The 55,699-nt window shown below is 69.7% G+C and carries 55 protein-coding genes (1 of these 55 cut by a window edge); 28 read left to right on the top strand and 27 right to left on the bottom strand.

The genetic code is table 11. The features are described from left to right. Positions 1-204, top strand: partial view of a helix-turn-helix domain-containing protein gene (locus tag ABZV40_RS26840; protein ID WP_355447048.1) — the end only. The gene continues 717 nt to the left of window position 1, outside the view; 204 of the gene's 921 nt are visible here — the last part of the coding sequence; its start codon lies off the left edge, out of view; its stop codon occupies positions 202-204. 108 nt (positions 205-312) lie between these two features. Next, the gene (locus ABZV40_RS26835) at positions 313-1,074 is read left to right on the top strand and encodes a helix-turn-helix domain-containing protein (RefSeq protein ID WP_355447045.1); all 762 of its coding nucleotides are present in this window, start codon (positions 313-315) and stop codon (positions 1,072-1,074) included. On the opposite strand, the gene ABZV40_RS26830 is transcribed toward ABZV40_RS26835, so the two are convergent. Further along, on the bottom strand, positions 1,068-1,490 hold the full coding sequence (locus tag ABZV40_RS26830) for a YciI family protein (RefSeq protein WP_355447042.1): 423 nt from the start codon (positions 1,488-1,490) through the stop codon (positions 1,068-1,070). The two genes, ABZV40_RS26835 and ABZV40_RS26830, sit on opposite strands and share 7 nt — an antisense overlap. 117 nt (positions 1,491-1,607) lie before the next feature. Here ABZV40_RS26830 and ABZV40_RS26825 point away from each other — a divergent pair, with 117 nt between their 5' ends. Further along, entirely contained in the window at positions 1,608-2,000 is a 393-nt protein-coding gene (locus ABZV40_RS26825) for a CoA-binding protein (RefSeq protein WP_355447039.1), read from the top strand. An 80-nt stretch (positions 2,001-2,080) separates the two neighbouring features. Beyond that, positions 2,081-2,977, top strand: a complete 897-nt coding sequence (locus ABZV40_RS26820) for a ParB N-terminal domain-containing protein (RefSeq protein WP_355447036.1) — start codon at positions 2,081-2,083, stop codon at positions 2,975-2,977. Between the two features lie 96 nt (positions 2,978-3,073). On the opposite strand, the gene ABZV40_RS26815 is transcribed toward ABZV40_RS26820, so the two are convergent. After that, on the bottom strand, positions 3,074-4,171 hold the full coding sequence (locus tag ABZV40_RS26815) for a helix-turn-helix transcriptional regulator (RefSeq protein ID WP_355447033.1): 1,098 nt from the start codon (positions 4,169-4,171) through the stop codon (positions 3,074-3,076). A 128-nt stretch (positions 4,172-4,299) separates the two neighbouring features. Between ABZV40_RS26815 and ABZV40_RS26810 the strand changes: the two genes are divergently transcribed. Then, positions 4,300-4,881: an NUDIX hydrolase gene (locus tag ABZV40_RS26810; protein WP_355447031.1), complete on the top strand. Its 582-nt coding sequence runs from the start codon at positions 4,300-4,302 to the stop codon at positions 4,879-4,881. Positions 4,882-5,194: 313 nt separating this feature from the next. Here ABZV40_RS26810 and ABZV40_RS26805 read toward each other — a convergent pair whose 3' ends face one another. Further along, entirely contained in the window at positions 5,195-6,172 is a 978-nt protein-coding gene (locus ABZV40_RS26805) for a hypothetical protein (protein ID WP_355447028.1), read from the bottom strand. 240 nt (positions 6,173-6,412) lie between these two features. Here ABZV40_RS26805 and ABZV40_RS26800 point away from each other — a divergent pair, with 240 nt between their 5' ends. Beyond that, on the top strand, positions 6,413-6,610 hold the full coding sequence (locus ABZV40_RS26800; protein ID WP_355447025.1) for a hypothetical protein: 198 nt from the start codon (positions 6,413-6,415) through the stop codon (positions 6,608-6,610). Between the two features lie 54 nt (positions 6,611-6,664). On the opposite strand, the gene ABZV40_RS26795 is transcribed toward ABZV40_RS26800, so the two are convergent. Continuing rightward, positions 6,665-7,285, bottom strand: coding sequence for an L-threonylcarbamoyladenylate synthase (locus ABZV40_RS26795; RefSeq protein WP_355447022.1), 621 nt, complete (start codon positions 7,283-7,285; stop codon positions 6,665-6,667). Between the two features lie 19 nt (positions 7,286-7,304). Continuing rightward, the gene (locus ABZV40_RS26790; protein ID WP_355447019.1) at positions 7,305-8,486 is read right to left on the bottom strand and encodes a zinc-dependent alcohol dehydrogenase; all 1,182 of its coding nucleotides are present in this window, start codon (positions 8,484-8,486) and stop codon (positions 7,305-7,307) included. A gap of 76 nt (positions 8,487-8,562) precedes the next feature. Between ABZV40_RS26790 and ABZV40_RS26785 the strand changes: the two genes are divergently transcribed. The 3 genes from ABZV40_RS26785 to ABZV40_RS26775 all read left to right on the top strand — a co-directional run bounded on the left by ABZV40_RS26785 (position 8,563) and on the right by ABZV40_RS26775 (position 14,895). Then, positions 8,563-10,209 (top strand): glutamate--tRNA ligase family protein, encoded by a 1,647-nt coding sequence (locus tag ABZV40_RS26785; protein WP_355447016.1) that lies wholly within the window; start codon positions 8,563-8,565, stop codon positions 10,207-10,209. A 396-nt stretch (positions 10,210-10,605) separates the two neighbouring features. Then, entirely contained in the window at positions 10,606-11,811 is a 1,206-nt protein-coding gene (locus tag ABZV40_RS26780) for a DUF222 domain-containing protein (protein WP_355447013.1), read from the top strand. 486 nt (positions 11,812-12,297) lie between these two features. Then, complete coding sequence (locus ABZV40_RS26775; RefSeq protein WP_355447010.1) at positions 12,298-14,895, top strand: exo 1,3/1,4-beta-D-glucan glucohydrolase; 2,598 nt, start codon at positions 12,298-12,300, stop codon at positions 14,893-14,895. Between the two features lie 15 nt (positions 14,896-14,910). Here ABZV40_RS26775 and ABZV40_RS26770 read toward each other — a convergent pair whose 3' ends face one another. Beyond that, complete coding sequence (locus tag ABZV40_RS26770) at positions 14,911-18,510, bottom strand: hypothetical protein (RefSeq protein WP_355447007.1); 3,600 nt, start codon at positions 18,508-18,510, stop codon at positions 14,911-14,913. 198 nt (positions 18,511-18,708) lie between these two features. Between ABZV40_RS26770 and ABZV40_RS26765 the strand changes: the two genes are divergently transcribed. Next, positions 18,709-19,101: a hypothetical protein gene (locus ABZV40_RS26765; protein WP_355447004.1), complete on the top strand. Its 393-nt coding sequence runs from the start codon at positions 18,709-18,711 to the stop codon at positions 19,099-19,101. On the opposite strand, the gene ABZV40_RS26760 is transcribed toward ABZV40_RS26765, so the two are convergent. The 5 genes from ABZV40_RS26760 to ABZV40_RS26740 are packed head-to-tail and all read right to left on the bottom strand — an operon-like array spanning position 19,098 to position 22,840. Next, positions 19,098-19,697: a YigZ family protein gene (locus ABZV40_RS26760; RefSeq protein ID WP_355447001.1), complete on the bottom strand. Its 600-nt coding sequence runs from the start codon at positions 19,695-19,697 to the stop codon at positions 19,098-19,100. The genes ABZV40_RS26765 and ABZV40_RS26760 overlap by 4 nt on opposite strands. Continuing rightward, a complete protein-coding gene (locus tag ABZV40_RS26755; RefSeq protein ID WP_355446999.1) occupies positions 19,694-20,761 on the bottom strand; it encodes an ATP-dependent DNA ligase in 1,068 nt (355 codons plus the stop codon). The genes ABZV40_RS26760 and ABZV40_RS26755 overlap by 4 nt, the downstream gene beginning before the upstream one ends. Positions 20,762-20,777: 16 nt before the next feature. Then, positions 20,778-21,887, bottom strand: coding sequence for an MAB_1171c family putative transporter (locus ABZV40_RS26750; protein WP_355446996.1), 1,110 nt, complete (start codon positions 21,885-21,887; stop codon positions 20,778-20,780). Next, on the bottom strand, positions 21,888-22,400 hold the full coding sequence (locus tag ABZV40_RS26745; protein ID WP_355446993.1) for a hypothetical protein: 513 nt from the start codon (positions 22,398-22,400) through the stop codon (positions 21,888-21,890). Between the two features lie 2 nt (positions 22,401-22,402). Then, complete coding sequence (locus tag ABZV40_RS26740; protein WP_355446990.1) at positions 22,403-22,840, bottom strand: helix-turn-helix domain-containing protein; 438 nt, start codon at positions 22,838-22,840, stop codon at positions 22,403-22,405. A gap of 149 nt (positions 22,841-22,989) precedes the next feature. Between ABZV40_RS26740 and ABZV40_RS26735 the strand changes: the two genes are divergently transcribed. After that, positions 22,990-23,379, top strand: coding sequence for a hypothetical protein (locus tag ABZV40_RS26735; RefSeq protein ID WP_355446988.1), 390 nt, complete (start codon positions 22,990-22,992; stop codon positions 23,377-23,379). Here the strand turns inward: ABZV40_RS26735 and ABZV40_RS26730 are convergent. Both ABZV40_RS26730 and ABZV40_RS26725 read right to left on the bottom strand, forming a co-directional pair. Further along, complete coding sequence (locus ABZV40_RS26730; protein ID WP_355446985.1) at positions 23,376-24,605, bottom strand: ThuA domain-containing protein; 1,230 nt, start codon at positions 24,603-24,605, stop codon at positions 23,376-23,378. The genes ABZV40_RS26735 and ABZV40_RS26730 overlap by 4 nt on opposite strands. 83 nt (positions 24,606-24,688) lie before the next feature. Further along, on the bottom strand, positions 24,689-25,558 hold the full coding sequence (locus ABZV40_RS26725; RefSeq protein WP_355446983.1) for a lytic polysaccharide monooxygenase: 870 nt from the start codon (positions 25,556-25,558) through the stop codon (positions 24,689-24,691). Between the two features lie 68 nt (positions 25,559-25,626). Between ABZV40_RS26725 and ilvA the strand changes: the two genes are divergently transcribed. Beyond that, entirely contained in the window at positions 25,627-26,862 is a 1,236-nt protein-coding gene (ilvA, locus tag ABZV40_RS26720; RefSeq protein ID WP_355446980.1) for a threonine ammonia-lyase IlvA, read from the top strand. A gap of 79 nt (positions 26,863-26,941) precedes the next feature. On the opposite strand, the gene ABZV40_RS26715 is transcribed toward ilvA, so the two are convergent. Together ABZV40_RS26715 and ABZV40_RS26710 are read right to left on the bottom strand one after the other, a co-directional pair. Next, positions 26,942-27,583 (bottom strand): DUF4360 domain-containing protein, encoded by a 642-nt coding sequence (locus tag ABZV40_RS26715; protein ID WP_355446977.1) that lies wholly within the window; start codon positions 27,581-27,583, stop codon positions 26,942-26,944. 58 nt (positions 27,584-27,641) lie between these two features. Beyond that, positions 27,642-28,265 (bottom strand): DUF4360 domain-containing protein, encoded by a 624-nt coding sequence (locus tag ABZV40_RS26710; RefSeq protein ID WP_355446974.1) that lies wholly within the window; start codon positions 28,263-28,265, stop codon positions 27,642-27,644. 345 nt (positions 28,266-28,610) lie between these two features. On the opposite strand from ABZV40_RS26710, the gene ABZV40_RS26705 reads away from it, so the two are divergent. Then, positions 28,611-28,856 carry a mycoredoxin gene (locus ABZV40_RS26705; protein ID WP_355446971.1) on the top strand — a complete coding sequence of 82 codons (246 nt, stop codon included), beginning with the start codon at positions 28,611-28,613 and terminating at the stop codon, positions 28,854-28,856. Here ABZV40_RS26705 and ABZV40_RS26700 read toward each other — a convergent pair. From ABZV40_RS26700 to ABZV40_RS26690, 3 genes are all read right to left on the bottom strand, one after another. After that, positions 28,853-29,335, bottom strand: a complete 483-nt coding sequence (locus tag ABZV40_RS26700) for a DUF664 domain-containing protein (protein WP_355446969.1) — start codon at positions 29,333-29,335, stop codon at positions 28,853-28,855. The two genes, ABZV40_RS26705 and ABZV40_RS26700, sit on opposite strands and share 4 nt — an antisense overlap. Before the next feature lie 42 nt (positions 29,336-29,377). Further along, positions 29,378-30,391 (bottom strand): glycoside hydrolase family 19 protein, encoded by a 1,014-nt coding sequence (locus ABZV40_RS26695; protein WP_355447083.1) that lies wholly within the window; start codon positions 30,389-30,391, stop codon positions 29,378-29,380. 141 nt (positions 30,392-30,532) lie between these two features. Further along, entirely contained in the window at positions 30,533-30,916 is a 384-nt protein-coding gene (locus ABZV40_RS26690) for a VOC family protein (protein WP_355446966.1), read from the bottom strand. Positions 30,917-30,973: 57 nt separating this feature from the next. Between ABZV40_RS26690 and ABZV40_RS26685 the strand changes: the two genes are divergently transcribed. From ABZV40_RS26685 to ABZV40_RS26675, 3 genes are all read left to right on the top strand, one after another. Next, positions 30,974-31,408, top strand: coding sequence for a hypothetical protein (locus ABZV40_RS26685; RefSeq protein WP_355446964.1), 435 nt, complete (start codon positions 30,974-30,976; stop codon positions 31,406-31,408). 63 nt (positions 31,409-31,471) lie between these two features. Continuing rightward, complete coding sequence (locus ABZV40_RS26680; protein WP_355446961.1) at positions 31,472-34,663, top strand: GH92 family glycosyl hydrolase; 3,192 nt, start codon at positions 31,472-31,474, stop codon at positions 34,661-34,663. Further along, on the top strand, positions 34,663-35,556 hold the full coding sequence (locus ABZV40_RS26675; RefSeq protein WP_355446958.1) for a hypothetical protein: 894 nt from the start codon (positions 34,663-34,665) through the stop codon (positions 35,554-35,556). The genes ABZV40_RS26680 and ABZV40_RS26675 overlap by 1 nt, the downstream gene beginning before the upstream one ends. On the opposite strand, the gene ABZV40_RS26670 is transcribed toward ABZV40_RS26675, so the two are convergent. Next, positions 35,551-36,459, bottom strand: a complete 909-nt coding sequence (locus tag ABZV40_RS26670; RefSeq protein WP_355446955.1) for an RluA family pseudouridine synthase — start codon at positions 36,457-36,459, stop codon at positions 35,551-35,553. The genes ABZV40_RS26675 and ABZV40_RS26670 overlap by 6 nt on opposite strands. 94 nt (positions 36,460-36,553) lie before the next feature. Here ABZV40_RS26670 and ABZV40_RS26665 point away from each other — a divergent pair, with 94 nt between their 5' ends. After that, positions 36,554-37,417, top strand: a complete 864-nt coding sequence (locus ABZV40_RS26665) for an EamA family transporter (RefSeq protein ID WP_355446952.1) — start codon at positions 36,554-36,556, stop codon at positions 37,415-37,417. Here ABZV40_RS26665 and ABZV40_RS26660 read toward each other — a convergent pair. Beyond that, on the bottom strand, positions 37,320-38,207 hold the full coding sequence (locus tag ABZV40_RS26660) for a LysR substrate-binding domain-containing protein (RefSeq protein ID WP_355446949.1): 888 nt from the start codon (positions 38,205-38,207) through the stop codon (positions 37,320-37,322). The genes ABZV40_RS26665 and ABZV40_RS26660 overlap by 98 nt on opposite strands. A gap of 80 nt (positions 38,208-38,287) precedes the next feature. Between ABZV40_RS26660 and ABZV40_RS26655 the strand changes: the two genes are divergently transcribed. Further along, a complete protein-coding gene (locus ABZV40_RS26655; RefSeq protein WP_355446946.1) occupies positions 38,288-38,890 on the top strand; it encodes a hypothetical protein in 603 nt (200 codons plus the stop codon). An 11-nt stretch (positions 38,891-38,901) separates the two neighbouring features. Continuing rightward, positions 38,902-39,552 (top strand): fibronectin type III domain-containing protein, encoded by a 651-nt coding sequence (locus ABZV40_RS26650; RefSeq protein ID WP_355446943.1) that lies wholly within the window; start codon positions 38,902-38,904, stop codon positions 39,550-39,552. A gap of 179 nt (positions 39,553-39,731) precedes the next feature. Here the strand turns inward: ABZV40_RS26650 and ABZV40_RS26645 are convergent, their stop codons facing one another. After that, the gene (locus tag ABZV40_RS26645) at positions 39,732-40,394 is read right to left on the bottom strand and encodes a hypothetical protein (protein WP_355446940.1); all 663 of its coding nucleotides are present in this window, start codon (positions 40,392-40,394) and stop codon (positions 39,732-39,734) included. Positions 40,395-40,561: 167 nt separating this feature from the next. On the opposite strand from ABZV40_RS26645, the gene ABZV40_RS26640 reads away from it, so the two are divergent. The 4 genes from ABZV40_RS26640 to ABZV40_RS26625 are packed head-to-tail and all read left to right on the top strand — an operon-like array spanning position 40,562 to position 46,795. Further along, entirely contained in the window at positions 40,562-42,712 is a 2,151-nt protein-coding gene (locus ABZV40_RS26640; RefSeq protein ID WP_355446937.1) for a hypothetical protein, read from the top strand. After that, positions 42,709-43,674, top strand: a complete 966-nt coding sequence (locus ABZV40_RS26635; RefSeq protein WP_355446934.1) for a MoxR family ATPase — start codon at positions 42,709-42,711, stop codon at positions 43,672-43,674. The genes ABZV40_RS26640 and ABZV40_RS26635 overlap by 4 nt, the downstream gene beginning before the upstream one ends. Positions 43,675-43,682: 8 nt before the next feature. Beyond that, positions 43,683-44,777 (top strand): DUF58 domain-containing protein, encoded by a 1,095-nt coding sequence (locus ABZV40_RS26630; protein WP_355446931.1) that lies wholly within the window; start codon positions 43,683-43,685, stop codon positions 44,775-44,777. Then, complete coding sequence (locus tag ABZV40_RS26625; protein ID WP_355446928.1) at positions 44,774-46,795, top strand: transglutaminase domain-containing protein; 2,022 nt, start codon at positions 44,774-44,776, stop codon at positions 46,793-46,795. The genes ABZV40_RS26630 and ABZV40_RS26625 overlap by 4 nt, the downstream gene beginning before the upstream one ends. 80 nt (positions 46,796-46,875) lie before the next feature. On the opposite strand, the gene ABZV40_RS26620 is transcribed toward ABZV40_RS26625, so the two are convergent. Both ABZV40_RS26620 and ABZV40_RS26615 read right to left on the bottom strand, forming a co-directional pair. Further along, complete coding sequence (locus ABZV40_RS26620; RefSeq protein WP_355446925.1) at positions 46,876-48,471, bottom strand: serine/threonine-protein kinase; 1,596 nt, start codon at positions 48,469-48,471, stop codon at positions 46,876-46,878. A 62-nt stretch (positions 48,472-48,533) separates the two neighbouring features. Next, the gene (locus tag ABZV40_RS26615) at positions 48,534-49,130 is read right to left on the bottom strand and encodes a DUF4230 domain-containing protein (protein ID WP_355446923.1); all 597 of its coding nucleotides are present in this window, start codon (positions 49,128-49,130) and stop codon (positions 48,534-48,536) included. Positions 49,131-49,274: 144 nt separating this feature from the next. Between ABZV40_RS26615 and ABZV40_RS26610 the strand changes: the two genes are divergently transcribed. From ABZV40_RS26610 to ABZV40_RS26600, 3 genes are read left to right on the top strand one after another with little or no spacing between them, the layout of a single operon-like run. After that, positions 49,275-50,165 (top strand): PAC2 family protein, encoded by an 891-nt coding sequence (locus tag ABZV40_RS26610; RefSeq protein ID WP_355446920.1) that lies wholly within the window; start codon positions 49,275-49,277, stop codon positions 50,163-50,165. A gap of 10 nt (positions 50,166-50,175) precedes the next feature. Beyond that, positions 50,176-50,535, top strand: a complete 360-nt coding sequence (locus ABZV40_RS26605) for an MmcQ/YjbR family DNA-binding protein (protein ID WP_355446917.1) — start codon at positions 50,176-50,178, stop codon at positions 50,533-50,535. A 13-nt stretch (positions 50,536-50,548) separates the two neighbouring features. Further along, positions 50,549-51,073: a YciI family protein gene (locus ABZV40_RS26600; protein ID WP_355446914.1), complete on the top strand. Its 525-nt coding sequence runs from the start codon at positions 50,549-50,551 to the stop codon at positions 51,071-51,073. Here the strand turns inward: ABZV40_RS26600 and ABZV40_RS26595 are convergent. From ABZV40_RS26595 to ABZV40_RS26580, 4 genes are read right to left on the bottom strand one after another with little or no spacing between them, the layout of a single operon-like run. Next, positions 51,067-51,522, bottom strand: coding sequence for a dihydrofolate reductase (locus ABZV40_RS26595; protein WP_355446911.1), 456 nt, complete (start codon positions 51,520-51,522; stop codon positions 51,067-51,069). The genes ABZV40_RS26600 and ABZV40_RS26595 overlap by 7 nt on opposite strands. Beyond that, positions 51,519-52,316 (bottom strand): thymidylate synthase, encoded by a 798-nt coding sequence (locus ABZV40_RS26590; protein ID WP_355446908.1) that lies wholly within the window; start codon positions 52,314-52,316, stop codon positions 51,519-51,521. The genes ABZV40_RS26595 and ABZV40_RS26590 overlap by 4 nt, the downstream gene beginning before the upstream one ends. A gap of 19 nt (positions 52,317-52,335) precedes the next feature. Continuing rightward, positions 52,336-53,427 carry an acyl-CoA dehydrogenase family protein gene (locus tag ABZV40_RS26585; protein WP_355446905.1) on the bottom strand — a complete coding sequence of 364 codons (1,092 nt, stop codon included), beginning with the start codon at positions 53,425-53,427 and terminating at the stop codon, positions 52,336-52,338. Between the two features lie 22 nt (positions 53,428-53,449). Beyond that, a complete protein-coding gene (locus ABZV40_RS26580; RefSeq protein ID WP_355446902.1) occupies positions 53,450-53,887 on the bottom strand; it encodes a MarR family transcriptional regulator in 438 nt (145 codons plus the stop codon). Positions 53,888-53,970: 83 nt separating this feature from the next. Here ABZV40_RS26580 and ABZV40_RS26575 point away from each other — a divergent pair, with 83 nt between their 5' ends. Then, positions 53,971-54,744 carry an SDR family oxidoreductase gene (locus ABZV40_RS26575; protein WP_355446899.1) on the top strand — a complete coding sequence of 258 codons (774 nt, stop codon included), beginning with the start codon at positions 53,971-53,973 and terminating at the stop codon, positions 54,742-54,744. A 53-nt stretch (positions 54,745-54,797) separates the two neighbouring features. Continuing rightward, positions 54,798-55,583: an aldo/keto reductase gene (locus tag ABZV40_RS26570; protein WP_355447080.1), complete on the top strand. Its 786-nt coding sequence runs from the start codon at positions 54,798-54,800 to the stop codon at positions 55,581-55,583. The last annotated feature ends 116 nt before the right edge of the window (positions 55,584-55,699 follow it).

The following is a 55,699-nucleotide window of genomic DNA, read 5'->3' as shown; positions in this document are numbered from 1 at the left end:
GTCCTGGTCGAGACGGTGCTCGCCTTGCTGGAGGCCGACGGCAACCGGGCGGTAGCTGTCAAGAAGCTGTTCATCCACCGCAGCACCATCGACTACCGGTTGTGGCAGGTCGAGCAGCTCACCGGACTGAGCCCGGTCAGCCCGCGTGACCTCGCCGTTCTCGGCACGGCGATCGGCATGAGCCGCGCGAACGCGTTGGGCTGAAACGGTTCCGAACGTCTCCGGCGAACGTTAAGGGTGCCTCAAGCCATCTGTGCCAACTGTCGACAGTTGCCTACGGTTGCGGGGCGAGACACCTCAGGGAGGCGACGCGTGACCACCGTTGCGGACAGCAGGCTGCTGGGCGATGTGTTGCGAGACATCCTCAGTCCGTTCGACCTCCCGCCCGTGGAGGACGTGGCGACCCGACGTCAGCTCGCCAGGACGCTGCTCGCCGGGCGTGACAACGGATTCGAGGGACTCGCTCTGGCCTACGCCGTCATCGCGTTCTGCGCGTCCACTGAGGACGGTGCCGCCGAGGTGTTCGCCGCGGTGCGCGACGACGCGGACGTCTTCGTGCTCGACGGCGTGCGCGGTGGCTACCTGCTGCTGCCGTGCGCCCAGGACCAGCACGCGGGCCTGGCGCGGGAGCTGCACGACCGGCTCGCCGGCGAGGTGTGGATGGCGGTCGCCTGGGCGCCCCGCCGCGACCTGGCGGCGGCCCGCGCGACGGCCGAGGATGTGCTGCGCATCGCTTCCGGCCGCGCGCCGGGCGTCTACGAGCTGCGCTCCGTGCTCGCGGACTTCGCCGTGCTGCGCCAGCCGCACGTCGCGGAACGGCTGGCCCGCATGATCGAACCCGTGGTGGCGCAACGACCTCTGCTGGACGCGGTGCGGGCGTTCATCGCCGAGGACGGCAACCGCGCCGCCGCGGCCCGCCGCCTGGACATCCACCGCAGCACGCTGGATCACCGCCTGCGGCAGGTCGAACGGCTCACCGGCTGCCGTCCGACCTCGCCGCGCGCGTTGCTGACGCTGAGCATCGCGCTGACCGCGCACTCGTCGCCCCAGGTGCCGCTGCCGCGCACTCACTGAGTGCGGGCGGAGAGCTGCTCGCGCAGCCGTTCCTCCTGCTGCTGGATCTCGGGCGTCACGATGTCGGCGAACGCCTCGGCACCGTGGACCTGCCGGATCTCGACCTCGCCGGTCCGGAAGGGCGCCTTCTTCAGCCACTCGACGGCTTCCTCCAGCGACGGCAGCTCCCAGATCCAGAAGCCCGCGATCAGCTCCTTGGTCTCCGCGAACGGCCCGTCGGTCACCGTGGTCGCGCCGGTGCTGTCGAACGCGACCCGCGCGCCCTTGGAGCTCGGGTACAGGCCGTCACCGGCGAGCATCACGCCGGCCTTCACGAGCTCCTCGTTGTAGTCGCCCATCGCGGCCAGCTCCTCCGCGGTCGGCATGACGCCGTTCTCGCTGTCCTCGTTGGCCTTGACGATGACCATGAACCGCATCTCGATCTCCTCGATGTCCCGGTGTGCCCTTATTCCACTCACGCGTCGATCGGGCCGGCCGCCTTTCGACGAGCAAGCCCGAATTGTGACCGGTGTCACACGCGTAGGCTCGGTCGCATGCGCGGAGACGTCGAGTGGATTCTCGGGAACTGCCAGGTCTGGGCCATCGTGGGGCTCTCGGACAACCCGTCGCGCGCGGCCCACGGCGTGGCCAGGTTCCTGCAGCAGCACGGCAAGAAGATCGTGCCGGTGCACCCGTCGGCGCAGACCGTGCACGGCGAGCAGGGCTACGCGTCACTGGCGGACATCCCGTTCCCGGTCGACGTCGTGGACGTGTTCCGCCGCTCCGAGGACGCCGGCCAGTTCGCGGACGAGGCCGTCGCGATCGGTGCCCGTGCCGTGTGGTTCCAGCTCGGCGTGGTCGACGACGCGGCGTACGCGCGCACGAAGGCCGCCGGGCTGCGCATGGTCATGGACGTCTGCCCCGCGATCGAGTGGCGCACCGGTTGACCGACTGGATACCCTGCGGCGAGAAGTCCTCGGACGCCTGGGGGTTCCGGGGACACCAAGCCTGGGGGGCTTTGTCTCGCATGCTCGTTGACATCAATGTGCTGCGGCCCGCGGACTCTCCGCGACTCGGAGGCTGCAGCGAGGAGTTCGTTCGTTCGCTCGCGACGTCCGGCGCCCAGCTCGCGCCGATCCTGGTGCACCGCGGGTCCATGAGGGTCGTCGACGGAACGCATCGCCTGCGGGCGGCCGTGCTGCGCGGATCCCGCTCGGTCGAGGTCGAGTACGTCGACGGACCGGCGGACGAGGTGTTCGTGCTGTCGGTGTCGCTGAACCTCGCGACGCTGACCACCGCCGACCGCGAGGCCGCCGCCCGGCGGGTGCTGCGGTCGCATCCGCAGTGGTCCGACCGGGCGATCGCGGCGTCCACCGGCCTCGCGGCCAAGTCGGTCGGCGTGCTGCGCCGCGCCGTCGGCGGCCGCGCGGCCACCCGGATCGGGCGCGACGGCAAGGTCCGCCCGGTCAACTCCGCCGCCGGCCGCCGCCTGGCGGGAGAGATGATCGAGGCACGGCCCACGGCGTCGTTGCGCGACATCGCGCGGGCGGCCGGGGTGTCGCCGGGCACCGTCCGCGACGTGCGGCGGCGCCTGCTCGCGGGCCTCGACCCCGTGCCGGAACGGATGCGGGCCGCCGAATCGGCCGAGGTCGAGGTGCCCGCGGCACGCGGCGAGGTCCGCGCGCCCAGCACCACCCTGCCGATCCTGCGCCGCGATCCCTCGTTGCGGTTCAACGAACACGGCCGCTCGCTGCTGCGGTGGCTGGAGGCGCACGCGGTGTCGCCCGGCGAGTGGGCCCCGGTCGTGGACGGGGTGCCGTCGCACTGCCGGGAGCTGGTCGCGGACATGGCACGCGGCTGCGCCGAGGTGTGGGCGGAGATGGCCGAGGCGCTGGAACGGGAGAACCGCCGCCAAGCCGTCTAGGCATCCGGCCACAGGTCCTGCGCGCGTTCGCCGTCGATGAAGGGCGCCTTGCTCCACCTGAGGTGGATGAAGGAGCCCTTCATCGAGCAAATGGCGCTACACGGCGAACAGGATCGCGCTGATCTCGCGCGCGAGCTCCTTGCCCGCCGCCGGGCGGGCGCGGGACAGCAGCTTGCTGAACGACGTCAGGTCTATGTGGACGGTCGCCGACTGCACCTGCCGGATGTCGTCGAGCAGGTCGGCGATCAGCACGCAGGCGTGGTCGAGCTCGCCCGCCTCGGCGTGCGCGAGCGCCTGGCGCAGACCGAACCGGGTGCGGGCGCGCATCGCGGCGGGCGCGATCTGCGGGACCGCGACGTCCAGCATCGCGGCGGCCTCGGCGTGGCGGCCCAGGTCGTGGTACGACCACGCGGTCGCGATGGCCACCTGGTCGGGCACGCTGGTGCTGCCGTACCGGGACGCGCCGATGTTCTCCTGCAGCGTCGCGGCCCGGTCGAGCGCCGCCTCGCACAACGTGGCCGCACCCGCGAGCGCGTAGCCCTGTGCTTCCCGTTGTGCGGCAACGGCCTGGATCGCCGGTGAACGGGACCTGCTCGCCCGGCGCGCGCATTCGACGGTGGCGCGCGCGTCGCCGCGGTACAGCGCGAACTCGGCAGCACGGACCAGTGCCCACGCCTCCAGTTCGTGGTCGCCGCCCTTGACTGCGTAGTGCACGGCGCGTTTGGTCATCTCGGCCGCTGACGCGTCGTCGCCGCGTTCCTGCTCCATCCAGCCCGCGTACTCGGCGTACCTCGCGGCGAGCAGCCACAGGCCGCTGCTCAGGCCGGGATCGTCGGCGGAGCGGGCCATCGTGCTCAGCACGTCCACCTGAGGGCGCAACGCGGCGAGCACCGACACCGGATCGCTGCGATAGCCCAGCATCCGGTGATGGTCGAACATCGCGTCGTAGGTGAGCAGAACCCTGTCGTCGGCTGGAATCGGCCGGGCCGGCGTGTCCGCCAGCGCCATCAGGACGCCGTCGGCCTGCAGCGCGTCCTCGAACGCCCGCGCCATCTCGGGCGTCGGCCGCACCTGACCGTTCTCGATCTTGCTGAGGTAGCCCTTGCTGTACCGGACTTTCTCGGCGAGTCTGGTGAGTGAAAGCCCGCGCTCCGTGCGCAGTCGGCGTACCTCCCGTGCGAACGTGGGCGCCAACGGCTTCACCCCCCTCCCGCCAGTGTCTACGGGTTCAAACGCACAGATGCGGAATGTCCATTAATTGTCCGGAGATTGACGATCAACTGGGATCATCTGGAGCTGCCGTCGATGGTTCCATGTGAGTCATGGCGATGACACGCTCCGACGAGGCAGCTGGTGTGGTGATGGTCTGGCAGCGCTTGGCGACCAGCGTGGTGCACCGCTCCCCGTGGTTCGAGGTCCGCAGCGACGACGTCGTGCTGCCGGACGGAGGACTCGGCACGTACACCCACGTGGTGGCACCCGGTTCCGTCACGGTGCTGGCGCTGCAGGACGACGATCACGTCGTGCTGACCAGACAGTGGATCTACACCCACGGCGGCACCGAGTGGCGACTACCCGGCGGTGCCGTCGAGGACGGCGACAGCGACCCCGAGACCGCCGCACGCCGCGAGCTCGCCGAGGAGACCGGGCTGCAGGCCTCGCGGTGGGAGCGCCTCGGGCAGATCCACGGCGCGGACAGCCTCAGCAACCACGTCGACCACATCTTCCTGGCCACCGGCCTCTCGCAGGGCGAACCGACCCTCGGGCCCGGTGAGGCCGACCTGCGCGTGCGGACCATGCCGTTCTGCCGCGCCCTCGACCTCGTCGAGCAGGGCATGCTCCCGCACGCCGGCAGCTCGCACGCCCTGCTCGTGATGGCGTTGCGCCGCTCGGCCCAGAAATAACAGAGGGTTTCCTCATTCGGCAGGAAACAGGAAACCCGTTCTCATTCGACTGGCGGAAAGCCACTCTTGGTGCATCGGCGAGAACTTCAGCCCGAAAGCCAGTCAGGATGAGAAGGTGAATTTCTCGATGAGAATGATCTGCTCACTCGCCACCGTTGTGAAGGTTGCCGCGATCTGCCTGTTCGTGGGATTCATGGTCGGCAGCTTTTTCATGGTAACGGTGATCTGACCGAATTCGGACTGCGGTTCTCCCTGATCTCAAAGGGAGGTGTCAGCCGTGGAACCGCATTTCTTTTGCTGATCAGTGGTGTGTTCAGCTGAACGTGCTCGGTTGAGCCCGTGGCGTCCATTGAACGCCGTAGCCGCGGCCCTGACGGGGATGTGGGAACGACACGTCGATCTCACCGATCTCGTCGATGGGCAGCTTCTTCGGCCAAGGCGTCAGGTCATCGGTGTCGCGCGCCAGGGCCTCCTCGACGCGCCACACCGATTCCGGCAGGTCGTCCCGGTCGAACCGGACCCTCAGCCGGAACGACTCGCACATCCGCTCCGGCCAGAACACGTAGGTCGGACGCATCGACTGTCCCCGCGGCACCTTGACCTCAAGCGCGAACTGGTGCGTTTGTCCCGCGTTGAGGGGTCGGGGCAACCGCAGCTTCATGAGGAACCGTCGTGGGGACGGCCGCTCGTGGCCGATGAGCTCCACCCCGTGCAACACCTCGATGTCGATGTCGCCCGGTGCGCCGTCGGGAGTGGGGGCGGGGATCGTGATGGACCACGCGATCTCGTCGACACCGTCGGTGTCGGCCACGACGGTCCGGCGTTCCGTGCACGCGGGCGTCGGTCCGTCCAGTTTGAGCAGCGCGTCGAACTCCTTGACGTGCCAGAGTTCCGACGGCGCCACGCGTGCCGTCGACGGGGCCGGCTGCAGCGCCACCTCCACCAGGCGCTGCAGTCCGGACTCCATCCTCCTGCGGACCGTGCGCGCACCGCGGTCCTGTTGCTTCGCCAGCCACTCGATGCGTTCGTTGAGGAACCGGAACTGCGCTTCCTCGTGCAGTCCGAGCGGCGCCAGAACTGCGTTGCGGACCTCCGCCGGGAAAGCGCGCGCCGCGTTCGTCACCCAGTCCCGCAGTTTCGTCCGCACGGCTTCCGCGCCGTCCGACTCCACGATGCCGCACACCTGGCGCAGCGCCGGTCCGACGTGCAGGTCGATTCCGGGAGTCTGCACCCCGCGCCCCCGGCACAACGTGCGCAGTTCTTCCATCAGCTGCTCAGGTGAGACAGACATCCGTCCTCCGCGCGGAAATGCTTTGCCGGGCATGTCGGGCATACCTCGTCGGACGTTACTCCGGATGCACCATCCGGGTGAAACTGAATGTCGGCGGCCGAAGGGATTGTTCTACACCGCCGGCCGAGATGATCACCGCCAATCGACTGATGTCCTGACCTGCTCTTTCACGGTAACGTGCTGGTCACGGACGGTGACTTCCTCCGGTCACCGCCACCCCTGCCGATGGAGGTTGTAATCGTGCTGCGCACAATGATCTCGACCGTCTTCGCATCAGCCCTGATCAGCGGTGTGCCCGCGGTCGCCGCCGCGGCGGAGAGCGCTTACCCGGCGAAGTCGTCGGGCGGCGCGGTGACCGTGGTGTCGCAGGACCGCGAGCACATCATGGCGGTGCCCGGCTCCGGTCAGACCGCCCGGCTCGCGACGCGGACGCCGTGAACGCGGGGGCCTTTCGTTCCCCGGGAGGAAACGAAAGGCCCCCGCGTCACCTTTTCACTCGAAGCGGGTCGGGTCGCCCGCGCCGTAGCGGATGATCTCGGCCTCACCGCTGGAGAAGTCCACCACCGTGGTGGGCGTCGTGCCGCACTCGCCGGAGTCGATCACCGCGTCCACCACGTGGTCGAGCCGTTCCTTGATCTCCCAGCCGTCGATCAGCGGCTCCGCCTCGTCGGGCAGCAGCAGCGTCGAGGTGAGCAGCGGCTCGCCCATCGCCTGCAGCAGCGCCTGCGTCACGACGTGGTCCGGGATGCGCGCGCCCACCGTCTTCTTCTTCGCGTGCATCATGCGGCGCGGCACCTCCTTCGTCGCGGGCAGGATGAACGTGTAGTTGCCCGGCGTGGAGGCCTTGACCGCGCGGAACACCGCGTTGTCCACCACCACGAACTGGCCGAGCTGGGCGAAGTTCTCGCACATCAGCGTGAAGTGGTGCTTGTCGTCCAGCTTGCGGATCTCGCGGATGCGGTCGATGCCGTCCTTGTTGCCGAGCCGGCAGCCGAGCGCGTAGCAGGAGTCGGTCGGGTACGCGATCAGGCCGTCCTCCTGCAGGATCCGCACGGCCTGGTCGATGGCGCGCTTCTGCGGGTTGACCGGGTGGACGTCCAGGTACTTGGCCATGCGGGGCAGGATATGCCGATCAAGGTTTGAGCAGCACTTTGACCATGCCGTCGTTCTTCTTCTGGAACGTGTCGTAGGCGCGCGGGGCGTCTTCGAGCGGCAGCCGGTGCGTGGCGAAGTCGTCCACACCCAGCGGGTCGTCGTCGGTGAGCAGCGGCAGGATCTCCGGCACCCACCGCCACACGTTGGCCTGACCCATCCGAAGCTGCAGCTGCTTGTCGAACATCGTCAGCATCGGCATCGGGTCGGCCATGCCCCCGTACACGCCGATGATCGAGATGGTGCCACCGCGGCGGACCATGTCGATCGCGCTGTAGAGCGCCTTGAGCCGGTCGACGCCGGCTTCCTTCATCACGCGCTGCGCCACCGGGTCCGGCAGCAGGCCGGTGAGCTGCTGGGCGATCTTGGCGGCGGGCGCGCCGTGCGACTCCATGCCGACCGCGTCGATGACGGCGTCCGGGCCGCGGCCGGCGGTGAGGTCCCTGACGACCTCGGTGAGCCGCTTGCCCGCTCCCCGCAGGTCGATCGTCTCGACGCCGCGCGCCTTGGCGCGGGCCAGCCGTTCCGGGACGAGGTCGATGCCGATCGCCCGCGCGCCCTTGTGCTGCGCGACCCGGCAGCACATGTCGCCGATCGGGCCGAGACCCAGGACCGCGACGACGCCGCCCTCCCGCACGTTCGCGTACTCGACCGCCTGCCACGCGGTGGGCAGCACGTCGCTGAGGTACACGAACCGGTCGTCCGGCGGCCCGTCCGGCACCTTGATCGGCAGCGAGTTGCCGAACGGCACCCTCAGGTACTCCGCCTGGCCGCCCGGCACCTGGCCGTAGAGCTTCGTGTACCCGAAGAGCGCGGCACCGGAATTGTGCTCACGAACCTGCGTGGTCTCACATTGACTTTGCAGGCCCTGGTTGCACATCACGCACGAGTTGCACGAGACGTTGAACGGTATCACCACCCGATCGCCCGGTTTGACGTTCGTGACGTGCGCGCCGACCTCCTCCACGACCCCCATGGGTTCGTGCCCGAGGATGTCTCCCTCGGTGAGAAACGGGCCCAGGACCTCGTAGAGGTGCAGGTCGGACCCGCAGATGCCGGACGACGTGACTTTCACGATCACGTCCTCGGGTTCCTTGAGCGCCGGGTCGGGCACGCTGTCGACCCGGACGTCGCGTTTGCCGTGCCAAGTGACTGCCTTCATGCCCAGTGGCTTTCCCCACGCCCTGACGTTGATAACCTGGGCGTACTTCTTTCCCCGGTTTTGGAGACCCTCAGCGATGCTCGACCGTGCCGTCGTCGACGCCCTGTTCCCCTCGGACCTGCCCGAGCCGTCCTTCTGGGAGGAGCAGTACCCGCCACGACAGCTTCCGGAGGGCGCGAAGGTCACCCGCCTGGGCCCGTCCCCGACCGGGTTCCTGCACATCGGCGGCCTGTACGTCGGCATGATCGACCGCGACCTGGCCTCGCAGTCGGGCGGCTCGTACATCGTGCGCGTCGAGGACACCGACCAGGCCCGTGAGGTCCCCGGCGCCGTCGACCAGTTCAACCGGGCGTTCGCCTACTTCGGCATCGAGCCCGACGAGGCCGACTCGGTGGGCGCGTACGGCCCGTACCACCAGTCGCAGCGCGAGCGGATCTACCTGACGTACGTGCGTGAGCTGCTGCGCCAGGACAAGGCCTACCTGTGCTTCGCCACGAAGGAGGAGCTGGCGGACATCACCGCGCGCCAGCAGGCCACCAAGCTCCCCACCGGCTACTACGGCCGCTGGGCGATCTGGCGCGACAAGACCGCCGAGGAAGTCCAGGCCGCTCTGGACGAGGGCCGTCCGTACGTCGTCCGCTTCCGCTCGCCGGGCAAGGCGGGGGAGCGGACCTCGTTCGTGGACGCGATCCGCGGCCCGCTGGAGCACGAGGCCAACCGCAACGACGTGGTGATCCTGAAGGCGTCGGACCAGTCGCCGCGCCTGCCCACGTACCACTTCGCGCACGCCGTCGACGACCACCTGATGCGCGTGAACCTGGTGATCCGCGGCGAGGAGTGGATCTCCTCCGTCCCGACCCACCTGCAGCTCTTCGACGCCCTCGGCTTCGAGCGCGTCGAGTACGCCCACATCGCGCCGCTGATGAAGCAGCAGGGCGGCTCCCGCCGCAAGCTCTCCAAGCGCAAGGACCCCGAGGCGTCCGTCGAGTTCTTCATCGAGGCGGGCTTCCCGGCCGAGGCCGTCCAGTACTACATGCGCGGCCTCGTGAACGCCCGCCTGGCGGAGCTTCCCCTCCCGGAGGCCCTGGCCGCCCCGATCTCGCTCGCCGAGTGCGGCGTCGCCGGGCCGCTGGTCGACCTCGTCAAGCTGGAGGACATCGCCGCCGACTACGTGGCCACCCTGTCGGGCGAGGAGATCATCTCCCGCATCTCGGCGTGGGCAGCCACGTACGACCCCGAGCTGGTCACCGTGCTCACGTCCGAGCGCGACGCGGCACTGGCGGCCCTGCAGGTCGAGCGCGGCCCGGAGGTCGCGAACCCGCGCAAGGACCTCCGCAAGTGGTCGGACTTCCGCACCGCCTACGGCTTCTTCTTCCCGTCGCTGTTCCCGCTCGTCTCCGACCGCTCCGACGAGCGCCTGGGCGGCCTGTCCCCGGACCTGATCTCCGCGTTCGCCGCCGACTTCGCCGACGGGTACGTCGACCTGGAGGACGGCCAGGAGTGGTTCGGCCAGATCCGCGAGCTCGCGGGCAAGCACGGCTTCGCGCCGAACCCCAAGGAGTACAAGAAGAACCCCGACGCCTACCCCGGCTCGATCAAGGAGGCGGCGCAGCTGATCCGCGTCGCGCTCACCGGGTCGACCCGCAGCCCCGACCTGCACTCGGTGGCGCGCACGCTGGGCCGTGACGAGGTGCTGCGGCGGGTGCGCGCGCTCGTCGGCTGAGGCCTTCGCTGGGTTTGACGGCCCCTGGTTCCTTCGGGAGCTGGGGGCCGTTTGCGTTGGTGGCTGGGTTGGGTTGTTCCTGACGGGCCGGGTCATTTCATCGCCGCTTCGCGACGATTGCGATTGGGGCTTGACTTCGAGCCTCTGGCGAGATGCTTTTCGGCCTTCAAAAGCCGGGTATGAGGAGCCCGGCCGATCCGAGCACGGTAGCATCTCGCACTCAAAGTCAAGCCCCAATCGCGTGGGCTGGGCACGTCATCACCGCCTACCGAGTCGGTATGAGGCCTTTTCGGGCTCGGCTTCGCCGTCGCTTCGGGTGGGCCGGGCGGGCGGTTCACACTTTTGTGTACGGATTTAGCCGTTATTGTCTCGTGATCTTGCGGTAGAGTAGAACACGTGATCGAACCTGACCTTCCACTTCTCTCCACCGGCGAGGTGCTGAGCGCTCTCGTCGATGAGGTGGCAAATCTTCAGGCTCGTCAGTACGCGGTGATGCGTAAGGTTGCCGAGTTGAATCGGCGTGGTGCCGCGAGCGAACTCGGGTACAAGGACTTGCCGCAGGTGTTGCAGCACGCGGTCCGCTGGAGCCGGAAAACCGCCAAGCAGTGGGTGGCCAATGCCGCGCTGCTCGCGTCGGGAATCACGCCGACCGGCAGCGAGATCGCGCCTGAGCTGCCGGTGACCGCGTCGGCGGCGGCCGAGGGCGTGCTGTCGATCGAGCATGTCGCGGTGGTCGCCGAGATCATGAAGGACCTGCCCGCCGAGTGCGAGCAGACGGTGGTCGACCTCGCCCGTGCGCATGATCCGGTGGAGCTGCGGGCGATGGGCCGCAAGCTGGTCTACGCGCTTCTTCAGAACGATCCGGAGCCACGCGATCCCGAGCCTGTGCGGCAGGTCAACCAGCACGTGATGCAGTGGAAGGGCGATTGCATAGAGATCCGGGCGAGGCTGGACAAGGTCACCGGTGTCAAGTACGAGGCGCTGCTGGATCCGCTGGCCAAGCCCCGTCCCACCACGGCCGAGGAAGGCCCGGACCCGCGGTCGCGGGCTGAGCGTGAGGGTGATGCGCTGGCCGAGCTGGTCGACCTCATGTTGCGGGCGGATCAGTTGCCGGAGCATGGTGGTGAGCCGGTCACGTTGACGGTGACGATGCGCTACGAGGACCTGGCCGACAAGCTCGGTCAGGGCATGCTGGACAACGGTGAGCGCATTGCGGCCGCGGAGGTGCGTCGGCTGGCCTGTGGTGCGGGGATCATTCCGCTGGTGCTGGGTGAGCGGTCGCAGCCGATGGACATCGGCCGCAAGACCCGCAGCTTCCCCGCCGGAATCCGCCGGGTTCTGGTGGCTCGTGACAAGGGTTGTGCGTTTCCCAGCTGTGGCAGACCGCCCAAACACTGCGACGCGCATCATATCCGCCACTGGGCGAACGGTGGCGATACGTCGGTCAAGAACGCGGTGCTGCTGTGCCGCCATCACCACACGCTTATCCACCGCAGTGAGTGGGAAGTGAGAATGGTGCACGGCCTACCGACGTTCTATCCGCCCAGTTGGCTCGATCCGGATCAAAAGCCGAGACGAAATATCGTCGGCTCGGTCGCGTGACCGCCACCGCCACCGCCGCCGCCCGGCGCCTGGCCGTGGCGAAGCGAAGCGAGCCCGAAAGGGCCTAATGCCGACTCGGTGAGCGGTGATGACGTGCCCAGCCCACGCGATTGGGGCTTGACTTTGAGTGCGAGATGCTACCGTGTTCGGATCGGCCGGGCTCCTCATGCCCGGCTTTTGAAGGCCGAAAAGCATCTCGCCAGAGGCTCGAAGTCAAGCCCCAATCGCAATCGTCGCGAAGCGGCGATGAAATGACCCGGCTCGTCAGGACGGCCCAACGCAACCACCAACGCGGGGTGACCCACCGCACGGCAGGCGACCCCTCCGCTGGAACCGGCGCCAGCCAACGCAAGCCACCCCCTCCAACCGGACCACCGCCACGACCGGCCATCCGGAGGCCAAGCGAGACGCGCGCAGGAGGCCGGGAAAAAGTCGTGAGAGCGTTCCCATTGACGCAGACGTAACACAAAGTTGAGGATCTGCGGCATGCATTGGAGAAGCACTCTTGCCGCAGTGCTGGGGCTGACGCTCGCCGCCAGCGCGACAGCGGCCGCCGCGCCGGACGACGCGCAGCACGGACCGAAGCAGCCGGTCATCGGGCAGCCCCGCACCGAGCACGGGTGTGCCCGCATCGAGAAGTCGTTGCCCACCCTCGAGGACTGGCCGAAGGTCGAGAGCCAGCTCAAGGGTGACCGCAGGGACGAGGCCCGCATCAAGGCCATCCTGAAGGACATGACGCTGGCCGAGAAGGTCGGTCAGATGACGCAGCCCGAGATCGGCTCGATCACGCCGCAGGACGTGACGACGTACGGGTTCGGGTCGGTGCTCAACGGCGGCGGCAGCTGGCCCAACGCCAACAAGAAGGCCACGCCGCAGGACTGGCTGAAGCTCGCCGACGCCTACTGGGAGGCGTCGAAGGCCACGCGCACCAAGATTCCCGTCATCTGGGGCATTGACGCGGTGCACGGCAACAACAACGTCTACGGCGCGACGGTGTTCCCGCACAACATCGGGCTTGGCGCCGCGCACGACCCGTGCCTCGTCCGCGACATCGCCGCGGCCACGGCCGAGCAGATCAGGGTCACGGGGCAGGACTGGGCGTTCTCGCCCACGCTGGCCGTGGTCAGGGACGACCGGTGGGGGCGGACGTACGAGGGGTTCAGCGAGGACCCGCGGATCACGCGCGCCTACGGGTTCGAGGCCATCAAGGGCTTGCAGGACAACGCGAAGAGGCGCATCGGCGAGGACGGCGTGATCGCCACCGCCAAGCACTTCATCGGTGACGGCGGCACGACCGGCGGCAAGGACCAGGGGGTCAACGCCAGCACCGAGCAAGAGATGATCAACATTCACGGTCAGGGCTACTACGGGGCGCTGGCCGCGGGTGCGCAGACGGTGATGATCTCGTTCAACAGCTGGACGAACGACGTCATCAACGAGGGCAAGGTGCACGGCAGCAAGTACGTGCAGTCCGGCATCCTCAAGGGGAAGATGGGCTTCGACGGGCTGCTCGTCTCCGACTGGAACGGCATCGGGCAGGTCACCGGGTGCACGAACGCCAGCTGCCCGCAGGCGATCAACGCCGGTCTGGACATCATCATGGTGCCCAACGACTGGAAGGCGTTCATCGCCAACACGATCACGCAGGTCGAGAGCGGCGTGATCCCCATGGCCCGCATCGACGACGCGGTCACCCGGATTCTGCGCGTCAAGCTGCGTGCCGGCACGTTCGACGAGCCGAAGCCCTCGCAGCGCGAGCACGCGGGAGATCAGGGCGATCTGCTGCACAAGGAGCTCGCGCGCCAGGCGGTGCGGGAGTCCGCGGTGCTGCTGAAGAACAACGACCGCGTGCTGCCGTTGCCCAAGCGCAGCAAGGTTCTCGTGGTCGGCAAGAGCGCGGACAACATCGGCAACCAGACCGGTGGCTGGACGCTGAGCTGGCAGGGCACCGGCAACACCAACGCCGACTTCCCGAACGCCACCAGCATCCTCAAGGGCATCCAGGACACGCTGGGCGCCGCGAACGTCACGTTCTCCGAGACCGCGGACAACGTCGATCCCAAGAACTTCGACGCCGTCATCGCCGTGATCGGTGAGACGCCGTACGCGGAGGGCGTGGGCGACATCGGCAAGCGGACGCTGGAGACCGCGCGCCTGTACCCGCAGGACCTCGCGGTGCTGGACAAGGTGTCCGGCAAGGGCAAGCCGGTCGTCACCGTCTACGTCGGCGGCCGCGCGATGTACATGAACAAGGAGATCAACCGCTCCGACGCGTTCGTGGCCGCCTGGCTGCCCGGCACCGAGGGCCAGGGCATCGCGGACCTGCTGATCCGGGGGCGCCACAACGGGTTCACCGGCAAGCTGTCGTACTCGTGGCCGCGCAGCGCCTGCCAGACGCCGCTCAACGACCCGAGCCAGGACCCGCTGTTCAAGTTCGGCTACGGCCTGCGCGACTGGCAGACCGGCAACGTCGGCAAGCTCGACGAGTCCAGCCCCGGCGGCAGCTGCTCCGGTGGCGGTGGCGGCACGGCCACCGAGGACCTGGAGATCTTCAACCGCGCGGACGTCGCGCCGTACAAGAGCTTCCTCGGCTCGCCGGAGAACTGGGGCCTGGAGATCGGCCCCGACGGCCAGGCCTCGCAGGCGAACATCAACGTCGTGCAGTCCGACGTCAACGTGCAGCAGGACGCGCTGAAGACGACGTGGACCGGCACCGGTCCGGGCCAGGTGTACCTGCAGAGCCCGACCGGCACCGACCTGCGCGGCTACGGCAACGCCAACGCGGCCGTCGAGTTCGACGTGATCGTGCACCAGGCCCCGGCGGCCCGCACGGTCATCAGCGCGCACTGCAACTACCCGTGCATGGCGGAGCTCGATGCCACGCAAGCGTTCCGGAACCTCCCGATCGGACAGAAGTCGACCGTGAAGGTCTCGGTCGAGTGCCTGGCGAGCAAGGGGCTGGACCTGGAGAACGTCAACACGCCGTTCCTGGTCTACACCGAGGGCACGTTCCAGGCGTCGTTCGCGAACGTGAGGTGGGTGCCCAAGGCGGGCGCTGATCCGGACGTACTTCCCTGCACTTAAGGCACAGGACGTGCCCTACCGGCAGACCGGCCGGTAGGGCACGTCCGGGAAGTACTCCTCCCACTGCGAACGCGTGAGCGGTTCGGGATGCCGCGCGCACAACCGCTCACGCGCCCGATCGACGTCCACGTCCCACAACCGGACCGTCGTGTCGTTGCCGCCTGAGGCCAGATACGTGCCGTCGGGCGAGAACTCGATGGCCGCGACGTCCCGCTCGTGGCCGGTGAACCTGGTGACCAGCCGCGGGCGCGCCGGGTCGGCGAGGTCCCACAGCCGCAGCACGCCGTCGGTGTGCGAGGTCGCCATCAAACTCCCGTGCCAGGTCACCGCGTACGGTCCGGCGGTCAGGCCGGTCAGCCTGCCGACCTCCCGCAGCGTGCGCGGGTCGGTCAGCCGGATCTCCTTGTCGCCGACCGCGGTGGCGAGCAGCCTGCCGTCGCCACTGAACCCGCCGCGCAACGTCGTGTCCCCGGTGCCGGGGAAGGAGATCTCGCGGGGATCGCGCCGATCGGTCACGTCGTAGAGCTTCGACTGGTCACCGGTGCCCGCGACCAGCCTGGTGCCGTCGGGGCTGAAGTGCACGGCCCACAGGTAGTTGTTCGCGGCCTCGCGGTACGACAGCAGTTCCGGCGACTTGGTCTCCGTGATGTCCCACAGCATGACCTGCCGGTACGTGCCGACGGCGAGCGTCTTGCTGTCCGGGGTGAACGCCGCCGACACCGCGCGGTCGGTCTGCACCGGCAGCGTCGCCCGGAGCACCGGCGCGGTCACGTCGGTGACGTCGTAGAGGCGGCAGAACCCGTCGTCGCTCGGCACCACGAGCAGCTTGCCGTCCGGGCTGAACGCGGTGAACCGCAGGTAGCCGCGGGCGCCGGTGATCCGGGTGATCGGCTCGCGGCCGCGGTGCGGCGTCATCCGCCACAGCCACACCGTGCTGTCCCAGCTGCTGGTCGCGAGCACCTGGCCGTCGGGGCGGAACGACGTCGCCGAGAGGTTGTTCTCGTGGCCCAGCAACGGCAGGTCGCTCAACCGCTGCAGCCGCACCGACTTCGCGCCCTCCGAGATCACCAGGGTGGCGTTGTCCTGGGTGAACTCGGCGGCGTAGACGCCGGCGGTGAGCGTGCCGAGCAGCCGCGGCCGGCCTTCCGGGTCGAGGTGGACGAGGTCCCACAGACGGGTGCGCCGGTCGCCCGTCGCGACGAGCGTCGTGCCGTCGGGGGAGAACGACACGCCCCAGACGATGGCCGTGAAGTCGGCGAACCCGGCGCGCTGCCGCGGGTTCGCGAGGTCGGCCACGTCCCACAGCTTGGCCAGGTGGTCCCAGCCGCCGGTCGCCATCGACCGTCCGTCCGGCGTGAACGCGAGCGACTCGATGCCGCCGGTGTGGCCGTGCAGCACGCTCCTGGGCTGTGGCTCGCCGTCGCCGTACGTCCACAGCGTCACGACCTTGTCCACCGCCACGGCGAGCGCCTTGCCGTCCGGCCGGAACCGGACCCGTCGCGTGTCGGAGCCGAACCCGGTCAGCGTGGAGGTGAGGACGGGGTGGAAGGGGTCGGTGACCTGCCAGAACTGAACGACGGTGCCGACCGCGACCGCCGCCGCCGTGCCGTCCGGGGTGAACGTGACGTCGCTGATCTTGGTGGTGCCGCCCGGGCCGGGAACGGTGCCCAGCTTCTTCGGGGCACCGGGGGTGGTCACGTCGTAGAACAGGACGCCCTGCTCCGTCGTGAGCGCGAGCAGTCCGGCACGGGCGAAGACGACGCCGTGCAGCTCCTCGCCGGTGTCGGTGGTGCTCAGGTGCCGTGGTGTGCGGGTGTCCGCGATGTCCCACAGCTTCAGCTCGTGGTCCCAGCTGACCGTCGCGAGCGTGGTGCCGCGCGTGGCCACGGCCGGGACGTCGCTGCCGTGCGCGGCGATCCGGGTGAAGTACGGGTCCGCGGTGGCGCTCAGCAGGTTGTCGCGGGTCTCGGCGTTGTCGGAGAGCTGCTGGGCGGCGAGGCTCAGCTGGGTGGACAGCGTGGCGTCGACCGGCCGCAGGCCCCGCGCGTCGCTCACCGCCTTGCGCGCGATGGCCAGGTTCCGCTGGACCGCGGTCTCGCGCTGGGCCCTGATCGCGAACCCCACCGCCGTCACCGCGAGCACCAGCAGCACGGTCAGCAGCCCGACGAGCTGCCGCAGCCTGCGGGCGCGCCGTCGCGCGGCCTGCTGTTCGGCTTCTTCGGCCTCGATGCTGGCGTTGAGGAACCGGCGTTCGCGCGCGGACATCGCGTCGTCGTCACCCGCCGCCCACTCACGCGCCAATGCGAGCCGCACGCCCCGATAGAGCGCGCCCGAGTCGTGGTCGAGCGACTCCCAGGCCGTCGTGGCCTCGGTGAGCTGGTGGTGGACGCGCAGGCCGTCGCGGTTCGCGGTCAGCCAGCCGGACAGGCGCGGCCACGAGCGGATCACGGCCTCGTGCGTGAGGTCGACGCCGGTGTCGTGGAGCGTGATGAGCCGTGCGCGCGCCAGATGGTCCAGCACGAACAACGTGTCGTCATCGTTGTCGAGAGAGTCGCGGCTGATCCGGCGCTTGGTGTCCTCGGTGCCCTCACCGAGCGCGGTCAGCCGCAGGAAGATCTTGCGCGCGATCTCCTGCTGATCGGCGTCCAGCGCCAGGTACGCGGCCTCGGCGCTCTGGGCCAGCGCGTGCCGGACGCCGCCCGTCTCCTCGTAGCCCGCCACGGTCAGACGGGTGCCGCGACGACGACGCCACGTCTCCAGCAGCGCGTGCGAGACCAGTGGCAACGGCGCGTGCTCGGCCTCCAGCACCGACACCAGCGCGCCCTCGACGGTGTAGCCGGAGCGCAACGCCGGTTCGGTGATCGCGCGCCGCAGCTCCTGCGGGCTCATCGCGCCGACCAGGAGCTGCGCGTCGTGCAACGCGTCGACCAGTGCCGGATAACGGCCGCAATGGCCGTAGAAGTCCGAGCGGACGCCGATCACCACTTTGCGTCCGGTTGAATGCGTGATGGCCTCGATGAACGCGGCCCGTTCGTCCTCGTCGCGGCAGAGGGTGAAGACCTCCTCGAACTGGTCGATCACCACGAGGTCCGCCGTCACCCCGTTCCACAATGCGAGCGGGTGCGGGCCGGGGGAGAGCAGATCGGCGGGCCGCGCGGCCACGAGCCCGGCGCGCAGCAGTGACGACTTGCCCGATCCGGAAGCGCCGAAAACGCCCACGAATGGCCGTTCGCTCACTTTGTCCAGCAGTTGCGCGACGAGCTTTTCCCGGCCGAAGAAGCGGCCGGAGTCCTGCGCCTGGAAGGCGCCGAGGCCGAGGTAGGGCGGCTCCCGGCCGGGATCGGCGGGCTTCGCGCTTTCGGCGAGCTCGTGCCACCTCCGCCGCCATTGTTCGACGTTGCCGCCGCACGCGTGCACGTAGGCCGTGGTCACGGCCAGGCTGGGCAGTTTCCGGCCGCTCGCGGCCTCCGACAGCACCGTCACCGAATAGTGCGCGACCTTGCTCAGCTCGCGGTAGGTCGGCCTACCTGCTTTCTCACGCAACAATCTCAAGTCGGCGGCGAACCTGAGCAGCTCGTCATCGTCGGAATCCAGCGGGCGCTCGGGTCTCGGCACCCGCCGGATTGTTCTCCCGTTGTTCGTCCGGCGTCCAGTCGGCGGAACCGAACAACGCGTTCGCTCTATGAAGAGCACATGAACGGTGACATTCGCGACCTGATCGTCGAGACCCGCAAACCCGACAACCCGCCGCCGGACCCCAAGCCCTAGATCGTTGAGTAGTTCCACTCACGACACGACCTGCCCCCTTCACGCATGATCATCGCCGTGGAGGTGCTGCGACGTGTGGTGATCGGCGCGCTGGTCGGCGCCGTCTTCGGATGGGGCTACTACCTGCTGACCGGACCGTTCACCCAGAAGGTGCTGTGCCCCGGTGGCGGGCTGGAGTGCCTTGGCGCCGTCTTGCTCACCGCGGGTGGCGGGCTGGTCCTGGTCCTGGTGCTGGCCGGACTGGTTCTGCGGTTGCTGGGCTTGCGCCCCGCGTGGCCGACCGGCTGCATGAGCGCGGTGATCATCGTGGTCGCCGGGCTGGTCGTGTCCGCCAACGCCGGCGTCGGCACTCGCTTCGATTTCGCGGCCATCGGGGTCTTCGCGTTCGCATATGCCTTGGCCGCCGTGGTGACCACTGGTTGGGGTGTAGATGGCTAGTGGTCGAGGTCGACCGGCTCGCCCCTGATCGCGGTCACCGCGCCGCCGGTCTGCGCGGCGAGCCAGGTCTCGAACGCCTCCGGCTCCTTCGTGAGCACCGTGAAGGTGACGTCGTGGCCGTACTCGGTGTCCGCGACGTGGTACCCGGACGCGCGCAACGCGTTCTCCAGTTTGCCCGCCTGGTCGTGGTCCACGGCCAGAAGCACGCTCTCGTGGCGTTCACGGGTCAACGTGCCGATGGCGTCGATGGCCTCCGACACGGCCCGCCCGTACGCCCGGACCAGGCCACCGGCGCCGAGCTTGATGCCGCCGTAGTAGCGGGTGACGACGACGGCGGTGTCGACGAGATCCCGCCGCGTCAGTACCTCCAGCATCGGCACCCCGGCCGTGCCGGCGGGTTCGCCGTCGTCGGACGAGCGCTGGGTGTCGCGGGTGCGGAACGCCGTGCAGTTGTGCGTGGCCTGCCAGTGCTCCTTGCGGATCCGCGCGAAGAACTCGGCCGCCTCCCGCTCCGAGGCGACGCGGGCGACGTGGCACAGGAACCGCGACCGCCCGATCTCGATCTCGTGCGTGCCGTCCCGCTTGATCACCTTCACCGCTCGATTGTGCGCCGCCTCTGCTCGGCCTCCCCGAACAGGGCGTCCAGCTCGGCCGGCGGCACCTCCTCCAGCTGCTCGAACGTGCACTCGGCAGGCGTCTTGTCCGGGCGGAAGCGCACCAGCCGCGCGGTGTGCCGGAACCGGCCGCCCTGCACGTGCTCGTAGCGCACCTCGGCCACCCGTGACGGCTCCAGCAGCACGACCTGCAGCTGCTTCTCCGGGTTCCACCGGCTGTTCATGCCCGGCCCCTCGTAGGTCGCCCACGCGGCCCACGGGTGCTCGGCGGGGTCGAGCAGCGGTGCGAGCTCCTCGACGAGCTCGCGGCGGCGGGCCGCGGTGAAGCTGCTCGCCACGCCGACGTTGCGCAGCTCACCGTCCTGGTAGAGCCCCAGCACCAGCGACCCGACCGTCTCGCCGTCCTTGTGCCGGCGGTAGCCCGCGACCACGCAGTCGGCCGTCCGCGCGTGCTTGACCTTGAACATCACCCGCTTGTCGGGCTCGTAGACGCCGTCGAGCGCCTTCACCATCACGCCGTCGAAGCCCGCGCCCTCGAACCGCGTGAACCAGTCCTGCGCGACGTCCGGGTCCGTCGTGGACGGGGTGAGGTAGACGCCGGGGATCTCGGTGACGACCTCCTCCAGCAGCTTGCGGCGCTCACCGAGCGTGCGGGTCGTGACGTCGGTGTCGCCGCAGGCCAGCAGGTCGAACGCGACGAAGCTCGCCGGGGTCTCGACCGCGAGCTTGCGGACCCTCGAAGCGGCCGGGTGCAGCCGCAGCTGGAGGGTGTCGAAGCTCAGCCCGTCCGGGGTGACCAGCACGATCTCGCCGTCGACCACGCACTTCGGTGGCAGGGCCTCGCGCAGCAGCTCGACGACCTCGGGGAAGTAGCGGGTCAGCGGCTTGTCGTTGCGCGAGCCCAGCTCCACCTCGTCGCCGTCGCGGAACACGATGCAGCGGAAGCCGTCCCACTTCGGCTCGTACGCGAGACCGTCCGCGCGCGGCAGTTCGGGCACGGACTTCGCGAGCATCGGCTTCACCGGCGGCATCACGGGCAGGTCCACGCCCGTGACCATAGGCTCAGCGCAGGGCGACGGCGAGTTTTTCCAGCTCCCGCACGTCCGCGTCCATGCCCTCGTCCTCGGGGACGGCCAGCGCGATCGGCCGCCGCAGCGACACCTGCCCGGACCTGCGCGTCTCGAGCCCGGCGCGCAGCCGTTGCGCCAGCGGCAGCTCGTCCGGCGTCTCGGCGACGTACGGGCTGATCCGCACCAGCCCGTCCCGGCACTCGATCACGCGCCGGTAGTAGCGCCGGTGCACGCCGCGCAACGAGAACGCGTCGCGCCTCGACGGCACGCGGTGCAGCGCGTCCTCGGGGAACGACTCGTTCAGCAGCGTCCACAGCGGAGCGAGCCGGTGGTAGGCGCGCAGGTGCCGCCACCACAGCCGCATCGCCGCGAACCGCATCGCGGCGATCGGGTAGACGACGCCGATGACGATCAGCAGCACGCCGGGCAGCAGGAACCACACGGCCGTGGTCAGCAGCCAGCGGGGCAGCGGTGTGCCGAAGTAGCGGGAGACGTTGGACGACACGAAGATCGCGTCGGCGGGCACCAGCAGCCCGAGGCCCGTGGAGGTGATCAGCAGGCCCCGGCGCAGCCGCGGGTCGGCGCCGCGGGCGTAGCGGCGGGCCCAGACGAACATCGCCGCGAACCCGTAGAGCAGATAACCGTTGCCCAGCGCGTAGAAGACCGTGATCGCGAGGACGCCGGTGGGGCCGCCGCCGAGCGAGTTCGGCACGCGCGCCGCCGCGACGCGCAGGTCGTCCGGGATCGCCAGCACCGCCCACGTCATGGCGGTGACGCAGAGGACCAGCGGGGCGAGCTGGAGCCACGCCTGTCTGCGCGCTCGGGTGTCGTCGAGGGCGGAGAAGATGAAGAAGCAGATCAGGCCGTACACGCCGACCTGCAGCAACGCGTGCTGGATCAGCTGGCAGACCATCGGGTCGAGGCCGAGGAACCACCGGCCGTTCGCCGCGGCCCGGCCGAACGGGTAGCCGACCGCCCAGCCGGCCACGAGACCCGTGACGCTGCGCAGGCGTGGGTCGTGCGGGCGGCGGAAGAGCAGGTACAGCATCACGGCGAGCGCGGTGAACGCGACGACGCCCTGGGTCTCCTTGAGGTACTGCATCTACAGCCACCCGATCCGGTCGGCCAGCGAGGACGCCATCCGGCGCGCGGGGCCTTCCGCGTTGCGCGGCGCCACCTTGTCCAGCACCGACGCCCACTCGAGGATGATCGTCGCGACCGTCTCGGCCTCGCGCTCGTGCTCGGTGTCGTAGGAGGTGCGCCGCAGCGCGCGCCGCACGGCGTCCGGTTCGAGGTCGGGGTAGAGGCCCGTGAGCAGCTCGTCGTCCTGCTCGTCGCTGGTGTGACCGGCCAGCAGGTGACCGAGCTCGTGCAGGATGATGTGGTTCTGGTGCGCCTTCGACGTCTCCTGCTGGTAGAGGATGTAGTCGGCCTTGGCGGTGGCGATCCACACGCCGTACGGGCCGGGCACCGGGATCGGATGCGCGATCAGCCGGATCGGTCTGCCCCGCTGGTCGCCGACGCGCCGGCAGAGCTCCTCCACGTCGAGCGGGGGCTGGATGTCCAGCTCGTTCAGCAGACGGCGGCACCGCCTGCGCAGCTCACGTTCGGCCACGATCATCCTTCGCCGCGTTCGGCCTGTTCCTGTCGGTAGACGACGTCGAGCAGCTCCATGACCAGACGCCGGCGGTCGGGTGACAGCTCGCCCGCCCGCATCGCCATGAGCTGCGCTTCGCTGCCCGCGGCGATCTCGTTGAGGCGGTTCTGCTCCTCCTGCAGCGACTTGAGCTGCTCGTCGACGCGGTCGGTGACCTCGTCGTCGAAGAAGTAGCTCACGGGCACACCGAAGAAGCCTGCCAGGGCCTGCAGGTGCTTGAACGTCGGGTTGTCCTTCTTGCCCTTGCGCAGCTGCCAGATGTAGCTCTGCGAGATGGTCACGCCGGTGTCCGCGATGGCGGCCGCGACCTGCTCGTTGCTGTACTCCTGGCCGGAACGGGAGGTGTGCCGGGCGAAGAGGTGGTTGAGCTTGTCAGCCAGGGACCGTTCCCCCGCCATTGCCGGCTCCCCCCGTTGCGCGCAGTGAGCGTTTCCACCCATGGAAAGGGCTATCTGGGTGACGGGATTTTCACCAGTTGAAACCCGTCCAATCGTCAACATAGACTCCTGGCGAGCCTGTCTCAACTGCGGTGAGGAGGAGCTCGGACATGGCGCTTGCCGAACGGCAGGGATCCTTTCACCGGACCGTGATCGACGTCGTCTACAAGACCATGAACCAGCTGGCGCAGACGGACTCGCCCAACGAGGTGTTCCAACTGCGCGAACAGCTGCGTGCCGCCCTGCCGTGGTGGCGGGGGCTGCTGCGGATGCACGAGCCGAACGAGCGGCACCGGTGCAAGTCCTGCCACTCCTGGTACGGACGGCACCGGGCGTGGCCCTGTCCCGTGTGGCGGGACGCGGTGTCGGCGTTGCACCAGCTCAATGACATGTACGGGTTCCTGGCGTCGTCGCAGGCGGCACGTCCGGTGCCGAGGGAGCGGGTGGTCGTGAGCAGTGCCGGCCGCTTCGGCGACCGGCACCACTCGCGGTCCTCCTAGCCCAGGCGGAAGCTCTGGGCCGCCGAGCCGGTGCAGGTCGCCTGGACCAGCTGCACGCCGTCACCGGTGCCGGCCGGCGCCGACAGGCACTTGCCGGAGTGGCGGGCGGTCAGCGCCGAGTAGCCGTCCGCGCCGGTGGTGACGCGCCACTGCTGGTTGGCGCCGCCCACGTAGTCCCACAGGTGGATGCCGGCACCGTCCGCAGTGGACACGTCGCTCACGTCCAGCACCTTGGCGGGGTTGTTGCGGTACTCGACGCGGGAGTAGCCGTCGCTCGTCGCCACGGCGCGGAAGTTCTGCGCGGTGGTGGAGTTGCAGGTGTACTGCTGGATGACGGTCCCGTTGCCGGCGCCGGCCGAGCGCGCGTCGACGCACTTGCCGTTGCCCTTGTTGACGAGCGTCGTCCACTCCGGCTGCGGTGGCTGCGAGCCGCCGCCCAGCCACAGCAGGCTGTCGATGAGGAAGTTGTTCTGGTCGGGACTCGCGAAGGTGGACGACAACGGCCGGTTGTTCGCGTAGTCCATCGCGTTGTGGCCGAAGTTGGCGTAGATCATCTTGAAGTTCCGGTTCGTCCACATGATGGGGTAGTAGCCGCTGCGCCACTGCTGGTTCGGGTCGGTGCCGAGCGGGAAGCTCGACGGGTCGACACTCGCCAGGATCTGGATGTCCGGGTTCGTGCGCAGGTCGCGCGACCAGCTGTACCACTCGCTCACCGACGAGGTGAACCTCTCCGGCAGGCGCAGGGTCGACGGGTGGGTGCGGGTCTCCACCTTCAGCGTCGCGGTGGTGGGACCCCAGGTGTTGCTGACGAAGTTCCCCTTGCCCAGGAACGTGTTGTGGTACCACGGCCACTCGTCGGCGTTCTGCGTGAACGCCGAGACGTGGAAGCCGAGCCACGCGCCGCCCGCCTCGATGTAGCGCTGGAACCCGGCGCGCTGCGCGCCGTTCGGCAGGTCGTCGAGGAAGATCACGACCTGCGCCTGCGCGGGGGTGAGGCCGACCAGCCGGTTCCAGTCGGTGGTGGCCTCGTAGGTGAACCCGTTCTCCTGGGCGGCCCTGGCGAGCCAGGGGTTCGCCTCCTTCACGAACGAGATGTGGGCCAGGTCGTTGGTGCCGTAGTAGAAGCCGAGCACCTTGAACGACGCGGCCTTCGCCGCGTGGGTTCCGGAAACCGGGACGAGGGTCGCGGCGAGCAGAGCCAGCAACGCCAGCAGTTTTCTTGCCATGCGGGCACGCACCTTCTGTCGCAGGGGTTGCGCGCCCGAAGATCATCGTAGGGATGGTCCAGACCTGTTGGGGACCGGGACGTTCACAGAATTCTCTTGCGCCACACCATGAACCCGCCCAGCACCGCCAAACCGCCCAGTGCCGCCACCACGGCGGACAGGCCGAACCTCATGGTGTCGGAAGGAGGTTGTTCGACGGTCGACGCAACGGGAACGGGCCGCGGCGTGCTCGGCTTCGGCGTGGAGGGCGCGGCGGTGCTCGGCGTGGTGGTGGTCGTGGTCGTCGCGGCCGGGGCGGGCGGGACCTGCTTCACCTGCGGGGCGGGAGGAGGAGCGGCCACGGCGGGCGCGGGTGCGGGTTCAGGCGCCGCGATCTCGACGTCCGTGCACGAGTAGTAGGTGTCCGGGGTGTCGGTGTTCTGCCAGACGGTGTAGATCAGGTGCCGCCCGGTGCGGTCCTGCGGCAGCCGCACCTTGAACTCGTAGGAGCCGTTGACCAGAGGGGGACTGGGCACCGAGAGGAACTGCTCCAGGTCCGCCCACCGCAGCGGTTGCGCCGGCGAGTAGCCGTCGCGGGTGACGTAGAACCGGAACGAGCCCTGGTGCGGGATCGTCGCCCGGTAGGTGAAGTCGGTGCTCGTGAGCTTCGTCGCCGGCCACTCGGCGGTCGGCAGGTCGAGCCCGGCGTACCTGGGCAGCCCGGCGCTGCACAGCTTGCCGTCCGGCACGCGCGCGGCGTCCTGGCCGGCCACGTTCGGCAACCGGATGTTGTCCCACTCCTTGGACGGCAACCCCGCCTGAACGGCACTGCGGCAGGGCGGGGATGATGCTGTTGGCTGACCGGGCGAGCACAGGAAAGCCCTGCTCGCGGGGTCGGTGGGCGCGCCATGGGCGTGCGCGGGAACCGCGGAGAGCATCATGAGCAGCGTCAGTACGCCCACTAGGCGAAACACGAGCACCTCCCCTGTCTTTCTAGGGGTACGCGTGCCAGGCCCGAGTCGTTCACGGAAGATGTGTTGACATGTCCTTCGCTGATGAGGTGTCCGCAGCCGCAGCCCGGCTCGGTGGAGTCGCCCGCACCACGCCGCTGGAGGTGAACCAGCGGCTGTCCGAGAGGACCGGGGCGCGGGTGTGGTTCAAGCGCGAGGACCTCCAGGTCGGCCGGTCGTACAAGCTGCGCGGCGCGTTCAACCTGCTGTGCCAGACCGAGTTCGCGTTCGGCGGCGCGGTCTGCGCGTCGGCGGGCAACCACGGCCAGGGCATGGCCTACGCGTGCCGCCGCCTGGGCATCGAGGGCCGCGTGCACGTGCCCCGCACCACACCGCGGCAGAAGCGCGACCGCATCTCCGCCCTGGGCCAGGGCATGGTCCAGCTGGTCGTCGACGGCGACACCTACGACGACGCGGCCGCGTTGGCCAAGGAGTACGCGCTGAGCACGGGCGCGACCCTGGTCCCCGCCTTCGACGACCGCCGCACGGTCGCCGGTCAGGGCACCGTCGGCCTGGAGATCGTGCAGCAGCTCGGCGGCGCCCCCGACGTGGTCGTGGTGCCGGTCGGTGGCGGCGGTCTGCTCTCCGGCGTCGGCACCTGGTTCAAGGAGCGCTTCCCGCGCACCCGTGTCATCGGCGTGGAGCCGGCGGGCGCGGCGAGCATGATCGCCGCCCTGCAGGCGGGCCACCCGGTGACGCTGCCCGAGGTCGACTCGTTCGTCGACGGCGCGGCGGTCCGGCGGGCCGGTGACGTGACGTTCCCGATGGTGCGCGACTGCGGCGCCGAGCTGCTGAGCGTGTCCGAGGGCGCGGTGTGCACGGAGATGCTGGAGCTGTACCAGATCGACGGCATCATCGCGGAGCCCGCGGGCGCGCTGGCCTCGGCGGCGCTGCTGGAGGAGATCTCGGTGGCGCCCGACTCGACGGTCGTGTGCCTGCTCTCCGGCGGCAACAACGACGTCTCGCGCTACGCCGAGATCGTCGAGCGGTCCATGGTGCACCGCGGGCTGAAGCACTACTTCCTGGTCGAGTTCCCGCAGGAGCCGGGCGCGCTGCGCAGGTTCCTCGACGAGGTGCTCGGCAAGGACGACGACATCGTGCTGTTCGAGTACGTCAAGCGCGACAACAGGGAGACCGGTGCCGCGCTGGTGTGCATCGAGCTGGGCCGTCGTGAGGACTACGACCTGCTGCGGGGCCGGATGAAGGAGTCCCCGCTCAAGATCCAGCACGTGGCGCCGGGCACCACGGCCTACCGGTTCCTGATTTGACCCTCACCCGTCCGGGTGGTCGATGAAGGGAACCTTCCTGCACCTCAGGTGGAGGAAGGTTCCCTTCATCGACAGGGGCTCACGGCTTCGGGCAGGTCTTCCAGGCGAAGTGGTAGGTCGTCTCGATCGACCCGTCCGTCGAGTCCATCGAGATGAAGCTGGTGGTCTTCTTCGGGTCCGAGGTACCCGCGTTGGCCCGCAGCTCCGTGTTGATGTTGAAGTTCCGCTTCTCGCCGCACGGGGAGTAGACGATCGCGGCGACGTCCGTGGTGTCGGTCGCCTGCCAGTTGTCGCTCAGCGGTCCCTTGTAGTCGTGCTGCATGGGAACGGTCTGCGACATGCCCTGGAAGTAGTAGCTCGCCTTCTGCATGGCGGTGGCGCCGCGCTCCAGGCTCGCGAAGCCGCGGTAGTCGGCGGACGCGATGCCGTAGGTGAAGCCCGACGGCACGTTGACCCGCAGGTTCAGCTGACAGTTCTTTCTGAAGTCGGTCGGCCCGGCTCCGACACCGACCAGCGCCATGTACTCGCTGTAGGTGACGGTGAAGGCCTTGTTGTCCGGGCTGACGGCGACCGCGGCCGTTCCCGCCCGGCAACCTGACCCGTTGATCGTCACGACGTCGATGGTGATGATCTCCGGCGGCGGCGTGGTGCCGGGGGCGCCACCGGGCGGGATGATGATGGTCGACATCGCGAGAGCGGCCGCGGCCACTGTGTTGAGCATGGGGCACCTTTCCGTCTGTGGTTCAACAATGCGCGGGCGGCGGCATTGGGTGCCTGGGTCAGCAGCGCTTCCAGGAGAACTGGTACTTGGTGCTCACGCTGCTGTCCGTGGAATCCATGGTCATGAAGCTGTTGGCCTTCGACGCGCTTCCGGCGTTCACCCGCAGCTCGGTGTTGATGTTCAGGTGCCGTACTTCTCCGCACGGTGCGTAGATGATTTCCGCCACCTGGGCGCGGTCGGTTGCCTGCCAGTTGTCGCTCACCGGGCCGTAGAAGTTGTGGCTGCGGCTCGCCGTGTCGGACATTCCCTGGAAGTAGTAGTTTCCTCTTTCCGTGCCCGTGGCCCCCGACTGCAGGTTGGCGAAGCCGCGGTAGTCCGCCTGGGCGATGCCGAACGTGAAGCCCTGCGGGTAGCTCACTCTGATGTTGAGCTGGCAGTTCTTCCGGAAGTCCGTCGGTGACGAGCCCTGGCCAGCCTGGGCGAGGTACTGGCTGTAGGTGACCGTGAACGCCGTGCGGTCGTCCGCGGAGGCGACGGCCGCGGTGCCGGCCGGACAGCCGGAACCGTTCACGGTGACGACGTCGATCGTGACGAAGTCCGGAACATCGGGAACAGCATTCGCTGCGGGAGCGGTGACCACCGCGGACAGCGTGAGGGCAGCAGCCAGCACCGTTTTCAGCATGGCCAGCCTTTCTTTCCAGAAGTGCGATACCGGCGGCGGAGGTCAAACGATATCGGAAACCCTGTGTTGCGAAGGGCCGCCGATCGGGTGACCGAATTCTTCGGCAATGTTCGTCGGAAAGCAGGGCGAAGAGCACGCCCCGAAATATTCGGCCGTGCGCGAACTATGCTCACCCACCGTGTGCCGAATTGACCTGACGATTGTCTGACGATCGCCGTTCGCTGGGCCGTTCGAGTGATCCGCTCGGGCGCCGGAGGTGATCTGGGCCGCATCCCGGGATGAACCGGCCCCGCCCGGACGTTGATGCCGGTGACGACGACCGATCTCTCGCGAGGAGTGCGCCTGATGGCTCCCGACCAGCTGACCGTCTACTCGACCTCGTGGTGCGGCTACTGCCGGATCCTGAAGAGCTCGCTCGACCGCGAGGGCATCGAGTACGTCGAGATCAACATCGAGGAGACGCCCGGTGCGGCCGACTTCGTGATGAGCGTGAACGGCGGCAACCGCACGGTGCCGACCGTCCACTTCCCGAACGGCAAGGCGCTCACCAACCCGTCGCTCGCCCAGGTCAAGGAACAGCTCGCGGCCTAGCCGTGGAGCTGCGCGGTCGTCGAGGCACCGTCGAGCGCCTCGCGGATGATGTCCGCGTGCCCCGAGTGCTGGGCGGTCTCGCGCAGCACGTGCAGCACGACCCGCCGGACCGACCGCGGTGCGGGGTCCGGGTCCCACGGTGCCGGCGGCATCGGGATCAGCTGGTCCGGTGAAGCGGCGCGCACGGCCTCGTCGGTCGCGCGCGCCGCTTCGGCGCAGGAGGCGAGCAGCTCGTCGAACGAGCCGCCCTCCCAGGTGTACTGCCCGGTGTCGAGCATCCCCTCGGGCAGGCCCGGTCGTCCGCACAGGAGGTGCGTGTAGGTGCGCTCACACCAGGTGAGGTGCTTGAGCAACCCACCCAGCGTGAGCTCGCTGACGGTCGTGCGCTTCCTGGCGTCCGCCTCGGACAGGCCCCGCATCGCGATGCGGAAGACCCGGCGCTGGTCGTTGAGCATGTGCAGCAGTTCGTCGCGTTCCACGGACGGCGACGCTATGGCCGAACCAGGACAGGCCGGGTCCTGCTAGCAGTAGAGGTTCGCTCCGGCCGGCACGCCGAGGATGCCGGTGAACTGCTGGTAGCTCGACACGCGGCTCTGCACCTGCGCGGGGTTGCGGCCGTCGCACTCCAGCGACCCGTTGATGCTGCGGATGGTCTGGCCGAACCCGCTGCCGTTCACCATCGCGTTGTGCCCGGTCATGCTGCCCGGCCCGGTCTGCGTCATCCAGTACCAGAGCCCCGTCTTCCACGAGATCGCGGAGTCGGTGGCCACCCAGTCCGGGTTGCGCAGCAGGTCGAGGCCGAGGTCACGGCCCGCCGCGTAGTAGTTGAAGTTCCACGACAGCTGGATCGGGCCGCGGCCGTAGTAGTTCCGGTCGCCGGCGGGGCAGCCGTAGGACCGGGTCTCGTCGCAGTAGTCGCCGCTCTGGTCGATCTCCCGGACGTACACGAGGCCGCCGGTCTCGTGCGAGACGTTGGCGAGGAACGCCGCGGCCTCCTGCTTCTTCACGGTGTCGCTGCCCGTGGTCGCGAACGCGGGGAACGCGCTCATCGCGGCCACGAGCCCGCTGTAGCTGTAGAAGCCGTTGCGGTTGGGGAACATCTGGTTGAACTGGGTCTCGCTGACGACGAAGCCGCCGCCGCCGCCACCTCCGCCGTTGCAGGTGTACGGGTCCCAGTACCAGGTGGAAACCGTTGGGCTGTAACCGGGATTGTCGTGCTCGGCGATGTAGAAGCTGCCTTCGAACCGCACGATGGAACCGGCCGTGTACCACTGCCCCTGCACCCAGTCGGGGTAGTTGCAGGTGCCGCCACCGCCGCCGCCGTCACAGTTGTACGGGTCCCAGTACCACGTTGAAATCGTTGGGCTGTAACCAGGATTGTCGTGCTCGGCGATGTAGTGGGCGCCCTGGTACCTGACGACGGCGCCGGTGACGTACCACTGGCCCTGCACCCAGTCGGTGAACGTGCAGGACTGCGCCGACACGTCCGCCTGGGAGGAAGCGGACGGTGTGATGACGGCCAGCGCCGCCGTCATCACACCCGCCGCGATGGACGCCAAGATGCGTTTTCTCAGCAATGTCACCCACTCCTGGAGTCTGCGCGCCCGAGGAATCGAGGATGTGAACAAGGCTGAGACTGGCATCGGTGGTCCAGACCAGTCAAGGGGTCTATACCATTACGCACCCGAGCCGTACGGCCTGGTGATGATCTCCAGCCGGTGGCCGTCCGGGTCGTCCCAGTAGACGCCACGACCGCCGTCGTTGCGGTTGATCTGCTTGTGCTGACTGCGGAACGGGTCGGCCCAGTAGTCGAGCCCGCGCTCGCAGATCCGGTCGAAGATCTGGTCGAACTCCTCCTCGGTGACCAGGAACGCGTAGTGCTGCACGGTGATCGGCGCCGGGCTGGTCACGTAGTCGAGGGAGACTCCGTTCGCGGCCTCGACGACGAGGAACGGGCCGAAGCGCACCGGCTCCGGCAGGCCGAGGAGCTCGGTCAGGAAGCGCGCCGAGCGCTCCTGGTCGGTGGCGTGGACGATGGTGTGGTTGAGCTGTACGGGCATACCTCCTGCCTACTCCGCTGTCAGGGACTTGTCAGCGCGGCCGGTGATGATCGCCCCATGAAGAGAGGGATCATCGCCGTCGCCGTGGTGTTGCTGGGCTTCGTCTTCCCCGGTGTCGCGAACGCCGAGACGCCGCCGGGGTGCTCGAGCGCCGCGCAGATCGGGTCGACCGCGTACGTCAAGTACCGCGGCAACAACATCGCGTCGGTGAAGCAGTTCGCCGGTTGCGGCTCCAACTACTCGTACGTGTACATGTGGGAGAGCTTCCGCAACTCCGGTCACCACTGGATCACCCAGACCGCCGTGGCGGTCTACAGCAGCGCGAGCGACAGCACGCCGGACAGTCACAAGGGTGGCAGCAGCAACCCCTACGACCCCAAGGAGCTGTGGAGCAAGCCCGCCGACACCCTCGACAAGTGCACTGCCGCCTACGGTCTCGTGAGCGTGGCGCAGGACGACAACTTCACCGCGTACACCGGCAAGCGCTGCTAGATTCCACGCCGCCCCGACCTCCGAGGGGTGTCGGGGCGGCGACGATCACGCAATACTGCGTCAATGCGGACACTGGTTGTAGCCGGGCTGTTACTGGGTCTAGCAGTCCCCGCACAGGCACAAACAGACGCAGACCCCTCGTCCCTCGTCAATCCCTTCGTCGGTACCCAGAACTTCGGCAACACCTTCCCCGGCGCCTCGGTGCCGTTCGGGATGGTGCAGGTCAGCCCCGACACGGGAGGTCAGGGCGGGTACGACTACAAGGCCAACTCCATCTACGGCTTCTCGCAGACGCACCTGTCGGGCGTCGGCTGCGGCGTCATGGGCGAGCTGCCCGTGATGCCGACGGTCGGGCCCGTCGACAACGTTGACATCAACGCCTACAAGTCGCCTTTCAGTCATTCGGACGAGCTCGCCCAGCCGGGCTACTACCGCGTCGGGCTGTCCCGGTACGGGGTGAACGCCGAAGTCACGGCGACGCCGCGGACGGGGTGGCAGCGCTACGCGTTCCCGTCCTCGTCGGCGGCCAACGTCCTGTTCAACACCGGACGGTCGAACCAGACCGTGCTGGACTCGGAGATCCACGTCGTGGGTGACCGGACCATCGAGGGCCGGGTGCGCAACGGCCGGTTCTGCGCGGGCAAGGACGAGCACACCGTGTACTTCACGGCGTCGTTCGACCGGCCGTTCTCGTCCTTCGGCTCGTGGCGGGGGAGCGTTCCCACGGCGGGTTCCCGTGACGCTGCCGGAACTGGGGGCAACGGCGCGTGGGTCACGTTCGACGCTTCCGCCGACCGCGATGTCGTGCTGAAGATCGGCCTGTCCTACACCGGGCTGGAGGGCGCGCGGCGCAACCTCGCGGCGGAGGCGCCTTCCTACGACTTCGACGCGACCACGAAGGCGGCGCGCGAGGTCTGGAAGAAGCAGCTCGACGCGGTGCGGGTGTCCGGCGGGTCCCGGGATCGGCAGGCCGCCTTCTACACCGCGCTGTACCACTCGGTGCTGCACCCGAACCTCGCCGGTGACGTCGACGGCAGGTACACCGGTTTCGACGGGAAGGTGCGCACGGCTTCCGGTTACACGCCGTACCAGAACTTCTCGTTGTGGGACACCTACCGGCCGCAGAACCAGCTGCTGCAGATCCTGGAACCGCAGGTGGCCCGGGACGTCGCACTGTCCGTTGTGGCCAGTGGACGGGACGGCGGGTGGTTGCCGCGCTGGGCGCTGGCGTCGTCGGAGACCAACATCATGACCGGCGACCCGGTGACGCCGTTCCTGGTCGAGGCGTGGTCGAAGGGGTTGCTGCGCGGGCATGAGGAGGAGGCGTACCAGCTGTTGCGCGCCAACGCCTTGTCGTTGCCTCCCGCTTCATCGCCGTACAACGGGCGGTCGGGCGTCACGTACTACTCGGACCGCGGGTACATCCCGTCGGGGCTGAAGCTCGGCACGGACTGCGCGCACAAGGGCGGCGACAACGACTGCGTGCACCCGGCGTCGGCCACCCTGGAGTACTCGGCGGCGGACGCCTCGCTCGCGTTGATGGCGCGCGGTCTGGGCCACGGCGCCGACGCGCGGCTGTTCGCCGACCGCGGCCAGTGGTACCGCAACCTGTGGGACTCGTCCATCGGTCAGTTCCGGCCGCGCACGGTCGCCGGCACCTGGCTCACGCCGTACAACCCGGTCGACGCGTCGCACCAGTTCCACGAGGGCGGCGCCTACCAGTACCAGTGGCTGGTCCCGCAGGACCCGGCCGGGCTGGTGTCGCTGATGGGCGGGCGCGAGACGTCGGAGAAGCGCTTGGACGACTTCTTCGCCTACGAGAAGCTGCTGGTGGACCCCGCGGGCACCGCGCGGCACGACTGGATCACCGAACCGTACGACTACTACGGCAAACCGACCTACAACCCGAACAACGAGCCCGACCTGCTCGCGCCGTACATGTACCTGTGGACGGGCACGCCGTGGAAGACCGCGACGGTCGTGCGGGCGGCGATGACGTTGTTCACGACCGGCCCGGACGGCATGACGGGCAACGACGACCTGGGCACGATGTCGGCCTGGTACGTCTTCTCGTCGCTGGGCCTGTACCCGACCTTCAGCGGGTCGGGCTTCCTCGCGCTGTCGTCACCGCAGTTCCCGTCCGCGACCGTCCGCATAGGACAGTACGGGGCGCAGGGCGGCACGCTGGTGGTGTCGGCGCCGAACGTCTCGGACTCGGTCCGTTACGTGCGGTCCGCTTCGCTGAACGGGCGTGACGTGCGCAGGACCTGGCTCGACTGGTCCTCGGTGCGGCACGGCGGGAAGCTCTCGTACGAGGTGGCCGCGAAGCCTTCGTCGTGGGGCACCGCGCGTTCCGACGAGCCGCCTTCGCTCAACGACGGCAACGCGGACTCGCGGCGTGCCCTGTCGGCGTCGTTGCGCAACACCGAGATCGTCATGCCGACCTCGGACACCGCGCAGTCGCTGACGTTGCAGCTCGACGTGCTGGCGCAGTCGCCGTCCGCGGTGCCGGTGCGGCCTTCCGTCACCGCGCCGGACGGCTGGAAGGTGAGCGGTGCCACGCCGTTCGTGATCGTGTCGCGGCATCTGCCCACGCAGAAGACCGTGCCGTTGACGGTCACCGTGCCCGCCGGTGCCCCGGTGGGTTCGTACCCGGTCCCGGTCTCGGTCGGCGACGTGTCCGTGAAGGCCGTGGTCGAGGTGAAACCGGCCGCGGTGTGCGCGTTCTCGTCGTGCTCGGTGGACGTCGGGCCGGAGCGCAACCACGACGGGACGGCCACCGCGGACGCTCCGGCGTCCGGTGACTTCGACGGTGGCGGCTGGAGCTACGACGCGGCGCTGCTGCCCGCGGCCGGGCCGGTGACGTGGGGCGGGATCACCTACCAGGCACCGGACCCGTCCGGGACGGCGCCGAACTTCGTCGAGGCTCGCGGGCAGGGGTTGTTGTTGCCCGCCGGGAAGTTCTCGTGGCTGCACGTTGTCGGTGCGTCCTACAACGGGCCCGTGTCGACGGCGTTCACCGTGTGGTACACGGACGGCACGTCGGCCGAGGTCGCGGCCTCGGTGCCGGACTGGGCCGGTGACGGTCCCGCGGTGCTGGAGATGCCGCACCGGATCAAGGCGGGCAAGGGGGTGGACGGCCCGGCGGTCCGGTTGTTCGGGCAGTCGTTGCGACTGGACGCGGCGAAGACGGTCCGGTCGGTGACATTGCCGGATGATCCGCGAGTGGAGCTGTACGCGCTCACACTTGCCTGATGGAACGACTGGAAAGTGGAGTGCGGTCCCGCGTGTGGGCCGACGGCGACCGCATCGTCAAGCAGGTCATCGGCGATGCGGCCGCCTTCACCCGCGAGGTCACCGCGCTGCGGCTGGCCGGACACACCGGCATGGTGCCGCGCGTCCTCGACGTCGACCCGGACACCCGGACGATCGTGATGGAGCGGCTGCCGTCCCATCCGTTCGACGAGGACTGGGTCATCGACTACGCCCGCGGTCTCGCCCGGCTGCACCAGGCCACGGGTCCCGAGCACGCCGGAGCCCTGCCGCGCCAGGAGGTTCCCGATCCGGAGCCGTTCCTGCGGTTCGTGCGCGCGCTGGAGGTCGAGGTCGGGGACGCGGAGACCGAGCTCGCGTTCACCGACACCGGCAGGTTCGACCTCCTGCACGGCGACCCGTGTCCTGGCAACGACATGTACACCGAACGCGGAGCCCGGTTCGTCGACCTCGAAGGCGCGATGCTCGGCGACGGGCTCACCGAGCTGGTGTACCTGCGGATTGGTTTTCCGACCTGCGCGACGGTGTCCGAGACACCGAAGGAGCTGCGGGAGGCCGCCGAGCGGGCCTACTTCGCCGAACGCGGCTGGACCGAGCCGCTGGAGGACGCCTGCGTGCGGTGGCTGGTCCAGGGTGACGCGCTGGTGCAGCGGGCCGAGCGGGACGGCACCGACCACCTCGCGCGGGTCGTCGACGAGGACTGGTTCTGGTACAGCACGACCGCGCGCGGCCGGTTGATGTTCCGGGCGCGGGTGGTGGCGGGGTTCACCGAGACGCACCCCGCGATGAGCGCGCTCGCCCGGCGGTTGCTCGACCGGATGAACCGGATCTGGGAGCCGCAGCCGATCGCGACCCGGCGCACGCACATCTCATGACCAGGCGGACAGCCGCAGACGCGAGGTGAAGGAGCGTTCCTCGCCCGTGACCGGGTCCACGAAGGACAACGTGCGGGCGAGGAGCTGCAGTGGCGACGAGAAGTCGTCGAGCGGGCGTTCCCGCAGCACCGGGTAGAAGTCGTCGTTCACGATCGGCACGCCCAGTCCGGACATGTGCAGGCGCAGCTGGTGGGTGCGGCCGGTCAGCGGCTTCAGGTGGTAGCGGCCCAGGCCGTTGCGATGCTCCACAAGAGACACGTGCGTTTCGGCGTTCGGCGGGCCGTCGACCTCGAAGGCGGTGATGATGCCCCGTTCCTTGATGATCCGCGAACGCACCACGGTGGGGAGATCGAGCTCAGTGGAGTACGGGGCGATGGCCTCGTACTCCTTGGACACCAGGCGGTCGCGGAACATCGTCTGGTACTTGCCCCGCAGCTCGCGCCGCACCACGAAGAGCACGAGACCGGCCGTGACGCGGTCCAGCCGGTGCGCGGGGGAGAGGTCGGGCAGGCCCAGCGAGTCGCGCAGGCGGACCAGGGCCGTCTGCATGATGTGCCGGCCGCGCGGGATCGTGGCCAGGAAGTGCGGCTTGTCGGCCACCACGATGTCGTCGTCCTGGTGCACGACGCCCACCTCGAACGGCACCGGCACCTCGACGGGCAGGTCGCGGTGGAACCAGATGTAGGAGTCGGGCACGAACGGCGCGTCGACCCCGAGCGGGCCGGAGACGCCCCAGATCCGCTCCTCGCGCAGCATCTCCTCGATCCGCGCCGGTGCCACGCGCGGCAGTCGTTCCACGAGGTGGTCGCGCAGGGAGAGCCACGAGCCCCCAGACGGCAGCTTCAGCCGCGCGGCGTCCAGGCCGTTGCGCTGGGGGAGCGGGGAGGAGGGTTTGCGTCTCATCGCACCCGCCAGTCTAAATGGTCGGAAAAGTCGAACGATACCGCTCGGAAACATTCGCTGTACTGAATGGAAGCGAGGGCTGAAGCTCTAGCGCATGGCAGTCTTCCTGGTCCTCGGTTCGGTCGTCTCGCTGCAGTTCGGCGCGGCGTTCGCCAGTCAGCTCTTCGGGCAGATCGGCGCGCCCGGCGCCACCGCGCTGCGGCTCGGCATCGCGGCGCTGATGCTGGCGGTCGTCACCAAACCGAAGTTCCGCCAGGAGACCGTCGTGCTCGGCCTGACCATGGCGGGCATGAACGGGACGTTCTACCTGGCGCTGGACCGGATCCCGCTCGGCGTGGCGGTGACGATCGAGTTCCTCGGGCCGCTGGGCGTCGCGGCGGTCCTGAGCAGGCGTCCCAGGGACTTCGTGTGGGTGGGGCTCGCGCTCGTCGGCGTGGTGATCCTGGGCGTGCGCGAGTACACGGGCGCGCACCTGGACCTGATCGGGGTGGTGCTCGCGCTGCTCGCCGCGGCGTTCTGGGCCTGCTACGTGCTGGCCGGCCGCAGGCTCGCGACCGAGGGCCTCGGCACCGGCGGCCTCGCGGGCGCCAGCCTGGTCGCGGCCGCGCTCACGTTGCCGTACGGGCTTTCCACGGCCGGTGCGGCGTTGTTCGAACCCAGGACCCTGATGCTGGGCGCGGTGGTGGCGCTGCTGGCGTCCGCGATCCCCTACACGCTGGAGATCCGGGCGCTGAAGACGTTGCAGGCCGGCACGTTCGGCGTCGCGCTGGCGCTGGAACCCGCCGCCGCGGCGCTGGCCGGTGCCGTGCTGCTCGGGCAGCACCTGAGCCTGATCTCGCTGTGCGCCATCGCGCTGGTCATCACAGCGGGGGTTGGAGCAGCGCTGTCGACCGCGCCAGCGTCTCGCGAAACGCCCGCACCGCGGGATGCTGACCTCGTCCTGCCCGTGCCGCGGTGAACAGCAGCCGCGACTGGGCGACCGGCAGTTCGTGCAGGTCGACGGTGACCTCGCGGTCGTACCACACCAGGTCCGGCAGCAGCGCGACCGCGAGACCCCGTTCCACGAACCGCAGCTTCACCAGCACGTCGGTGGAGGAGAACCGCACGTCGGGCTCGAAGCCGTTGTGGCGGCACCAGTTCACGTTGAACGTCCGCTGCGGGAAGCCGTCCGGTTCCATGATCCACGGGTAGGACGCGATCCCGTCGACCGGCAGTCCACGCGGGACGGCCAGCCGGATCGGGTCCCGGCACACCTCCCGGTACTCCAGCCCGGTGAACCTGGCCTCCGGCTGGTCCGGCCACTCCTCGACGAACACGAGGTCGAAGTCCCTCGCGTTCAAGGCGGAAAGCGCTTCCGCGGGGTCGAGCACCTGAAACTCGATCCGCAGTGACGGATGCTCGTCCCGCATGCGCGCCAGCGTCGCCGGGATCAGCGCGAGGGCCGCGGTCTGGAACGTCGCGACCCGCAGCGTGCCGGTGATCTCGTGCAGCGACGCGGCCACCTCGGACTCGGCCTGCTCCAGCCGTGCGAGCACCTCTTCGGTGTGCCGCACCAGGATCTCCGCCTGAGGTGTGAGCTTCACTCGCCTTCCGACGGGTTCCAGCAACGGCACGCCGACCTCGGTCTCCAGCAACGAGAGCTGCTGCGACACCGAGGAAGGGCTGTAGCTCAGCGCCTGGGCGACGGCGGCGAGCGTGCCGCGCTGGGAGAGCTCGCGCAGCAGGCGCAGCCGATGAAGGTCGAACATCGGATCATTATCGGCTACGCTGCCGTTACCGCCCCCTGAGAAAACGTGCTGGCTTCAGCACGTCTTGAGGAGGTTTCGGTATGTCGAAACGACTCCGCACCATCGCGGGGTTCGCGCTGGCGACCGGTCTGCTCGTGTCGGGCTCCCCCGCACAGGCGCAGGTCGAGGCAGGGCCGTGGACCAGCTACTCGCCGTCGTTCAGCGTCCAGGAACGCGGCTGCGGCAAGGTCACCGACCTCACGTTCCAGCTCACCTGCTCGAACTCGAGCGGTGACCAGCGTGCCGAGCGCCGGTACGCCACCTACACCGGCGGCACGCGGCAGTTCGAGGGGAGCTTCCGGATCACGAGTCTCGGCGGCACCCGCATCAGTCTCAAGCAGACGTTCAAGGACGATCCCGGCGCGGGACCGTACTACCTGCTGGCCGTGGAACGCGGTGGCCGGTTGTACGCCGTGCACGGTGGCAACACCATCGCCACCGGGGCGACCGTCGGCACGACCGTGCGCGTGAACACCGTGCACGTCGTCGGCAGCACGCACCGCACCTACATCAACGGCTCGAAGAAGTACGAGGTGTCGAGCCCCGGCGGGAACTTCTACGACAAGTTCGGCGCGTACCGGACCGCGAGCGGTCAGGGCCCGGCGACGGTCGTGTGGAGCGACATCAAGTTCTGGCGCAAGTGAGGATCATCCTGGTGGGACTGCTGTTCCTGGCTGCCTGCGGCCAGGAACGGCAGGACCCCGTGCTGACGTCCGAGCTGACCTCGCCGACCGACGTGACGCTGCACTGGCGTCCGCAGCCGGGGGCGGCCGGGCAGGTCGTCGAGTACGCGAACGCGGCCGACGGCGACTACGTGGTCCTGGAGTTCGCCCCGCCGGGGAAGACCTCCTACCGGCATCCCGACCTGATCCCCGAAACGCAGTTCTACTACCGCGTCCGGCCCTACACCGGGCCGTCTTCGGCCACTGTGGACATCACGTTGCCACCCGGTGACGAGGTGCCGGAGACCGACGGGCACGAGTGGGCGGAACCGCGCAAGGGCGGCGGGGGCACGCATCCGGTGTCGTCACCGGAGGCGACACCGGGCAACCTGAAGGCGGAGGTGAAGCACGCCAACGGGATCCTCTTCACCTGGGAGGACCACGCGTCCGACGAGGAGGGCTACCTGATCGAGCTCAGGCCGGCGGGCGCGGCCGACTACCGCGTCGCGGCGCGGCTCGACCCGGACGTCACCTCGTTCGGGCTGATCACACTCCCAGACGAGAAGACCGCGACCTATCGGGTGCGGCCCTTCCGGTTCGGAGCACCGTCGAACCTGACGCATCAGACGACGGGGAAGGTCTGAACCCCTGTCTGGCGGTCCACGCGCTCGCGGCGAGAAGCAACGCCGCGAGCGCGTAGGGCCAGGTCGTGTCCTCGGTGACGGCGAGGGCGACGTTGATCAGCGTGAGCAGGGCGAACACGGAGCTGAGCAGCCACCAGGTCAGGTGGTCGGAGTTCAGGCGGGAGGTCATGGCGGGGCGGTTACCCGTTTTCGAGCGCCCTCACACCTTCTTCCTCCTCTTTTTTCTCGCCGCGCCGGCGCATGAACCCGAAACCGGGGATGCCGAGGATGGCCTGGCGCATGTCGCTCGTGACCTCGAGCAGCTGGTGCACCTCCGGGCCCACCCGGTCCAGCGTCGCGAGGATCGGCAGGATGTCGCTGGTGAGGTGCTCGGTCAGCACCGGCAGCTCGTCCACGAGCTTGATCGCGGCCTCGACCTCGTGCGGCGAGAGCTCCTCCACGAACCGCTTCGCGAGCGGCTGGGCCTGCCGGGCGATCGGCTCGTAGAGGCCGATCAGCTCGCCTGCCGTGTGCGCGGTCCGGTCCGCGGTCGTGACCACGTGCGCGGCCCGTTCCGCGACGTCGCTCGCGCTCGCCGTGATCGCGCGGACCTCGTCGACGGCCTTCTCCGCGTCGGCCACCACGTGCCCGGTGCGTTCCACGAGCGCGTCGGCCTTGCGCACGATGCCGTCGACCGCGTCGATGGTGCCGTTGACCTTGCGGACCAGCTGCTCGACTTCGCCGATCAGGCTCAGCACGCGACCCGGGACCGCGGCCACGGCGGCCGTCGTGCCGATCGCGGTGTTCAGCGCCTGCTTGGCCAGTCCCATGCCGGGGATCTCCATGCGTCCACTCTGCCTCACGCGTTGATCTTTCTGGGGGAGCGCCATTCGGTTTTCAAAATTGTCAGACCCCGTCATTACCTTCGTTGATGTCGGCCGGTCGGCTGACCGGGCGATCCGGGAACCGTGCACCGTCCGAAGTTGTCAGAGCCTGGGGTTAGCATCCCCGGCGGGCGAGGGAGGCGCACATGGCTTGGTGGCACCGGATCAGACGCGTTGTCTCCGGTGGAGGGCGGGAGTCGGCGAGCTTCGTCGCGGCGCTGCTGGGAGTTCTGGTGCTCGCGGGCGCCGCGTTCGGGCAGGGCATCTCCCGCACGTCGGTCGCGGTGTCGGACGGGCTCACCTGGCTGGGCGACGACCAGCGCGGTGAGGTCGTGCAGGTCAACCCCGTCTCGGGCAAGCCCCAGACGCGGTTGCAGATCAGCGGGCCCGACTCGCAGCTGGAGATCGCGCAGGAGGACGGCCGGCTGATCGTGCTGAACCGGCGGACCGGCGAGATCACGGTGATCGACCTGGCCACGCTGCTCGCCTCCGGTCGCCGGCAGGCGCCGCCCGGTGCGTCGAGCAAGGTGCTGGTGTCCAACGGGATGGTGTACGTCGTCGACCGCGCCGCCGGCACGGTCCACACGGCGGACCCGCTGACACTGACCGACATCGGGCAGACGTGGGAGGCCGGGCAGCCGCTCGCCGACGCCGTCGTGGACGAGCGCGGCGTGCTGTGGCTGGTCGACCACGGTGGCACGCTGCGGTCGCTCGACTGGTCCGACGACGAGGAGAAGTTCCAGGAGCGCTCGCAGCGGAAGGTCGACGGTGCCGGGCCGCGCACGGTGCTGGTGCCGCACGACCAGGGCGTCACGCTGATCGGTCTCGACGGCGGTGTCGTCGTGCGCGACGGCACGGGGCAGGACGTGTCGAGGTCGACCGACCGCACCGACGCCGAGGTGATCGCCGCGCAGACCGCGCCGACCGACCTGGTGCCCGCCTCCGTGCCCGAGTCGTCGGTGGTCGTGCTCGTCGTCGACGGCCAGGTGATGCGGGTCGACGTGAACGCGCTGGGCTGTCCGAAGCCTGGCCGGCCCGCGGTGTTCCGCGACAAGGTCTACGTGCCGTGCAAGGGCTCCGGCAAGGTCATCGTCCTGGACCGCGGCGGTCGTCGCGGTGGTGACGACGTGCGCACGTCCGGCGGTTCCGACCCGGAGCTGGTGTTCGACGACGGCCGGCTGTTCGTGAACGTGCCGGGTTCGTCGACGGGCGTGCTGGTCGACACCGACGGCGCGACGCGGTCGCTGACGATCCGCAGCCCCGAGCTGCCGGTGAAGGACCCGGACCGCTCGCCGCCGCCGTCCGTGCCGCCGCCTCCGCCGCCGAACCCGAACGAGCCGGCGAAGCCGCCGCGCAACCCCGGTGGCAACAACGGTCCGACGACCGAGGTCCCGCCGCCTCCGCCGGCGACGGGGTCGTCCACGCCGTCGGTTCCCGGTGGCTCGGCCCCGGCCGCGCCCGCGGGTGTGACGGTGCGGGAGAAGTCGCGCAGCGCCTCGGCGGTGGTCGTGACGGTGAGCTGGAGCGCCGCCGCGTCGGCTGATCCGGTCGTGGGCTACACCGTGACGGGGTCCGGCTCGTTCTCCGGCGGTTCGGTGTCGGCGCAGTCGACCGGTACCTCGGCTGATCTGTCGGTGCCGTGCGCGGGGTCCACGTTCTGCTCGAGCGGGCGGCTGGACGTGACGGTGCGGGCGTCGACGGCGACGCAGGCCGGTGCCGCGGGCATGGCGGCGTTCACGGTGACCGCGCCGAACACGCCGCCGCCGAACAACCCGCCGCCCAACACGCCTCCACCGAACACCCCGCCTCCGCCGCCGCCACCATCGCCGACGACCACGACCACGACGCCCCCTCCGCCACCACCTCCGCCGTCGTTGCCGAGCGCGGGTGCCGTGGTGATCACCGGGGTGTCCGGCGGGAAGTTCGCGTCGAGGCGCACCGTGACCATGGCCCCGCCGGCGGACTGGGCGAGCCACAACGGGCGCTGCGAGCTCGTGAACAGGACGCAGGGCTACTCGGTGGGTATCGCCTGCAACGCCACCAGCGCGGTGATCGACGTGGAGGAGGGCAGCAACGCGCTCGTGGTGCGCGCGTACGCGGCGTCCGGCGCGGGTCAGGTCGATTCCGCGGCGAGGAGCGTGATGTACCTGCCGGACGAGTGCGCGGGCAAGCCGACGTGCGTCCCGCGGATGGCCCCCGCCGGTGCCGGGACCGCGCCGGCGGGAGTGGGTGGCCTGGGTCTGCTGGCGTGCGCGTTCCTGTTGCGCATCGGTGTGCGCAGAGAAGAGGAAAAGTGATCGACACCGGTGAGGTTTCGGCCTTCCGCGACCTGCACACCCGGCTCGGCGACTCGGTCGAGAGCGCGGTGCGCGGCAAGCGCGACGTGATCGACCTGGTGCTGGTGGCGATGTTCGCGGGCGGTCACGTGCTGCTCGAAGACGTGCCGGGCACGGGGAAGACGACGCTGGCACGCGCGGTGGCGGGTGCGCTGGGCGGCATTTCCCGGCGCGTGCAGTTCACGCCGGACCTGCTGCCGTCCGACGTCACGGGCACGTCGGTGTACGACCCGCAGACGGGGCAGATCCGGTTCCGGCCGGGCCCGGTGTTCGCGAACATCGTGCTGGCCGACGAGATCAACCGCGCCGCCGCCAAGACGCAGTCGGCGTTGCTGGAGGTCATGGAGGAGCGGACGGTCACGATCGACGGCGTCGGGCACGCGGTGCCGGACCCGTTCCTGGTGGTGGCGACGCAGAACCCGATCGACCTCGACGGCACCTACCGCTTGCCCGAGGCGCAGCTGGACAGGTTCATGCTGCGGACCTCGATCGGCTATCCCCCGGTGGAGGCCGAGCTCGACGTCCTGCGTCCCGGCAGCGGGGCCGGGCGGATCGCCGACGTGCGCACGGTGACGTCGCCGCGCGAGGTCAGCGCGTTCAGCGGGCGGTTGCAGCTGCTGCACGTGGCCGACCCGATCCTGCAGTACATCTCCGCCCTGGGCGCGGGCACGCGGTCCGATGAGCGGCTTCGGCTCGGCACGTCCACCCGCGGCCTGCGGACCCTGGTGCGGTGCGCGCAGGTGTACGCGGCGTCGAAGGGCAGGCATTTCGTCGTGCCGCAGGACGTCCAGGACATCGCGGACCCGGTGCTCGCCCACCGCCTGGTGCTGACGCGGGAGAGCGTGCTGGCGGGCGTCACGACGTCCGAGGTGCTGGCCGACGTCCTCTCCCGCGTGCCGGTGCCCAAGCCCGCAGCGCAATGAGACTGACGTTGCGCGGCACCGGAACCGCGGTGCTGGGCGTGCTGATGCTCGGTGTCGGGCTGTGGTGGCGGTACGCGGGCATGGCGGCGTTCGGCCTCGCGCTGACCGCGCTGGTCGTCGCCTCCGGGGTCTCGGTGCTGGTCGCCTCGCCGCTTTCGGTGTCACGGACGGTGCGTCCGCGCACCGTGCCGCGGCTCGCGCGGTGCAGCGGGCGGCTGGAGCTGTCGGCGGTCGGCCGGTGGCCGGTCGCGGTGGACGCCGTGGACGTGGTGGCGGGCGCGCCGATGCCCGTGGAGGTGCCGCTGCTCAAGCCCGGCGCGGTCGAGGCGGTCGACTACGCGATCCCGACTTCCCGCCGCGGCGTGTTCGACGTGGGCCCGCTGACGTTGCGGCGCAAGGGCCTGGCCGGTCTCGCGCAGGCGCGGACCGTGCTCGGCGAGGTCGTGCAGGTGCGCGTCGTACCGCGCGTGCTGCCGGTGCGCGGCCTGCCGTCCGGCGCCCGCCGCGGTCAGGTCGGCGCCGACGAACGCGTCGAGCGCGGCGGCACGGACCTGGTGGGCCTGCGCGAGTACGTGCCGGGCGACGACCTGCGCCGCCTGCACTGGGCGACGTCCGCGCGCACCGGCACGCTGATGATCCGCGAGGACGCCGACCCGGCCCGCCCGCACCTGGCCGTGCTGCTGGACGACAACGCGTCGTCGTACGCGCAGGAGCAGCGCTTCGAGGAAGCCGTGGAGGTCGCGGCGTCACTGATCACCTCGGCGCTGGAACAGGGACACCCGGTGCGCCTGCTGACGTCCTCCGGCGACACCGACCTGGAGGAAACCCAGGACTCCGCACCGATCCTGGCGGCGCTGGCGGACCTGGAACTGCGGGACACCGGCGGCCGCCCGACCGTGCCGGTGCGCGACCTGGACGTGGTCGCCGTGATCAGTGGAACCACCGTGCCCGCGCTGGTGCTGGAGGCGGGTCGCGCCGCGTTCGGCACGGTGCTCGTGGTGGACGAGAAGCGCCCGGTCGGCGCGGCGGGCTCGGTGCTGGTGATCAGCGGCGGCCGCGCGGAGGACCTGATCGACTCGTGGAACGCGGTGGTGGCCCGATGAGGTTCGCGTGGGTTGCCGCGGTTCTGCTGGTCGGCTCGCTCCAGCTGGCCCGGGCCTGGGACGGCGCGTTCGTCTACTTCGGACTGGCGGCGTTCGCCGGGTTCCTCGCGCTGCTGCTGAAGCGGCTCGTTCCCGCCGGTCTCGCCGGGCTCGCGGTCATGGTGGTCGCGCTGACGGGCGGGTTCTTCGCGGCCCGCGGCGCGGAACCGGCCCGCGACCCGGCGTGGGTGCTGCTCGACACCGTGCCGCGCCTGCTCACCGCGGCCCGTCCGGCGCCCGCGACGCCCGAGCTGCTGGTGCCCGGGCTGTTGCTGATCGTCGGTGTCTCGACCGCGACGGTGCTGTCGGTGACGAAGCGCGGCACGGCGTTGTTCGTGCCGGCGTTGGGCGCGGCGGTGCTGTACGTGTCGGCGGCGCTGCTCACCACCGGGCGTGCGGACCGGTACGGCCTGGTCGCGTTGGTGCTGGTGGTGCTGCTGGCGCTGGGCTGGCTGATCATCGACCGGCGTGGTCCCCTGGTGCCGCCCGCGGTGCCGGCGACGGCGATCGCGGCGTTGACGTTGCTGGCGTTCGTGTTGCCCGCCAACGGGTTCGAGCCGCGCAAGCTCGTGCACCCGCCGATCACCGACGTGGCCATCGCGAACCCGTTGCCGCAGCTCGCCGCGTGGGCCGCGCAGGGGGAGACCGAGCTCTTCCGGATGCGCGGGCCCGAGGTGCCGGTGCGGCTGGTGACGCTCAGCCGGTACTCGGGGGCGTCGTGGGAGGCCGCCTCGACCTACGGGCCGCCGGGTGTCGTCGATCCGCCGGACCTGCCCGTCGGCGGCAAGTTCCAGGACACGACCGTCGACCTGCGGATCACCGGGTTGCAGGGCGAGTGGCTGCCGGGCGTGGGCAAGCCGCAGTCGGTGTCGCTGAGCGACGCCATGGTGGATCCGGACACCGGGTCGCTGGTCGTCGCGGAAGGGCTGAAGACGGGTCTGAGCTACACGGTTCGCGGTGTGGTCGAGACACCGGCCGACACGGACCTGGCGGAGGCCTCGGTTCCGGCCAACGCGACCCGGTACACCGCGCTGCCGCGGCTGCCGTTCACGTTGGCCGAGTACGCGCGGCAGGCGACGGCGGCCGCGCGCACGCCGTACGAGAAGGCCGTGGCGCTGGAACAGGTCGTGCGCCTGAACCGCCGTCCGGACGCCGAGGCGCCGGTCGGGTCGTCGTACGCGCGGCTGGAGACGTTCCTGTTCGGCGCGCCGGGCGAGGCCGGCGCGGGCGCGGGGACGGCGGAGCAGTTCGCGTCGGCCTTCGCGGTGCTGGCGCGGGCCGTCGGGCTGCCGACGCGGGTGGTGGTCGGGTTCCAGCCGGTGCCGGAGCAGAACGGCGAACGCGTCGTCCGTGCCGCGGACGCCACGGCCTGGCCCGAGGTGTACTTCACCGGGTGGGGCTGGGTGGCGTTCGATCCGGTGTCCGGCAACGGAAGCGGGCCCAGCGCCGCGTCCAAGCGCGAGGTGCTGAACCGGCTCGCGTCCACCACCGCGAAGCCGACCCCGACCTCGCTGCCGTCCGTGCCGCCGCTGGTGCAGCCGTCCGCGGTGAAACCGGACGTGGTGGCCGCCCCGCAGGAGCCCGCCGGGTTCCCGTTCTGGGTGTTGTCGCCGTTGCTGGTGCTGCTCGTGCTGTACGTGGCGCGCACTGCACGCCGGCTGAGGCTGCGGGCCGCCGGTCCGGTCGGGGCGTGGCGCGAGGTCCTGGACTCGTTGCAGCTGGCCGGGTTGAGGCCGCGGGCGAGCCGCACCGCGCCGGACGTCGGGCGCGAGTGGGGCGACGCCGGGGTGCGGCTCGCGGCGATCGTCGACCAGGCCGCGTTCGCGCCGAGCGCGGGCGGCAGCGGGCAGGCGGCGCCGGAGGTGCGGGACAGCAGCTGGCGGCTCGCCCGGCAGGTGCGCAAAGCGGTGCGGCGCAAGGCTTCCTGGTGGCGGCGGGTGGTGTGGGCGGTGGACCCGCGGCCGCTGTTCCGGCGCTAGGGCGTGCTCGCGCAGGCGTCCCCTTGATGTGTGGACCCCCTGATCAACCCGACAATACTCAGGGGGTCTGACAGTTCCGGTCAGTTCTTGGCGGCGCAGACCTTGCCGGAGCTGCCGCGTTCGCCGTTGTACCCGAAGGCCGCGATCTGGAAGCAACGCCGGTACCCGCCGCCGTCCTCGATCACGTACTTCGTCGCCCCGCCGGTCACCCTGCTCACGGCGAGCGGTTTGGCGCCGGTCACGTCGATCACCACGAACTCGGCCTGGCCGTCGCTCGGGTCCGACCACTCCAGCTCGATCGCCTTGCCGCGGTACTCGGCGCGCTTGAGCACCGGCAGGAACTTCGGGTCGGCGTTCGGGGGCGGCCCCGCGTCCGCCGACTCCGTGGTCGGGGCCGGGAGGGTGGTCGACGCCGGTGGCTGGGACCGCTTGTCGTCGGGGCGGTTGAGCAGCATGCCCGCGACGACCCCGCCGGTCACCGCGACCACGGCCAGCAGGGCGAGCACGCCGCCGCGCCTGCTCCTGCGGACCGGGGCGGTCATCGGTTCGGGCGGGGGCAGGTCGACGGTCGGCAGCACGGCGACCGGCGGTGGCGGTGCGGGCGGCGTGACCAGGTCGGTGTGGCGGTAGGTCAGGTCCGCGAGCCGGCCCTGCCAGGAGTCGTCGGGTTCTTCCTCGGGTTCCGGTTCCGGCTCGGGTTCCGGCACGAAGCCGCGCGGGCCGAAGCCGGGTGCCTCGGTCGGGCCGTCCGGGATGAAGAGCGTGCGCTCGCCCAGCATCGCCGTCGAGTCGGGGTCCACAATGGACACAGCGGTGCCCGCGCGCACGGCGGTCAGGGCGTCGCGCAGCTCCAGCGCGGAGGTGAAGCGGTCGGCGCGGTCCTTGCGCAGGCAGCGGTTGATCACGGCGACCAGCGCGGCCGGGACGTCGAAGCGGGTCAGCGGGCGGGGCTCGGCGCGGGTGACGCGGCCCACGTAGGACAGCAGCGTGTCCTCGTCCGGGTTGTCGGAGGCGAACGGGGGTTTGCCTTCGAGCAGGGTGAAGAGGGTGGAGCCGAGCGACCAGACGTCGTCGGCGGACGACGGGGTGCCGCCCTCCAGCATCTGCGGGGCCGCATGGCGGTAGCTGACCATCTGCAGCGACGCGGAGTGGCCCGCGTCGGCGCCTCGGGCGATGCCGAAGTCGGCCAGGACGTACGAGGTGGGCAGCACCAGGACGTTCTGCGGCTTCACGTCGCGGTGCAGGATGCCCTGGCCGTGCGCGAACGCCAGCGCGTCGGCCACCGCGATGCCCGCGGACACCACGTCCGCCACGGGTAACGGGCCCATGGCGCGCAGGCGGTCGTGCAGCGAGCCGCGTTCGTAGTACTCCATGACGATGCACGGGCGGCCGTCCGGCAGCGTGCCCGTGTCCAGCACCGTCACGATGTGCGGGTGCTGGCGGCCGAGCTCGACGGTGATCGCCAGCTCGCGGCGGAAGCGGGTCAGCGTCGCCGGATCCGTCACCTGCAGGACCTTCACGGCGACGTCACGGCCCAGGCCGTCCTGGCGGGCGCGGTAGATCGTGCCCTCGCCGCCCTGCGCGATCACGCGGAAACCGCTGTAGCCCGGCAAGGCGATCTCGGGTGCCGGCGCCGCACCGGCGGCGGGCGCCCAGGCCATCAGATCGTCTTCCACCAACGAATCCTATCCCGCTGCGGTCGGCTCACCCGGACGTTCGCGCCACCGCGGGAAGAGGTTCAGCCGGGTAGCACCTTCACCTGGAATCCCAGCGACTGCAGCATTCCGGTGAGCATCACGCGGGTGTTGTCCTCCGCGCGCTTGAGCAGTTCCGACTGCCGGGCCGCCTCCGCGATCTTGGCCTCGCCCGCGAGGTAGAACCGTTGCTGGTCAGGGGTTTCCACCAGCGCCTGCAGATCGTTGACCAGGCCGCGCTTCTGGCTGAAGACGTACGACCGGTCGTGGTGGAGGTTCGGCCTGTCCAGCTGGGGCTTGGGCAACCGGAGCTCGACGGTCTTGCCGTCCGGCGACAGCACCAGGCCGTCGTCCTTCAACGACCCCAGGTCGACGTAGGCGTTGACCGACCCGGCCGCGACGAACAGCGTGCGTTCCCCGGCCAGGGCCGCGGGCACCCACTTCACGTCGTTCTCGATGTCCAGCACGACCTGGAACTCGCCCGCCGCCGCGTGGTACTGGCTGAGATCCCGCACCGACTTCAGCACCGCGGGCTGACTGCGGTCGATCGAAGTGTCACCGGACGGCTTGAACTGCTCGAAGACGTACAGCGCCGCACCGAGGAGAATGAAGACGGCAGCGACCAGAGCTCCACGCGTCACCCAGCGCCTGTCCACCGTGATGGAGTACCCGTGAGGTGATGCGCTCACACGGTCCGTATGGGCTAATCGACCCGAGCGGAATCAGTCCCGTGTCCATCTGGTTGGCTTTGGACGAGACTGAAACGACGGTTTTGGAGGCGTGCGGTGCTGGACCCGGAGAACCTGTACGAGGTCGACTCGGAGGTGCCAGACCTGACGGGCGCGGTGCTGCTGCACCACTTCGAGGGCTTCATGGACGCCGGTGCCGCGGGCCGACTGCTCGCCGAGCACCTGCTGGAGACGCTCGAAAGCCGTGTCGTCGCGCGCTTCGACATCGACAGCCTGATCGACTACCGCTCCCGCCGGCCGCTGATGACCTACGCGACCGACCACTGGGAGGACTACGCGACCCCCGAGCTGGTCGTGCATCTGCTGTGGGACAGCGCGGGCCACCCGTTCCTGCTGCTCAGCGGCCTGGAACCGGACCGCGCCTGGGAGGCGTTCGTGCTCGCCGTCCGCTCGCTGATCGACCGCTGGGGCGTGCGTCTCACCGTCGGCTTCCACGGCATCCCGATGGGCGTGCCGCACACCCGCCCGCTCAACGTCATCGGTCACGCGACCCGGCCCGAGCTCGTCTCGGAGTACCAGCCGTTCTTCAACCGCGTGCAGGTGCCGGGCAACGTGTCGGGGCTGCTGGAGCTGCGCCTCGGCCAGGCGGGCCACGACGCGATGGGCTTCGCCGCCCAGGTGCCGCACTACCTGGCGCAGTCGCAGTACCCGACCGCCGCCGTCACGCTGCTGGACGCTGTCGCTCGGGCGACAGGTCTGGCCTTGCCCATCGGGTCCCTGATCGACGCGGCTCAGGCCGCTGATGCCGAGATCCACCGGCAGGTCGCGGAGTCGGAGGAAGTCGCCCAGGTGGTGGAAGCGCTCGAGCGGCAGTACGACGCTTTCATCCAGACTGTCGGCAACACCGACCTCCCCAGCGCGGACGAACTGGGCGCCGAGTTCGAACGGTTCCTGGCCGAGCAGCAGCGTCCGCCGGACCACCTGTAGGGAGCTTGTGATGGCCACCTGGCACGACGTGCGCCGCATCGCCACCTCCATGCCCGACGTGACGGAGCGGGTGCGGGAGGGCGTCGTCGACTGGAGGGTCAAGGACAAGCTCTTCGTGTGGGAACGGCCGCTGCGCAAGACCGACCTGGCGGCCCTGGGCGCCGCGGCGCCGTCCGGGCCCATCCTGGCGGCGCGGGTGCCCGATCTGGGGGCCAAGGAGGCGCTGCTGGCCTCCGACGGGTCGGTCTACTTCACCACGCCGCACTTCAACGGGTATCCGGCGATTCTGGTGCGGTTGGAGCACATCGGGGTGGGGGAGCTGGAAGAGCTGATCGTCGAGGCCTGGCACGCGCGGGCGCGCCGCCGCTAGAACTGGGGTGTTCGTGGAGTTCCTGTGCTACCACCGGGATCGTCCGGGTTCGGAACCGCTGCGCGGCAAGATGATCGAGGAGCACTGGTCCTACATGGACCGGTTCGAGCTGATCGCCCGTGGCCCGACCTTCGACGGTGACGTGCTGACCGGCAGCGTGCACGTCGTGGAAGTGCCGGATGCCGCCGCGGCTCGCGCGTTCGCGTTCGACGAGCCCTGTTACCAGGCCGGCGCGTTCCGGGACGTGCTGGTGCGCCGGTGGCGCAACGTGCTCGGGCGAACGATGTGGGAGTTCCCCGGCGGCGGGGACGGCGGTGGCCACCTGGTGCTCGGATTCGGCGAGGGGGAGCCCGTAGATCTCGTACCGGCCCGCACGGACGAGTTGATCGCCTACGGGCCGTTGCTGTCCGACGACGGCACCGCGTGGCTAGGCACGGCGGCGCTGGTCAGGTCCGCGGACCCGGCCTCCGTGCTGACCACCGGCCGGTACGCCGCCGTCGAGGTCCACGAGTGGCAGTTCGGCGGCCGGCGTCAGTAGCTGACGAACCGGTAGTGCAGGCCCGAACTGGACTCCTGCCACGCACCGACGCTGACCGGCTCGCGGTCGACCGTGGGCGCGTACGTGTCACCCTCGAAGGTCTCGCGGACCTCGGTCACCTCGACGCGGTCGGCGAACGGCAGCGCGGCCGCGTAGACCGCCGAGCCGCCCATCACCCACACGTCGCCGGTGACGTCGGCGAGCGCCTCCTCCAGCGAGGAGAACGTCTCGGCGCCTTCCTGCGGCGTGCGGGACAGCACCAGGTTGCGGCGGCCGGGCAGCGGGCGGAAGCGCGGCGGCAGCGACTCCCAGGTGAGGCGGCCCATCAGGACCGCCGAGCCCGCGGTGACCTCCCGGAAGTGCTTCATGTCCTCCGGGATGCGCCACGGGATCGCGTTGTCGCGGCCGATCACGCCGTTCGGGTCCTGGGCCCAGATCAGGCCGATCACACCGCCACCGGGGCCTTGATGCCGGGGTGCGGGTCGTAGCCGACGAGCTCGAAGTCCTCGTACCGGTAGTCGAACAACGAAGCGGCGGGAGCCATCCGCAGCGTCGGGAACTCGCGCGCCTCGCGGCCCAGCTGCAGCTCGACCTGCTCGACGTGGTTGTCGTAGATGTGGCAGTCGCCGCCGGTCCAGACGAAGTCGCCGACGCCGAGCCCGGTCTGCGCGGCGATCATGTGCGTGAGCAGGGCGTAGGAGGCGATGTTGAACGGCACGCCGAGGAACAGGTCCGCGCTGCGCTGGTAGAGCTGACAGGACAGCTTGCCGTCGGCGACGTAGAACTGGAAGAACGCATGGCACGGCGGCAGCGCCATCTGCGCGATCTCGCCCACGTTCCAGGCCGACACGATGATCCGCCGCGAGTCCGGGTTCTCGCGCAGGGTCTTCAGCACCTCGGCGATCTGGTCGATGTGACCGCCGTCCGGGGCAGGCCAGGACCGCCACTGCACGCCGTAGATCGGGCCGAGCTCGCCGCTCTCGGGCGCCCACTCGTCCCAGATCGTCACGCCGTGGTCCTGGAGCCACTTCACGTTGCTGTCGCCGCGCAGGAACCACAGCAGCTCGTAGGCGATCGACTTGAAGTGGACCTTCTTGGTCGTGATCAGCGGGAACCCGGCGGCGAGCGGGTAGCGCAGCTGGTGACCGAAGATCGACCGCGTGCCGGTGCCGGTGCGGTCCTCCTTGTGCACGCCCTCCTTGAGGACGTGGCGGAGCAGGTCTTCGTACTGCGTGTCGGCCATACGGCGGAGCTTAGTTGACTCAGAACCGGCTCATGTCCGGCTGAAGGCCGAGTCGCAGCATGGCGTACGTCTCGAACAGGCGTCGCGACACCACGGTGTGCTGGGCGGCGACGTGCGCGTCACGCAGGCAGCGCTGCAGGGCCGACGACTCGAACACCGAGCTGCCGCCGCCCGCCGCGAACGCCTTCTGCGTCACGTCGGTGGCCTCGCCCGAGGCGAACGAGCAGGCCAGCCGCAGCCGCGCCTTCACCGGGTCCGGGGCGGGCGTGCCGTGCACCGCGAGGTCCCAGGCCGTGCTCAGCGCCTCGTGCAGGAACGCCGCCGCGGACGACAGCCGTGCCTCCATCGAGGCGAGCTCGATCTGCAGGCCGGTCTGCTCGGCGAGCCGGGTCGTGGCGTGCTGCGGGGTCTTCTCCACGGCCAGCGCCTCGATCTCGTCGATCGCGCGCCGGGCCACGCCCAGGCACACCGACGCCACGCCCGCGGCCAGGAAGCTGAAGTACGGGAACACCGTGACCGGGCCCTCGATGCCGGGCGTGCACCCGATCGGCCACACGGCACGGCGATACGGCAGGAAGGCGTCCTCAAGAGAGAACTCGTGCGAACTGGTGGCACGGAGACCGGCGGCGTGCCACGTGTCGTGGATCGTCACGTCCGCACGCGGGTACACGGCCAGACGCGGCCCTTCCGGCGTGATGGTGCCGCCGATGACCCACGCGCAGTGGGTGACGGCGCTGCCCCAGCCCCAACGGCCCGTGACGCGGTAGCCGTCGTCGGTCGCGACCGCCTTTCCCAACGGCGCGGCGGTGCCGGCGATCAACGCGCGCGCGTCGCCGAAGATCTCGTCGGCGGCATCGGACGGCAGGTACCAGGCCAGCGATGCCGAGATCGTTGTGGTCATCGCGGTCCAGCCCGTCGAGGCGTCGGATCGCGAGAGCTCCTGGATCTCGCGGCTCCACTCGGGCAGCCCGAGCTCGGCGCCGCCGTAGCGCTTGGGGGCGATCAGGCGGTGCACGCCGTGGTCGACGAGCGCGGTCACGACCGAGTCGGTGAGCGCGCGCTGTTGTTCGGCCAACGGCGCCTCGGCGCGGATCAGGGCGTGGAGATCCATGCGCGCGATCCTGCCCATCGGGCTACAGCTTGGCGAGCGCCTCAACGAGTGGCTTGAGCTCCGGGATGCCCTCGGCCTCGTCCAGCGCCTCGGACAAGGCCTGGTCGTGGGTGGGGCGGGCGAGCGCGAGCAGCTCGTGGCCCCTGTCGGTGACCTCGGTGTAGATGCCGCGGCGGTCGGTGGGACACAGGTAGCGCGCGAGCAGGCCGCGGTCCTCCAGGCGCGTGACCAGGCGTGTCGTGGCGGACTGGCTGAGCACCACGGCGTTGGAGAGCTGGTTCATCCGCAGGTGGAAGCCGTCCTGGCGGTTGAGGACGTCCAGAACGGTGTACTCGCTGACCGAGAGTTCGTGCGCCTTCTGCAGCGCTCTTTCGAGGCGGTCCTCGATGCGCGCGTGCAACGCCGCGAGCGTGCGCCAGCCCTGAGCGCGCGCCTGGACGGCGTCGTCGTCCAGTGACATAGGTCAATTCCCCTCAAATAGACAGCGTGTGCAACTATTGCGTACGCTTGTTACCGTCTTCAACAAGTCTACCGGGGAGTGACATGGATCTGTCGGGACGCACGGCCCTCGTCACGGGCTCCACCTCCGGCATCGGCTTCGCCACGGCGGAAGCGCTGCTCAAGGCCGGTGCGGCCGTGGTCGTCACCGGGCGCGGCCAGGAGCGCGTGGACGAGGCGGTGGCCAAGCTGGCCGGTGACGCGCCCAATGCGGATGTACGCGGTGTAGCGGCCGACATCGCGACCGCCGAGGGCGCGGCTCACCTCGTGGACCAGGTGCCCGACGTGGACGTGCTGGTCAACAACATGGGGATCTACGGCGCGCAGCCGGTGTTCGAGATCGAGGACGCCGAGTGGCAGCGGTTCTTCGACACCAACGTCATGTCCGGCGTACGGCTCTCGCGGCACTACACGCCGCGCATGGTCGAACGCGGCTGGGGCCGGGTGATCTTCGTGAGCAGTGAGTCGTCGGTGTTCACGCCCACCGAGATGGTCCATTACGGCATGACGAAGACCGCGCAGCTCGCCATCGCGCGCGGCATGGCGCAGGCCGTGAAGGGCACCGGCGTGACGGTGAACTCGGTGCTGCCCGGTCCGACCCTCACGCCCGGTGTCGAGGAGTTCATCCGCGACCGCGTCGGCGACGGCGGCGAGGCCGAGTTCGTCCGCACCGAGCGGCCGACCCTGTTGCTGGGCCGCCTGATCCGCCCGCACGAGGTCGCGAACCTCATCACCTACGTCGCGTCGGACCTGTCGTCCGCGACGACCGGAGCCGCGTTGCGCGTCGACGGCGGCACGGCACCGACGTTGATCCCGTAACGAAGTAAGGAAGAGTCACCTTGAACATCGTGAAGCTCAACAACGGCGTCGAGATGCCCCAGCTCGGTTTCGGTGTCTGGCAGGTGCCGGACGCCGAGGCCACGCCCGCGGTCACGGAGGCGCTGAAGGCCGGTTACCGCAGCGTCGACACCGCGGCCATCTACGGCAACGAACGCGGCGTCGGCCAGGCCATCGCGAACTTCGACCGTGAAGAGCTGTTCGTCACGACGAAGCTGTGGAACTCCGACCAGGGCTTCGACTCGACGCTGCGCGCGTTCGACGAGTCGCTGCGCCGGCTCGGGCTCGACGTGCTCGACCTGTACCTGATCCACTGGCCGACCCCGGCCCGCGACCGCTACGTCGACACCTGGAAGGCCTTCGTCCAGCTGCAGAAGGAGGGCCGCGTCCGCGCGATCGGCGTCTCCAACTTCCAGCCCGCGCACCTGCGGCGCCTGATCGACGAGACCGGTGTCGTGCCCGCGGTCAACCAGATCGAGCTGCACCCGTACCTGCAGCAGGCCGAACTGCGCGAGTTCCACGCGAAGCACGGCATCCGGACCGAGGCGTGGTCTCCGCTCGGCCAGGGCGGCGAGCTGCTGTCCGACCCGGTGGTCGAGAAGATCGCGCTGGCGCACGGCCGTTCCCCGGCCCAGGTGGTGCTGCGCTGGCACCTGCAGCTCGGCAACGTCGTGATCCCCAAGTCCGTGACGCCGTCGCGGATCCGGGAGAACATCGACGTGTTCGGCTTCGAGCTGGCCGCCGGTGAGGTGGAGGCTCTGTCCACTCTGGACCGCGACGGCCGCATCGGCCCCGACCCGGACGAGTTCAACCAGGCCTGACCCGGCGAACACGAAGCCGTCGATGAAGGGCGCCTTCATCCACCTGGTGTTTTAACCAGGGGTGAGTTCCTTGGGGCGGGTCGCCGCGTCAGCGGCGGCCCGTTTCTTGTTGTGTG

The organism is Lentzea sp. NPDC004782 (assembly GCF_040609115.1).
GTDB lineage: Bacteria > Actinomycetota > Actinomycetes > Mycobacteriales > Pseudonocardiaceae > Lentzea.
This window is presented reverse-complemented; position numbering and strand designations above follow the sequence as displayed.

Excerpts from the sequence above, each read along its gene's own strand:
- ABZV40_RS26575 (WP_355446899.1), top strand. The coding sequence starts at position 53,971 with ATGGATCTGTCGGGACGCACGGCCCTCGTCACGGGCTCCACCTCCGGC.
- ABZV40_RS26810 (WP_355447031.1), top strand. The coding sequence starts at position 4,300 with ATGGCGATGACACGCTCCGACGAGGCAGCTGGTGTGGTGATGGTCTGG.
- ABZV40_RS26655 (WP_355446946.1), top strand. The coding sequence starts at position 38,288 with ATGTCGAAACGACTCCGCACCATCGCGGGGTTCGCGCTGGCGACCGGT.
- ABZV40_RS26740 (WP_355446990.1), bottom strand. The coding sequence starts at position 22,840 with ATGGCGGGGGAACGGTCCCTGGCTGACAAGCTCAACCACCTCTTCGCC.
- ABZV40_RS26695 (WP_355447083.1), bottom strand. The coding sequence starts at position 30,391 with ATGACGGCGGCGCTGGCCGTCATCACACCGTCCGCTTCCTCCCAGGCG.
- ABZV40_RS26795 (WP_355447022.1), bottom strand. The coding sequence starts at position 7,285 with ATGGCCAAGTACCTGGACGTCCACCCGGTCAACCCGCAGAAGCGCGCC.
- ABZV40_RS26580 (WP_355446902.1), bottom strand. The coding sequence starts at position 53,887 with ATGTCACTGGACGACGACGCCGTCCAGGCGCGCGCTCAGGGCTGGCGC.
- ABZV40_RS26830 (WP_355447042.1), bottom strand. The coding sequence starts at position 1,490 with ATGCGGTTCATGGTCATCGTCAAGGCCAACGAGGACAGCGAGAACGGC.
- ABZV40_RS26790 (WP_355447019.1), bottom strand. The coding sequence starts at position 8,486 with ATGAAGGCAGTCACTTGGCACGGCAAACGCGACGTCCGGGTCGACAGC.
- ABZV40_RS26590 (WP_355446908.1), bottom strand. The coding sequence starts at position 52,316 with ATGGCCGACACGCAGTACGAAGACCTGCTCCGCCACGTCCTCAAGGAG.
- ABZV40_RS26765 (WP_355447004.1), top strand. The coding sequence starts at position 18,709 with ATGATCATCGCCGTGGAGGTGCTGCGACGTGTGGTGATCGGCGCGCTG.
- ABZV40_RS26675 (WP_355446958.1), top strand. The coding sequence starts at position 34,663 with ATGGAACGACTGGAAAGTGGAGTGCGGTCCCGCGTGTGGGCCGACGGC.
- ABZV40_RS26715 (WP_355446977.1), bottom strand. The coding sequence starts at position 27,583 with ATGCTCAACACAGTGGCCGCGGCCGCTCTCGCGATGTCGACCATCATC.
- ABZV40_RS26825 (WP_355447039.1), top strand. The coding sequence starts at position 1,608 with ATGCGCGGAGACGTCGAGTGGATTCTCGGGAACTGCCAGGTCTGGGCC.
- ABZV40_RS26660 (WP_355446949.1), bottom strand. The coding sequence starts at position 38,207 with ATGTTCGACCTTCATCGGCTGCGCCTGCTGCGCGAGCTCTCCCAGCGC.
- ABZV40_RS26680 (WP_355446961.1), top strand. The coding sequence starts at position 31,472 with ATGCGGACACTGGTTGTAGCCGGGCTGTTACTGGGTCTAGCAGTCCCC.
- ABZV40_RS26775 (WP_355447010.1), top strand. The coding sequence starts at position 12,298 with ATGCATTGGAGAAGCACTCTTGCCGCAGTGCTGGGGCTGACGCTCGCC.
- ABZV40_RS26605 (WP_355446917.1), top strand. The coding sequence starts at position 50,176 with ATGGCCACCTGGCACGACGTGCGCCGCATCGCCACCTCCATGCCCGAC.
- ABZV40_RS26670 (WP_355446955.1), bottom strand. The coding sequence starts at position 36,459 with ATGAGACGCAAACCCTCCTCCCCGCTCCCCCAGCGCAACGGCCTGGAC.
- ABZV40_RS26735 (WP_355446988.1), top strand. The coding sequence starts at position 22,990 with ATGGCGCTTGCCGAACGGCAGGGATCCTTTCACCGGACCGTGATCGAC.
- ABZV40_RS26805 (WP_355447028.1), bottom strand. The coding sequence starts at position 6,172 with ATGTCTGTCTCACCTGAGCAGCTGATGGAAGAACTGCGCACGTTGTGC.
- ABZV40_RS26730 (WP_355446985.1), bottom strand. The coding sequence starts at position 24,605 with ATGGCAAGAAAACTGCTGGCGTTGCTGGCTCTGCTCGCCGCGACCCTC.
- ABZV40_RS26785 (WP_355447016.1), top strand. The coding sequence starts at position 8,563 with ATGCTCGACCGTGCCGTCGTCGACGCCCTGTTCCCCTCGGACCTGCCC.
- ABZV40_RS26665 (WP_355446952.1), top strand. The coding sequence starts at position 36,554 with ATGGCAGTCTTCCTGGTCCTCGGTTCGGTCGTCTCGCTGCAGTTCGGC.
- ABZV40_RS26585 (WP_355446905.1), bottom strand. The coding sequence starts at position 53,427 with ATGGATCTCCACGCCCTGATCCGCGCCGAGGCGCCGTTGGCCGAACAA.
- ABZV40_RS26750 (WP_355446996.1), bottom strand. The coding sequence starts at position 21,887 with ATGCAGTACCTCAAGGAGACCCAGGGCGTCGTCGCGTTCACCGCGCTC.
- ABZV40_RS26685 (WP_355446964.1), top strand. The coding sequence starts at position 30,974 with ATGAAGAGAGGGATCATCGCCGTCGCCGTGGTGTTGCTGGGCTTCGTC.
- ABZV40_RS26690 (WP_355446966.1), bottom strand. The coding sequence starts at position 30,916 with ATGCCCGTACAGCTCAACCACACCATCGTCCACGCCACCGACCAGGAG.
- ABZV40_RS26625 (WP_355446928.1), top strand. The coding sequence starts at position 44,774 with ATGAGGTTCGCGTGGGTTGCCGCGGTTCTGCTGGTCGGCTCGCTCCAG.
- ABZV40_RS26820 (WP_355447036.1), top strand. The coding sequence starts at position 2,081 with ATGCTCGTTGACATCAATGTGCTGCGGCCCGCGGACTCTCCGCGACTC.
- ilvA (WP_355446980.1), top strand. The coding sequence starts at position 25,627 with ATGTCCTTCGCTGATGAGGTGTCCGCAGCCGCAGCCCGGCTCGGTGGA.
- ABZV40_RS26710 (WP_355446974.1), bottom strand. The coding sequence starts at position 28,265 with ATGCTGAAAACGGTGCTGGCTGCTGCCCTCACGCTGTCCGCGGTGGTC.
- ABZV40_RS26705 (WP_355446971.1), top strand. The coding sequence starts at position 28,611 with ATGGCTCCCGACCAGCTGACCGTCTACTCGACCTCGTGGTGCGGCTAC.
- ABZV40_RS26640 (WP_355446937.1), top strand. The coding sequence starts at position 40,562 with ATGGCTTGGTGGCACCGGATCAGACGCGTTGTCTCCGGTGGAGGGCGG.
- ABZV40_RS26570 (WP_355447080.1), top strand. The coding sequence starts at position 54,798 with ATGCCCCAGCTCGGTTTCGGTGTCTGGCAGGTGCCGGACGCCGAGGCC.